Genomic DNA, 57671 nt, shown 5'->3' on the forward strand with positions numbered 1-57671 from the left:
AGTCCAGGCGGCCATAGATTCTGCCTCGGTGGTGGCCGCCGAACCGGCCGGGTGTGGGACTGCGGTACGGGCGGCCGGTGGCGTCGATGAGTGTATATAGCCGTGGCGCTCGCTCAGACATGGTGTGGATGTGGCTATTCGGCGTCGTGCAGGACGAGGCCGAGGGTGTGGCGGATGCCGGTGCGGATGCGGCTGACGCCGTGGCGCATGGGGGCTCGGGACCAGCCTCGGGCGCTGGGGGTTGGGCGGTCGCGGGTGGTGAAGATCAGGCCGTGGCCCTGTTCCAGCACCGTGACAGTGCCTTTCGATTGAGCGCGTGGTCGTTGTTCGACCAGGAGGAATTCACCGCCGGTGTGGTCGATGCGCGGGCGGTCGAGACCGATAACCACCTGGAGCGGGAAAACCAGCTCGCCATAGAGGTCGCGGTGCAGGGCATTCCAGTCACCGCTGGTGTAGCGCAACAAGATTGGCGTCGGCCTGACTTGCCCTGCGGCGTGGCAGGCGTCCAGCCAGTCGACGAAGTCGTCGGGCCACGGTGCGGGGTCACCGAGCCGTTCCGCCCAGGTTCGGGCGATGGGCAGCAGTTTGCGATAGAAGGCTGCGCGCAGCGCGGCGATCGGCTCGGGGACGGGGTTCGCGAAGTACCGATACGTGCCCTCCCCGAAACGATGTCGCGCCATGTCGATGGTTGAGCGGAATCGTGCGCGCTCGTCCCACATAGCTGTGAACTCGGCGCATTCGTCGGGGGTCAGCAACGGTCCTGTCTGCGCACAGCCGTCGGTATCGATCTCGGTCGTGAGCGCGGACCAATCCTGCGCATCGACCCGGTCAGTCAGCGAGGCAATGGTTTTCGACGTAGTCAATGAGATTCTCCTCTGTTCTGGACGCCCACCCGGATGTCATCCGTCGACGTGAGCCACCCATCGCCGGCCTGGTCGCCCATCGCCGGTGAATCTGGCAATGCCGGAAACCGACTGGCGCCTTACGCATCCGAGCCGGATACTCGACGACTTATGCCGCCTCGAGGGTGAGCAATGTGTTCTTGGCGGCGACGCCGCCGACGTACTGGCCGATCGTGCCGTCGCTGCGGACGACCCGGTGGCACGGGATCACGACCGGCAGCGGATTGTGGGCGCAGGCGGAACCGACGGCACGGACCGCGCGAGGGTTCCCGACGGCGGCGGCTACGGCGGCATAGCTTTCGCGGCGGCCGTAACCGATGTCTCGCAGGTGCTGGATCACCTCGCGGCGGAAGCCCCCGGTGAGTTGCAGATCGAGGGCAAGATCGAAATGTGTTCGGGCGCCTGCGAAGTACTCGTCGATCTCCCGTGCCACGGCATCGAGGCGCGCGGGAGCGGCGAGGACGCGGGGGCTGATCCGCTCGGCGAGAGTGGCGAGGACGGTGTCGTGGTTCTCGTTCGGGTAGGCGACCCGAACCAGACCGGCGGGGGTAGCCGCCAGCAGTAGGGCGCCGACGGGTGTATCGATGGTGCGGTAGGCGACGTCGAGCAGACCGGCGGACTGCGCGTCGGCCGCCAGGCGACGACGCAAGGTGGACAAGAGGTCGGCGCTGCCGGGGGTCAGCCCGTCGAAGAGGGGGTCCCCGCGGTCGATGGTGGCCATCATGATCGATCCTTCGGGTAGAGCGTGCGTAGTGTTCTCAGCCCGTCCGCGGCGGCGCGACGGGCAGCGTCGGTGGAATTGCCCAGCAGTTGGGCGATTTCGGCATGCGGCAGGCCTGCCAGATAGTGGTAGGCAACCGCTTGGCGCTGTTTGTTCGGCAGCGCCGCCAGTGCGGCCCACAGATCGGGGTCGTAGCCGGCAGGGTCGGCGTTGGGGGCCGGACGCTCGGGCAGCGTGTCGGCCGGGACGGGCGCGCGGGTGAGTGCTCGCCCGACATCGATCGCGCGGCGGTGCGCGACGGTGACCAGCCATGCCTCGATGTTCGTGTCCGGGTCGAGGTCCGGATAGGCACGCAATGCCGACAGGAACGTCTCCGACCATGCGTCGGCGGCGTCGGTCGGCCCGAGCACCGCCCGGCACACGCGCAGCACCATCGGGCCGTACTCGGCCACCACTTCCTCGAACGGAGGCAATCTCACACTGGGTAGACGGCGATCGGTGGGAAAACGTGAGATTCCGATGTCACGGATCCGTGGCGGCGTTGCGAGACGGGCCATGGGCGCGCGACTCCCGGGCGGCCTATCATGCCGTCGCCTCAGGGATGCGTGACAGGCCGCTCGCGCGCAGCACGCGGCGCGCGATACCGGCGCGGATGGAGTCGTCGGTGCCGACGATGCGAACGTGCCGACGGGCTCTGGTGACGGCTGTGTACAGCAGTTCCCTGGTCAGCAGGGTGGATTCGGGTTCGGGTAGCACGACCGACACCGTGTCGTATTGGCTGCCTTGGCTGCGGTGGATCGTCATGGCGAAGACGGTGACCACTGCCGGGAATTGCGTGGGGTGCACCAGGTAGGGCTCACTGCCGCGTTGCAGCGCCGCGCGCAGGGAACCGTCGGGCATGCGGATGATCACGCCGGTATCGCCGTTGTAGATGCGGGCCTCATGGTCGTTGGCGGTGACCAGCAGCGGCTGGCCGGGGTACCAGGGGGCCTGGTAGGTGTCGGGGCCCGCGCCGCCTGCGGCCGCCCATTCGGCGGCCATTCGGTCCCAGCGCTCCACACCGAACGGGCCTTGGCGATGTGCGCAGAGCAGTCGGTGGGATTCGAGGGCTTGCAGTGCGCCCGCCGCGTCGCCGTCCAGCGCGGCCGTGGTCACTTCCTTTGCGGCCCGGACGATATCGGCACGCACCGCCGCCGTGCCGTCGGGTGCGCTGAGCGAAAGTTCCTGACCACCTGCACGGAGCAGTTCGAGTGCGGTGTCGGCGTCGCCCGCACGGATCGCGACCGCGAGTTCGGCGATCTTGCCGCCGAAACGGCGACCACGCGTCAGCCGGACGATGCCGCCCTGCAGGCGGGTTTGCTCCAGGCTGGTCAAGGCTTCCGGATTGTCCTCGGCCACGGCGGATTCCAGCGAATCCGCGCCGAGCACCGCGTCCAGTACCGGATTAGGTTCGCCGACGACAGGCCCCGCGACCAGGTCCGCGAGGACAGCGCCCGCATCAACCGACGCGAGCTGATCAGGGTCGCCGACCAGCACCAAGCGGGTGTCCGGGCGCAGCGCGGCCAGCAGTCTGCTCATCATGGTCAACGACACCATGGAGGTCTCGTCGACGACGATCACGTCATAGGGCAGCCGGTTGAATTCGTGATACCGGAACCTGGTGGTGCGGCCGCGCTGCCAGCCGAGCAGTCGGTGCAGGGTAGCCGCGGTGAGTTCCGGCAGATCGAGCGAGTCCGCCTGCTCGCGCACCGCTTCTTGCAGGCGCGCAGCCGCCTTGCCGGTGGGTGCGGCCATCGCGATGCGGAGTGCGGGCAGTTTCGGATTCGCCCGCTGGTGCGCGTCGAGCAGTGCCAGGATCCTGGCGATGGTGTGGGTCTTGCCGGTGCCGGGCCCGCCCGCCACCACGGTGGTCCAGTGGGTGGCGGCGAGCGCGGCAGCCAGCCGCTGCCGGTCCGGCGCCGCACCGACCGGCGTGTCGAACAGCCGGTCCAGTTCGCGCCGCACGATGCTCGGATCGACGACCGGATGATCACCCGAACGCTCGGTGAGCACCCGCCGAATGGTCTGCTCCTGCTGGTAATACCGGTCCAGATACAGCAGTGGGCCCGCATCACCGCGCAGCGGCGCATCGACAAGCCGTAAGGGCCGCAACGGACCTGCCGGGCCGCCGCACACCAGCGGACTAACCCGCAGCGCCGCGACGACAGCATCGATCTCGGGCCACGGCAGCGTCGCCGGATCGACACCCGTACCGGCATCCCAGGTTTCGTCGGCATCCACGCCGATCTCCCGCATCCGAAGCAACTCCAGACACACCGATCCCGACCGCACCGCCCGCACCGCGAGCGCCGCCGCGAACAGCACCTCCTCCGCGGACTCCCGCCCCATCCGCCCCAGCCGCAGCGCCACGTGTACGTCGGCCGCCGAAAGCACCCCCGCCTCATTGAACGTCCGCAACAACCCGGTTCCCCGCTGCGCCAACTGAATCGACGTCATCGCCCCACCTTCCCCGTCGACGTCGCAGAGCGCTCGGACACCCCGGCAATCGGCGCCCGCGAATTCGCGCGCGCACGACGGATAGTCATAGGCGTCATCGGTCTGTCTCTCCTGCGAGGAGAGCGGACAGGGCGACGATGAGGTCGGCCGGTGGGTTCCAGTCGAAGACGCCGCAGCCCGCGGGGGTTTCGGGGCCGATCATGCCGCGGACGAACAGGTAGCGGGCGCCGCCGAGGTGGCGGGCGGGGTCGTAGGTCGGCAGGCGCCAGCGCAGGTAGCGGTGCAGGGCTGCCGAGTAGAGCAGCGCCTGCAGGGGGTAGTGGGAGCGCTGCATTTCGGCGGCCATGCGGTCGTGGGTGTAGTGGTCGACAGTGAGGTCTCCGGTGCCGAGGCGGTTGGTTTTGTAGTCGACGATGACGAACCGGGGGTCCGCGCCGGGGGATTCGGTGACGCGCAGGACAACGTCGATGCTGCCGGTGAGGTAGCCGCGCAGTGGAGCGTCGTCCAACGCGGCCAATTGATCTGCGTAGGAGAAGAAGTCGTCGCCGGGCGGGAGATGCTCGCGCAGCAGGTCGGCGATTCGGCGCAAGGTAGCCGCGTGGGCGGCGGGTGTGTCGCCGCCCGCCAAGGGGAGCTCGAATTCGAGTTCGTTCAGCTTGTCTCGGCCGGAGATGTCCGCGAGGCAGCCGAACCCAAGAGGGGTACGCAGGACGGCCAGCAACGCGGTACCCAGGATTTCCGGATCCGCCTCGGCCATCAGTTCGTCGGTCGATGCGCGGCAGCGGGTGTGCACCTCGGCGGTCAGATCCGGTGCGTCGGTATCGATCAGCTCCAACACGCCGTGGACGAGGGTGCCGAACTCCGCACCGTAGGGCAGGGCGTTCATCAATGAAGCGGCGCCGGATGTCGACGGCTCGGTCTCGTCCACCACCGGCGTGCTCGGCTCGTCGGCCGGACCTCGCTCGTCCTCGGGTTCGGACTCGACGACGGCGGCATCGTGCGCGCCCGCGGTCAGTGCCGAGTACGAGGTGCGCCGCCATTGCTGATCCATGATGCGCGCGAAGTCGGCGGCGGCGAGCGCTCCGGTCGCGGTCTCGCCGCGCACCCGCCGGATCTCGACGGTGTCGGTTGCCTCGACGCCGGTCACCGAGATCGCTGCGGCCGCACCGGCACCCCATGCCGAAAGTCGCTGTACCACAACACTATCCGCAGGCACGGCGGCGCGGCCCTGAACTATGTCGCCGCCGTCGGGGCGGCCGAGGATCATCCGGTGCAGCGGTGAAGCGGCGGTGGTAATCGCCGGAGCCCACCAGGTGACGATCTGGCACATCGCCCTGGTGAGGGCGACATACAGCAGGCGCAGTTCCTCACCGGCTTCCTCGGCTTCACTGCGCAGCTTGCGTTCGGCATAGCCGGTGGCATCCTGGCCGCCGACATCGAGCACACGGGCGCCTTCGTCGTCGTGATACAGCAGGGTCGCCGGGTAGGGGTTCTTCGCGTTGTCCCACGCGAACGGCAGGTAGACGATGGGGAATTCGAGACCCTTGCTGGCATGCACCGTGGCGATCTGCACCGCCGCCGCGTCCCGATCGAGCCTGCGGCTGCGATCGGCAACGGAGCCGGACGCAGGATCGCGGACCCGGTCGGCAAGCCAGCGGGTCAGTGCCGTCAACCCGAGCCCCTCGGTCAACGCCACCTGATCCAGCAGCTGCGCGATGTGGCGCAGATCGGTCAGCTGCCGCTCGCCGTTCTCGATCGCAAGCAGCCGCTGCGCCAGATTCGCTTCAGTGGAAAGCTTCTCGAACACTGCCGCGAAACCGGACCGCGTGAACAATCGAGCGGACTCGCGCAGCTGCGAACTGATCCGCCCGACCAGATCAGCCCCGCCACTGTCGATTTCGACAGCGGTAACTCCGAGCAGTGGCGTGCACGCGGCCAACCGCACCCGGTCGGATCTATGCGGCTGCTCGAGCGCCCGCAACAACCAGAGCCAGTCGGTAGCGCTGCTCGTGCCGAACACACTGATGCCGCCCGCGAGGACGGAGGCGACGCCGACCCGATCCAAAGCCGCTCGCACCACATCGATCTGTGACCTCGTCCGCACCAGCACCGCGATGTCGCCAGGCCCGATCGGCCTGCGCACCACCCCTGGCGCATCGACCGTGCCGCCCGAGGCGGCAGTGGCGTCGGCATCGGGTTCGACCGTGACGTTCGCGCCGATCGTGTCGCTCGATGTCACAGCAGCGCCGGCACGGGCTTCGACTTTCGCCTCGACAAGGACACCCGATTCGAGCAGCCCCACGATATCGGCGGCCAAATCCTCGGCGACCTTCGCTCGCATGCGACCGACCGCCGGGAAGCCGGACTTGTTCAGCGGGCCCGCGCCGGTGCGGGGCAGGCAGCGCAGGCGCAGCGGCGTGATGAGATCGCCAGGGCCCGACAGGCGCGACCACGGGCGGGTGGCGGCAACGGGGTAGACGGCGATCTCCTTGTGGCCCAGCGCCGCTCCGCCGTGGAGATGATCCAGGGCGGCCAGCAGGCCCGCGTCGCTGCGCCAGTTGGTGGTGAGTTCCTTACGGGTGTCGGCGTGTTCGACGGCGTCGAGATAACTGAGCACCTCGGCACCACGGAAGGCGTAGATGGCCTGCTTGGGGTCGCCGACCAGCACCAGGGTCGAGTGGCCGTGGAAGGCCAGGCGCAGGATGTCCCATTGCAGCGGGTCGGTGTCCTGGAACTCGTCGACGAGGGCGACTCGATAGCGATCACGAATGCGGCGACAGGCGCGCGGACCGTGCGCCGGGTCGGCGAGGACATCGTGCAGCAGCACCAGCAGGTCGTCGAAGTCGCGCAGGCCGGCCAGGCGCTTTCGGCGTTCGGTCTCGGCGCGGACCGCGGTCGCGAAGGCGACCCGCTCCCCAGCCGCACCGTCGCTCTTCGGGACAAGCACCGCATGCCGGTCGCCTACGGCGGCCAGTGCCAGCGTGTGCGCCTCCTTCAAGGAGAACGGCGGTTCGGCACGGGCGTACCGGTTCAGAAAGAGATCGTCGGCAACTGTCCCCACCAGATCATCGACGGTCTCCACCAGGCGTGAGCCGGGATCGTGCTCACCAGCAAGCCCGAGTTCGTCCAGCATGCGCTGACAGAAACTGTGCGTGGTGGCGATGGTGCCCGCATCGAAGTCCGAGAGCGCCGTGAGCAACCGGTTACGGCGCTTGCACACCTCATCCGAATCAGCCTGTGCAACAAGCCGAATCAGCTCGTCGGCATGCGCACGCGCCAGCTCGGGATCCGCCAGTGCCGCGGCAACCGCAACGAACCGATCACGGGTGCGCTCCCGAAGCTCCTGGGTCGCAGCCCGACTGAAGGTCACCAGCAGCAGCTGCGAGACATCGATCCCGACCTCCGCCACATACCGCACCGCGAGACCGACGATCGCATGCGTCTTCCCCGTCCCCGCACTTGCCTCCAGCACCGTGGTACCGGTAGGCAACGGCCCATTCGGATCGAACCGATCGGCCACCTCCGGGATGGCGAACGCCGTGTCCTGAACGGTCACGCACACCACCCACTTCCGCCGTCCGACAACGACCCCTGCGGTCGCCTTTCCGAAACCCGAGCCCGGCTGACCACACCCGACGCCACAGGATTCGCCACCATCGTCACCCGCCGGACACCGGTCCCCCGACATGCCACGCCGACAAGCCTCCAGACCCGACTGCCCCAACCTCCAACCGCCAAGCCTGCACCTCCCACCGGGTGCACTTCCGCGAGTGGCGCACCATGACGGTGACACCCACGTTTCGCCGCAACCGTGTGCCACTCACGACCTTCTGGTGACAACGCGCCCACTCTGTTCACGGCTGACCCTGGCTTTCGGCGGCCAGCAGGGGTACCCACATGCGGCGGGCCAAGGCGCCGAAGCGGCTGGTTTCGCCTGGTTCGCCGGGGGGTGCCGGGGCTTCGGTGAGGTGTTCGAGGCGGGGGGCCGGGCCCCATACGTAGCGAAGGTGACGGTCGGTGTGGTCGCCGAAAGGGCCGGGGCCGTTGGGGCCGCCGTTGAATTCGCGTTCGGCGGCGGCGACGGCTTCGTCGACGGTGGAGCCACGGAAGCGGCGGTCGGCGTAGGCGGCGGTGGCGCCGGCGGCGATCGGAAGGGGTTCGGTGAGGCCAGCGTCGCGAAGTTTCACCAGCTCCCGCAGGACCGTCAGTGCGGCGGGGGCGTCGGGGGCGGTGAGCACGGAACGCCATGCAGGGCGGCCGAATTGGCCGCGGCCGGTGGTTACCGCGCGCCACGAGCGATCCTCGGTGACGGCCAATGCGAGCAGCGACACCCATGCGGCGATCCGATGTTTCGGCGCGAGTCGGGAGAACGTAGTGCGAACCAGGGTTTCGCCGTGCACCTCCGGCACGGTACCGGTGAGCCTGCGGCCGTTGCCGAGATCGATGGCGATGTCGACAGCGCGCGCGGACCCCTCGTATTCCGGCAGTGCTGCGCGGACCAGTTTGTCCACGGTGCTCTCGACCTCGTCGAGGACGGCGGCGCCGAAACCGAACGGCGGCAGCGTCCCACGCCGCCACTCCGCCGCGCGAAGTCCGGCCGGGTCCGCACCGGTCAGCCGGGCGGCCAGCAGGCGTTCGCCGAGTTCCCATTTCGCGAGGCCGTCGAGTTCGATAGGCAGCCGGTCGGCGATGTCCTCGTCGTGCTCAGGCACCCGCAGGCCGAGGCGCTGCCACAGGAACGCGCGAATCGGGTGCTCGACGAACGAAATCAGGTCGGCGAGCGCGACATCCGTGAGCTCACCAGCGGGTAGCGGTCCGGCGAGGAACTCCGGGCGCGGCCGCGCGGGAGCGACGGCGGCCTGCGCACCGGCCAACGCGACCGTGTCGAAACTGAAAGGCTTCTCGGCCAGGAAGTTACGCCGATCGAACGCCTGCAACGGATGACGGGTCACCACCGCGGACATCCCGGCGGCACCGACATGCGCCCGGATCGCATCGAGCAGCTCGGCAACCGGGATGGCGGGCGGGCGGTGCGCGCCGGTGACGGGGTCAGCGCCGGTGTGGAACACCAGCAGCCGCTCGCCCGCCGCCATGATCGCGTCCATCAGCAACTGCCGGTCCTCACTGCGCGAATCCCGTTCGCCCAGTAGCGGATTGCGGGCAAGAACATCGTCGCCGTCGACGCCACTGGTGCGCGGGAACACCTCGTCATCCAGCCCGAGCAACACCACGACCCGATGTGGTACCGACCGCATCGGCACCATCGTGCAGACAGTCAGCTCGCCGGTGCGGAAGTTGGCGCGGGTCGGCCGGGCCGCGAGCCGACCGGCCAGCAGCACGCCGATATCGGGCAGCCGCAAGGGCACATCGCCCGCGTGCTCGGTGGCGGCGGCCAACTCGCGGCGGGCCTCGGTGCGCACCCACGCCTGACTGTCGGGCACATCGGTGAGCAGGTCGAGGCATCGCCCGAGCACCGCCGCCCACTCGTGCGCCGGTCGCGGCCCACGCAGGTCGCGCAGACAGACGGCAAGCCGGTCGATGAATTCCGCGAACCTGCCTGCCAGATCGACATCGTTGCTGTCCACGTCGTCCAGCGGCAGCGCCAAATCCAGCCAGTCCTCGGATGATTCGTCCGCGGTGACGCCGAGCAGGATCCGGTCGACCGCGCTGTTGAGAGTGTTCTGCGCGAAGTCGGCCAGCCCGAACGCCTGCCGCTGCCGCTGCCCGATCCCCCACCGCGCCCCGGATTCGGCCGCCCACTCGCGCAGCCGCTCGATATCGTCGTCATCGAATCCACAACGGCGCCGGATGGTTTCAGTTGCCGCAAGATCCAGCACCTGCGTCACCGTTACTCGCCCGTCGGCCAGCTCGAGCAGCACCCCGATCACCGCGAGCAGCGGATTGGTGACGCCGCGCCCCCGATCGGCGAGCCGCACCCGCAACCGATGCGCTGGATGCGCCGAATCCGCCACCGCCTCACCGGATCCCGGTGCCCGCTGACCGAACGCGGCCCGCACCAACGGCGCATACGCCTCGACTTCGGGGCACATGATCAGCACATCGCGCGGCTCCAGGGTGGGATCGGACGCGAACACCCCGAGCAAGCACTCTCGCAGCACCTCCACCTGACGCGCCGGCCCATGACACGCGTGCACCTGAATGCTGTCGTCGCCCGCGACGCCGACACCCGGGTTCGGCGGCCACGCATCCGCTCGGATCCCGGCCTGCAGCGCAGCCAGCAGCGTCTGCGCCCGCCCGCCGGCCGGCGAATCGCGATCGTGTGCAGCATCGCCCAGCCCACCACCACTGGATGCCGTTGCTTCCGCAGCGCTCACCGCAACCGCGGCATGGTGGACATCGGTGGCGACGAATCCGGCCAACCGTTGCTGGAGCTCCCGCACATCGCGTGCGAGCCCGGACAACAGCGGATGCCGAATGACGGTGGCACCGACATCGTCGGCCCGCGCGACGGCAACCGGCCGCCCGGCCAGCTCCGACCACATGGCCGGGCTCGGGTGTGCCAGCCACAGGTGGATGTCACGTCCGGCCGACAATGCCGACAGGACCGCGAGCTGATCGGTCGGCATCCGAGTCACCCCGAACAGCGACAGTCGGACCGGCAGATCGACCAGGTCGGGCTCCGCACGCAACCGATCGCAGGCGGCCGCAAGACGCTCGGCCGGGCTCGGCGCACCGACCTCGGCCCGCAACCGACGCCACAGCGCGGGTTGCCACAGCAGATCGTCGGGCACCGGATTACCGGCGCCGTCGGTGTCGGCGCCCGCCGCCCACTCGGTGATCAGCGTCGGGCGCTGCGCGGCGTAACTGTCGAACAGCGCGGCCAGGTGCGCGGCGGTGGCATAGCGGCGGCCGACGCGATGGTCGCGGCCCGCGGGATCGTTCGCACCGAGGTGCCTGGCCAGCACCGCCGACCACGGTTCGGACAGCGACGCGTCGATCACCCGCAGCAACGTCCACACCACGCGTTCGGACGCCCACGGGTCGTCCTCGGGTCGCACCCCGCTCGCCGCGGCAAGCGCCTCGGCGACCAACGCGGCGGGCGACGGGAATTCGATATTCGCCGACACACCATCGGTCGACCGCGGCGACCCGCCGACACCGAGCACCGTCGACAACCACTGTGTCAGCCAGCGCTCCACCCCCTTGGCGGGCACCGCGACCACCTCCGCGGCGAACGGGTCCGCCAGCGGCGCGGCCAGCATCGCGGCCAGCGAATCCGCCAAGGCGTCGGAGCGCTCGGCACGGTGGATGTGCAGCGGCATCTACGCCCTCTCGTCGGGTCCGGATTCTTCGTCGAAACGCCTCGGGCTTCGTGCACGTTTATACGCCCAGCGATCGGTACGCAACTTCGGCACCCCGTTGGTCCGAGAGTGAAATAAGCCACACGGGAACGATTTACTTCGTCGTGTCACCTCGGATCGAACGCCTCGATGTGCAACAGTGCTCAACCGGGGAGGAACGGGAGACTGCACGAAAGGCTGGTTCGCGTTTCATGGTTGCGATGGTGATTCCCCTTGTTCCGAGAGGCGGGTTCACAGTCCGCCGAGTCGGAGACCGATGGGAGCTGGTCAACTCGCGCTCATATGGTCGAACCTGCGTCCTACACTCCTGGCCCCGCGACAATCATGCCGAGGCCTTCGCGCACTGCTATCGGCTCAACGGACGCACCGTCGAGGAATTGCGTGCGGCGTTCCGCTGACAGCCGTGCTGCGAAAAACACTGCGGGGCAAGTGCGCAACGATTGCAGTAGCACACTGTCGCGCTGAGCTCAAGACGTGCGCCCAGCGCGCCGATGTGCGATCGTGGTCCCTCGTGCGTTACCCCTTGGCCGTCACCCGGGCCGTTCCCCGCGTGGCCGCATCAACCTGTGTCCTCGCCGCTGCGGCGATCCTGATCCCGAGCGCACCCGCGCTATTGCCGATCGCGTACGCCGCGCCGCCTGCGCATATGGCGGGCTGCCTACCAGGCTTCGATTGCGATATGAGCAACCGGATCGCCGCCGTCGACACCTATCTGAGCAGTCGGCCCGGCGTCACCGGCTACGTGGTGCGCGATCGGGTCAGCGGTGGGATATACGCGAACGAGAATGCGGAGAACCCGGTCTGGACCGCCTCGACCATCAAACTCGCGATTGCCGCGGATCTGCTCAACCGCGCACGGGTCGGTGCTATCGACCTGACGCCAGGGGATCGCGGACTGATCGAGTCGATGCTGGCGACCTCCAACGATGCCGCTGCCGACTTCCTCTGGAACAAATACGCGGGCTTCGACCGGATGGCCTACAACAATGCCTTCCGCGCCAACGGCATGGTCACTCTCGTCCCGCTGCCGACCAACACCGCACTGTTCCCGGATTGGTCGTTCCAAAAGTGCACGGCCGCTGATCTGGACCGACTGATGGACAACATCTTCACCCGGATGCACCCCGACGACCGCAACTACCTCTTCGACCGGATGCGCTCGGTGGACATGAACCAACACTGGGGACTGTGGGGCGCGGGCCAGAAGATGCGCCCAGGACTGAAGAACGGCTGGTCGGCCGAACAGGGCGGCTGGGTCGTGAACTCGGTCGGCTTCGCAGGCCCCGAGGAGCGCTACACCCTGGCGATCATGAGTTCGCTCGGGGAAGACGGCGGCTACACCGAGGGCGCCGAGACCGACACCAAGGTCGCCGAACTCCTCTTTTCCGGACGCTGACCCAGCCATGAGCCGCGGGAGCCGAGCACGGCTCCCGGGTGCTCGTGTCAGCGGCGGCGGAGACTGACCGGAGCGCCATCTCTCGGGAACGGAATTGTCGAGAAACCCCAGGGCATTCGGTAGTCCTCGGGGATCGTCCACTCGTATTCGCGCACCAGTGCGGCGATCACCGTCTTCACCTCGAGGGTGCCGAAGTGCATGCCGATGCACTTGTGCGCTCCCGCACCGAACGGCAGCCAGGCCAGGCGATGCGACTTGTCCTCACGGCGGTCTTCGGCGAAACGCTCGGGGTCGAACCGCTCGGGGCTCGTCCACAGCTCCGGCAGCATGTGGTTGACGCTGTAGGCGAGGTCGCAGGCCGTGCCCGCCGGAATGTAGCGCCCGGCGATCTCGGTGTCGCGCACCGCGCGGCGCACCAGGCCGGGTACCGGCGGCATCAACCGCAAGCTCTCCTTGATCACCAGATCGAGATCGCGCATGCGGTCCAGATCTGCGATCGTCGGTGCGACGCCGCCGGTTTCGGCATCGATGGCCAGCACTTCGGCCCGTACCCGCTGCTGCCATCGCGGATGTTTGCCCAGGTAGTACGCGACCGCAGTGGCCGTCGTCGTGGTGGTGTCGTGAGCGGCCATGATCAGGAAGATCATGTGGTTCACCACATCCGCGTCGCTGAACTCCGCGCCGTCCTCGCTGCGCGCGTGACACAGACCGGAGAAGAAGTCCGGTGATTGCGTGTGCCGTTTCCGCGGCAGCATCGCGGTGAAGTAGTCCTCCAGCACTTTGCGGCCACGCAGGCCTGCTCGCCAATGACCGCCGGGGACCGGATGGCGGATGATCGACAGCCCGGCATGCGTGCAGTCGAGGAACGCATCGAGCAGCATGCGGCGCTGGGCGCCGACGTCGACGGCCATGAAGATCTCCCCCGCGATCTCGAGGGTCAGCTCCTTGATCGTCGGATACAGCTTCACCGTCCGGCTGGTCTCGCCGGCGCGGGGCACCCAGCGCCCGACCACCGCGCGCGCCACCGGCGTCAGCGCGGCAAGATGGGCCTCCAGCCGGTCCCTGGTGAATGCCTGCTGCATGATCCGGCGGTGGAACATGTGCTCGTCGAATTCGAGCAGCAGCAGACCACGCCCGAAGAACGGGCCGATGAAATAGTCCCAGCCCTGGCCGAAATCGCGGCGTCGCCTGCCGAGCACCTCGTCGATCGCATCGGGCCCGCAGACCAGCACGCGGTCGATGCCCAGCGACGTATTCAGCGAGACCGGGCCGTATTGCCGATAGCGGTTCATCATCTCCGCCGGACCCCAGCGCAGATAGTGCAGCCCACGCCCGAAATATGGCAGACCGACGTCGCCGTCGACCGCGGTGGTCGTACTACCGGGTGGCGGTGTGGCAAGGACCCGACGCCGCTCCGGGACGCGCCGCAGCACGCGATCGATCAGGTGCCCATCGGGGATATCGATCAACGACGCGTTCTCGGATTCAGGCTGTGCGCTGGGCTTTCGGCCGACGACACGGTCGCGGGCAACCATGGCAAACCTCCCTGAACGACAGCATCTATCGTATTCTCTTTCTCACATTCATTCGGTCGGTTCGCCAGCGCGATGCTCCATCCGGCGGATCGGCGACAGTGCGTTATCGCTTCGCAGCACAGCAGGAACCGGGATCTCGCCGTGACGGTCGAGTCAGCGCCGACTACCGTAAGGCGGGTCAACAACGTTCGTGGGGCCAAGCCCAGGTCTGTCGAGGAGCAGGACGATGAGCACTGAGTCTGTCGAGAACCGTCGTCATCGGGTGGTGGTTATCGGCTCGGGCTTCGGCGGCTTGTTCGGAACCAAGCACCTCAAGCACGCCGATGTCGATGTCACCCTGATCTCCAAGACCTCCACCCACCTCTTCCAGCCGCTGCTCTACCAGGTGGCCACCGGCATCCTCTCGGTCGGCGAAATCGCCCCGGCCACCCGCCTTGTACTGCGCAAGCAGAAGAACGCACAGGTGCTGCTCGGCGATGTCATCGATATCGACCTGCAGGCCAAGACGGTGACCTCGCAGCTGCTCAACCAGAACACGGTCACCGCGTTCGACAGCCTGATCGTGGCGACCGGCGCGCAGCAGTCCTACTTCGGCAACAACAAGTTCGCCACCTATGCGCCCGGCATGAAGACCATCGATGACGCGCTCGAGCTACGCGCGCGCATCCTGGGCGCGTTCGAAGGGGCCGAACTGGCTACCACGCAAGAGATGCGGGACCGGTTGCTCACCTTCGTGGTGGTCGGCGCCGGACCAACCGGCGTCGAATTGGCGGGCCAGATCGCGGAACTTTCCGATCGCACCCTCGAAGGCACGTTCCACAACATCGATCCGCGCGACGCCCGAGTCGTCCTGCTCGAAGGCGCGGGCGCGGTGCTCGGCCCGATGGGCCCGAAGCTGGGCGGCAAGGCGCAGCGCCGGCTGGAGAAGATGGGCGTCGAGATCCAGCTCAATGCCATGGTGACCGATATCGACGCACACGGCGTCACGGTGAAGGACTCCGACGGCACTACCCGTCGTATCGAGTCCTCTTGCAAGGTGTGGTCGGCAGGTGTGCAGGGCAGCCCGCTGGGCAAGATGCTCGCGGAGCAGTCCGAGGGCACCCAGATCGACCGTGCCGGGCGCGTCATCGTCGAACCCGACCTCACCATCAAGGGCCACCCGAACGTGTTCGTCGTCGGCGACTTGATGTCGGTGCCGAATGTGCCAGGCATGGCGCAGGGCGCGATCCAGGGCTCGACCTACGCGGCCAAGCAGATCAAGGCCGGTCTGAAAGGCCAAGCGCCGCAGGCTCGCAAGCCGTTCAAATACTTCAACAAGGGCAGCATGGCGACCGTGTCGCGGTTCAGCGCCGTGTGCCAGATCGGCAAGCTGGAGTTCGGCGGGTTCATCGCCTGGCTGGCCTGGCTCGCGCTGCACCTCTACTACCTGGTCGGCTACCGCAGCCGGATCATCACCGTCATCCAGTGGTTCGTGACCTTCCTGGGGCGCAGCCGCGGTCAGATGGCGGCAACCGAGCAGTGGGTGTTCGCCCGGCTCGCACTCGAGGCCGTCAACGCCGACGAGGAAGACGCCGATGAACTCGCGGCGGCGCTCGGCGCGCCTCCTGCCGAGAACGGTAAGTCCGTGGAGAAGGCCAAGGCCCTCGACAAGGCGGAGAAGGCGGCCGCAGACCGCAAGGCGGGCTGACGGCAAACTTCACGCAATCATTTCGTCGCCTCGCTCGTCGACGCTAGAAACTGACTGTTACACGCCAATCCGGATGGCCCAATCCGTCCCGGATGCAGCGAGTTACGTGACAGCTAATTCATGGCAATACTAAAACCTTTGCTTCACCTGAGAATCGACCAATCCACTTGCGCCGCGGGTCCGAATGTGGGACGTCGAACAAGCATTTCTCCGGAATGAAAGGTGATGTATGGCCACGGGCAAACACAGAGCTCCCAACCCGCAGCGACAGAAGGTTGGCTCGATGGTCGCGGCGGGGGCGGTACCGATAGTCCTGGCGCTGGTGGGAACCGGCACCGCGAATGCCGAGCCGGCGCAATCGAACACGGTGACGCACCCCGAGCAGAAGGCGCAGTGGCCAGCGGCCGACTCGCCCAACGCCGTGCCGTACGAGGGGCTCAACATCCCCGACAACACGCGCAGCTCGCTGCAGTGGTCGCGGCCCGCACCGGACAAGCGCTACCTCGCACCGGTCGGCGTGCTGCACCCACCGGTCCCGGTAGCACCGGTACCGCCGATCGCGCCACCTCCCGGTCAGTTCCGCTTCGGTGACGTCACAGTCCCGACGCCGGACTGGATCGACCAGGAGCAGGCGATCCAGATCAACGACAACGCCGCGATGGCGGAAGCCAATCTCGCGACCTTCCTCGATTCGGTCGGGATGGAACGCAGCAGGTCCGACCGGATCGCCGGCCAGACCATCGGGACCGCCGCCATGGGTGCGCTGGCGGGGGCGGGGGCATCGGCCCCGATCGCGCTGACCTCGGCCGTCATGGGTGGTGTAGTCGGCTTGGTTGTCGGCCTGCCGATCCTGCCGGTCGGCATCGTGGCCGGGCCCATGCTGGGCGCCGGCGTCGGCGCGGCGGTGATCACGATCCCCGCGGCGGCACTCGGTGCGGCAGCCGGTGCGGCGGTCGGTGCGGTCAACGCTTTCAACGCACCCTCGCGGGTCGTCGGCGACTGACCGAGCTCGAAGCGGAAGGGTGGGAACTCGACGACGCTGTCGAGTTCCCACCCTTTTCCTATGTCCATCTCTCGCTCCGCTAACCCTCCGGATGCGAGCTCGGCACCGGATCAACTGCCCAGGAGCAACCCGGTTCGAGTGAACAGCGTCCCGCCGCCCGCCAACGGCAGGCGAGTCGCGGACATGCCGATTGTTTCGACCAGGCGGTCATCGGGATAGACGAGCTCGCTGTCCAGTGCGCGGGGCGCGGCGAGCCGGTCGTCGGCAGCGCTGTCCACGCCGAGTTCCAGGCGGTGCCGAAGCAACGGAAGGTCGCCGACATCCACGTTCAGGTCGCCGCGCCAGCCGCCTCGGTTCTCGCCGACCCTGCCGATCTGCACTCGCTCGCGCAACCGCAGCCGGGCATCGGTCGCCAAGCGGACCGAGGTGACGGCATCGTGGTGCGCGCCGCCCGCCACAATTGTCGGCTCGGGGTCGAAATCCAGTTCTCCCCCAGCCGCGACCTCGAGGCGCCAGTGCGCGCTCGACTGCGGGGTAGCGGCGCTGGGTAGCGCGATGGTCGCCGCCACCGAGCGCACCACCAATCGCGCGCCGGGGCCGACCATGATCACAATGTCGAGCTCGTCACCGCCGAGTGGAGTGGCGGCGGTTCCGATCAGGTACACCGTGTCGGGACCGGTGCGCCGCGCCGCCAGCCCGCCGCTCGCATGGATCTCCGGCAGCGTGCCGATGGCCGCGACGATGCGTAACTCAGTGCGCAATGGCCGATTCGGCAGCGGCCGACTGCTGGTCTTGCTCGGCGATGGCGCGCAATTGCTCACGCACCCAGGCGAGCACCGGGGTTGCGGCCGGATCGTCGGTGAGCGAGATCATCGCGGTCTTGCGCCCTTCGCGCACCTTCGCCGCGTCGCGTTCCATCACGCCGAGGTCGGCGCCGACCAGCGGGGCGAGATCGGTCTTGTTGATCACCAACAGGTCCGAGAAGGTGACACCTGGACCGCCCTTGCGCGGCACCTTGTCGCCGCCCGCGACGTCGACGACAAAGATCTGCACGTCGATCAGGCCGGAGGAGAACGTCGCGGTGAGATTGTCGCCGCCGGATTCCACCAGGATCAGATCCAGCGGCGGATTGGCCGCGATCAGATCGTCGATGGCATCGAGGTTCGCGGTGATGTCATCGCGAATCGCGGTGTGCGGGCAGCCGCCGGTCTGCACGGCGGTGATCCGTTCGTCCGGCAGTACCGCGTGACGGCGCAGGAAGTCCGCGTCCTCGGTGGTGTAGATGTCGTTGGTCAACACCGCGAGTGACAGCTCGTCGCGTAGTTGCCTGCACAGCGCGGCAACCAGCGCGGTCTTGCCCGAGCCGACCGGCCCGCCGACGCCGATGCGCAGCGCCTCCCCCGGTGTGCGTGCACGCTTGGGCCGATCGTGAGTGTGATCGTGCGGTTCACCGTCGATCAGATGCGGGGGCATGAGCGTCTCCTTCTCTCGGGGTCCGTACGGCTCGGTCAGCTGGCGAACAGCGGCATATCCCGCTGCAGGTGGCGTTGTGCCAGCACATCCTGCAGCGGATCCGACAGCGCCGCGAGTCCGGCCTCGGCCTCCGCCGCGGTGCGATCACACAGGTCGGCGAGCCGGACCGTGCACGCGGCGATCGCGGCCGGATCCAATGCGAGCAGACGTTGGGCGGCGGTCGCCGCTCCGGTCAGCGTCGTATAGATGACAACACCGGCCGTCTCCAGCGGCGTCACCGCACAGGCCGCGCCGACCATGCCGAATACCGTAGACAGATGCGGGCGCGACTCGAGCGCAACCCAATCATGCTGCGGCCAAATCTGTTTGGCCAGACGCAAGAGCCCGCGTCCTTGGGCCCGCGACGCCGCACGCGCACCTGGCGCGGGTGTCCTCGCGTCCGCCTCGGCCTCCGCACGCACCGGCTCGAGAGCACCGGAGCACACCGCTGCCGCCAACGAGGCGGCAACCAGCCCCGAGGTACGGATCCGACGGCGTAGATACAGCTCCACCGTCGCGACATCGCGCACGAGCCCGGACGCAACGGCCTCCTCGACTCCGCCGGAATGCACATGCCCGCCGATCGGCAGGCGCGAGTCGGCCAGCGTGAAAAGCATCGCCAGGCTCGTAGCTCGCTCGGCGGGTTGTTGCATCCGTCGATCCTATGCCCCGGCGTGTCGCAGCCGACACCCCGGTCAGCGGTGGAAAGAACGCTCCATGAAGCGCTGGGCTCGGCCGCGGGTGAGGTCGGACCATGCCTGGACCCCAGAAGACCACCACGGGGCGATCTCGCGGGGCTTGGCGGTGATCGCATGACAGACGAGGTCGGAGGCTTCGTCGACGGTGAGGCCGGGGACGCGGCTGAAGTCGGTCGGTGCGCTCATTCTGGTGTGGACCAGCGGCATGTAGATCGAGGTTGTGGTGACCTTGTCGGCGGAAATTTCGGCGGCGACGCTGCGCAGCCAGACATCGAAGGCGGTTTTCGAGGCGCCGTATGCCGCCCACCTCGGCGCGGGCGGCATCCGTACACCCCAGGTGGAAATGTTGACGATGTGTCCCTGCCTGCGTTCGCGCATGCTCGGCAGCAAGGTAAGCAACAGCTTTACCGGGCCGAGGTAGTTCACATCGATGGTGCGGGTGAAATCGTGGAAGCGATCATACGATTCGTCGATCGAGCGGCGAATCGACTTGCCCGCATTGTTCACCAGCACGTCGACGTGACCGTGCTCGTCCAGCAGCTCGCGGCCCAGTCGCTCGACGGCATCCATGTCGGTCATGTCCGTCGGGTACACGTGCGCGGTGCCGCCTTCGGCGGTGATCTCGGCGGCCACCTGCTCGAGGTCCTCGCGCGACCGAGCCACCAGCAGCACGATTCCGCCCGCCGCCGCCAGCTTCCTGGCGCTGGCCTTTCCGATGCCATGCGACGCGCCGGTCACCAGCACGATCCGACCGGAGACCTCCGTACGCAAGGCCTTCGCACGCGGCCGCGAGGTCGGATACAGCAGCCGACTCGCGATCCGCTCAGCGAGCGGCCGCCCATTGCCGGTAGCCGGTGTCTCATTCACGCATTCGACTGTATTGGCCCACCGGCCTTCGCACACCCGTATCGGCGCCGACATGATCAACCGCGACTCGCGACGCCGACCCCGGGCAGCTCACCACCCACCGGGCTACCGGGTAGCCGCACCGTTCTTCGGCGCGGCCCGATCAGCGGCTCTGCCGCGGAGCGAGGTACGCGACGGCCGCCATCACCACCAGCAGCACCGCCCCGGCCGACGTCGCCACGTGCATGCCCGCGACGAACGACTCACGAGCGGAGTCGATGAGAGCGTTGTCGCCGGCGGATCGCTGAATGGTCTCACCCAGCGTGTCGGAGTATTCCCCGCCCGACCGGAAGACCAGTGCCGCAACCGAACCCAGCAGCGCGAGGCCGAGCGCATTGCCCAGTTCGAAGCTCGTCTCGGAGATCCCGACGGCCGACCCCGCCCGCTCCGGCGGCACTGAGGAGACCGCGACCTCGGACACCATCGTGAAGGCCAGGCCGTAGCCGATACCGGCGATCGTGGATCCGACCAGGTACCACGCGAGACCGCCGTCGACTCCGACACCGAGCAGCAGCAGATTGCCGACCGCGGAGGCCAGCAGCGCCAGCACGAACGAACTGCGGACACCGAAGCGCCGGGCCACTCGGGCGCCGCCCATCGAGAATACGAATACCGCGACCGCCATCGGAATACCGAACAAGGCCGCCGCCAACGGGTCTCGCCCGGTGACCGATTGCAGGTAGATGCTGGTGAGGTAGCTCATCGCGGCCAGCGACATCATGCCGGTCAGGCTGGCGCCGATGGCGACCGAGAACTGAGCCCGACGGAACAGGCGCAGATCCAGCAGCGGTTCGGCCAGCTGCCGCTGCCGCCGCACGAAGATGGTCAGCAACGCCGCACCGACCAGTCCGATAGCGAGCGCCTCCACATCCAGGCCTTCTGCCGCAACGTGTTTGATCGCGTACACCACCGGCAGGATGCCGCCGATCGACAGCACCACACTCGGAATGTCCAACGGGCCGAGCACACTGGAGCGGTGCTCCGGCAGTACGAACGGACCGAAGGCGAGCAGGACCAGCAGCACCGGGATGTTGATGAGAAAGACCGAGCCCCACCAGAAATGGTGCAGCAGCAGGCCGCCGAGGATCGGGCCGACCGCCGAGCCGCCCGCGAAGAAGGCAGTCCACACGCCGATGGCGGCGGCGCGCTCGCGCGCGTTCGGAAAGAGGCTGGAGATCAGCGCGAGGCTGGAGGGCAGCAGTGTCGCGCCGCCGACACCCATCAGGGCGCGCGCGGCAATCAGCACACCCGCGCTCGGCGCGAAGGCCGCGATGATCGACGCCACCCCGAAGACCGATGCACCGACGAGCAGGATGTTGCGCCGCCCGATTCGGTCACCGAGATTGCCCATCGTGATCAGCAACCCTGCGATCAGGAACCCATAGATGTCGAGAATCCACAGCTGCTGGGTGGCCGACGGGTCGAGATCGAGGGTGAGGGTGGGCATGGCAAGGAAGAGCACCGAGATGTCCATCGACACCAACAGCACCGGCAGCAACAGGACCGCGAGACCCATCCAGGCCCGACGCGAGCCGGGCTGTGACGGCGCCGCTACCGGCCGCACTGCCTGCACCTCTGTCATTCCAACACCTCAGTCAATTCGATTTCCCGTGTCGCGTACGCCGTACGCATGACCCCGGGTACAGTGTACGCACCAAGGCCGGGAACTGGAAGCGAGTCATGGGATGACCGAGCCGAAGCTCACTAAATCCGCCATTGTCGACACCGCCATCGCGTTGGCCGATGCCGGCGGTCTGGACGCCCTTTCCATGCGGCACATTGCCGAGCGAATGGGTGTCGGCGCCATGTCGCTCTATCGCCACGTCGCGAACAAGGACGAGCTGCTCGCCGCAATGACCGACGAGGTAGCACGCCAGAATCCGTACCCGTCACCGGAGGGGCAGAACTGGACGTGGCGCGATCGGGTCCGCATTGCCGCCGAGATCGATTGGGCGCTGTACCAACAACATCCGTGGGTGCTGCTCACCTTCGCGATGCCCCGCTACAGCTTCGGCCCGCAGAGCCTGGCCTGCCTGGCCTGGCTCGTCGAGGGGCTGCGCGAACTCGATGTCTCGACCCGGGAGGCAACCACCATGGCGTTCACAGTGTGGAACTACATCTCCGGCGCGACGCTGCCGGAGATCAGCGGCGCCCTGTTCGCCCGCGACGGCATCAACCCCGAAGGCGACAACGGCCTGCGCGCATTGCTGCAAGGAAAGTCACAACTGCCGGTTCCGCCCGCGCTCGCCGAACTGGACGGCATCGGAGTCACCGACCTGACCTCCGAAGACCTGCTCTACCTCGGACTGTCGGCGCTCTGCGACGGATTCGAGGCACGCGCCAGGCGGTAACCCTTCGGGCTGGGAACCAACGGTCGAATCGGGCCGAGATCCGCACATTCAGAGCGTGTGCGCTTCCCACACCTGCCACCGCCCTCCCCTGTCCTTGCTGCGCCCGGCTCGGCCGGGCGTTGGGTAGCCCGCTATCGCCATGACATGCCTAGATGCGCATATCTACGTATGGTGATCTATTTGCCTGGTTTTCCCATCTCTCCGTGCGCAGCCCAATGGCTCGTTGTCGGCGCGCGAGCGTTTGACCTAAACCATGGTTGATGTTGAAGAGTTGTCGCCGACCGCCCCACGAACAGGAGTCTCCGTGCACGCCATCCGACTTCACGCCTTCGGCCCGGCCGAAAACCTGCGCTATGAGAACGTCCCGGATCCGGAACCCGGCCCCGGCCAAGTCCGCATCGCGGTGGCGGCGGCCGGTGTCCACCTGATCGACACCGCCATCCGGAACGGTGCGCCCGGCCCGGTACCCCTGCCGGAGCTACCGACCGTTCCCGGGCGTGAGGTCGCCGGAACCGTCGACCAGATCGGTCCCGACGTCGATACCGCGTGGCTCGGCAAGCGGGTCGTGGCGCATCTCGGAAATGTCCCCGGCGGTTACGCCGAGCTCGCCGTGACGGAAGCCACTCGGCTGCAAGAGATTCCGAACAATATCGACCCGGCCGAGGCAGTCGCCGTCATCGGCACCGGGCGCACCACCATGGGCATATTGCAGTTCACCGAGCTCGGCCCCGACAGCGTCGCGGTGGTGACGGCCGCCGCGGGCGGCATCGGGACACTGCTGGTCCAGTACGCCAAGAATGCCGGCGCGACCGTGGTCGGGCTCGCGGGTGGATCCGCGAAAGTCGAACTGGTGCAACGCAATGGCGCGGACATCGCCGTCGACTACACCCAGCCCGACTGGGCCGACCAGGTCCGCGCGCAGCTCGGCGACCGCCGCGCCACCACCCTGTTCGACTCCGTAGGCGGCGAAATCAGCCGCGCCGCACTCGCGCTGCTCGGCAAGGGCGGAGAGCACCTCGTCTACGGCTGGTCCAGCAGGAAACCAGGCGACAAGCCACTGCCGCTCAGCGAGGAGGAACTGGCCGAGCGCGGCGTCACCTCCCAGACGGTCATCGGACCGCCGATGATGCAACGGGTCGGCGGCAACGTCCGCATTCTCGAAGACCGTGCACTCGCCGAGGCCGCCGCAGGCCGACTGCGCCCGGCCGTGCACCGTTTCGCACTCGCCGATGCGGCAGACGCCCACCGCGCCTTGGAGACCCGTGCCACCGTCGGCAAAGTAGTCCTGATCCCCTGACCCGCCCACCTGCCAGGCGTAGCCGCGACCCGCTACGCCTGGTCAGCCAGCCGTGTTGTCGTTCACGACGGCGTAAACGAATCCGTCCCAGCCCTTCGAGCCCACCGTCTGCAGCACGGTCGCGTCCAGCCGCGGGTCGCTCGACAGGAGGTCGATCAGATCGCGACTGGCCTGCACCGCGGAGTCGGTGGACGCGTCGTCGGCCACCGCGCCGTTGCGGACCACGTTGTCGACGATGATCACCGAATCGGGCCGGGTCAGCCGTAGCGCCCACTGCACGTAGTTCGAGTTGTTCACCTTGTCGGCGTCGATGAATACCAGATCGAACGGCTCCGGGTCCTCGGCTCCCAGTACCGGCAGGCTCTCGAGTGCCGCGCCGACCCGGATGTCGACCCGGTCACCCACACCGGCGCGGTTCAGGTTCCCGCGCGCTACCTCGGCGTGCCGGGGTTCGAACTCGAGCGTGACCACCAACCCCTTCTCCCCTACCGCTCGCGCCAGCCAAATCGTGCTGTAACCGCCGAGCGTGCCGATCTCGAGCACCCGCCGCGCCCCGATGGATCGTGCGATCAAGTGCAGAAACTTCCCTTGCGCGGCTGACACATCGATCGCGGGCAGCCCCTCCGCCGCGTTCGTCGCCAACGCCGCCGCCGTCGTATCCCTGTCTCCTACAAGCTTGTCCGCGAGATAGTTGTCAACATCGGCCCAGTCGAATGTCGTCATATTCGCAGTCTGCCACCGCAACCCGGGTAGCACCGGCCCATCGTCCCGACCTGCCGCTTTCGTCTCGCAGGCCTTGCGAGAGCCGCCGCGCAACGAGTAGCCTGCGTCACAATCGAAACCACCGCGTCTCACTTTGACCCCTCACTCGCCGGGATCCAACCGAACGGGAGAACGACTGATGACAACCCGCCGGATCCGTTGGCGCGCCGCAGCACTCAGCACCGGTCTACTCGCGCTCACCTCGGCATTCCTCACCCCCGCCGCCGCCGCACCCGCCGGCGGTGGAGCGGAGTACGTGGCGCTCGGCGACTCCGGCGCGGCAACCACCGGCGTACAGAACTTCGACACCAGCGCCCCGCCACAATGCGCCCGCTCCACCACCAACACCCCGAAACTCGTCGCCAAAGACCTCGGCCTGCACCTCGACGACCGGACCTGCAGCTCCGCCAAGATCACCGACCTGATCAGCTCCCAGGGCCCCGGCATCACACCACAATTCGAGGCCCTCGGCCCCAACACCGAACTGGTGACCGTCCACATCGGCGCCAACGACGCCCAGATGACCAAGCACGTGGCCACCTGCCACCTGGCGGGCATCGTCGGCGGCAACTGCGTGGACCCCGCATGGGACGCCGACATCGACGCCATCGCCGCACCATATTCCGCTGCCCTGCAACAGATCTCGAATCTCGCCCCGAACGCGGAGATCTTTGTGGACGGCTGGCCCCTCTACGTCCGCGACGGCGGCTGTCCCGAACTTCCCGGCCTGCGCCCAACTGACGCCCCCTACGTCCAATCCAAATTCGACCGTCTCAACACCGTCGTCTCCCGCGAGGCAACCGCCCGAGCCGCGACCTACATCGACACCAAAGCCCATGCCACCGGCCACGACATGTGCGCCCCCGCCGGCGTCCGCTGGTTCGACCCGGTCCTTGCCACCGAAACCCTTGTCCCCTACCACCCCACGCTGCAAGGCATGCGCGGTGTCGCCGACATCATCGTCCAGGCCATCCGTTCCTCGCGGTGACATCAATCAGACCGGCTGCGGGCCGCACCTCGCGAGGCGTGCGACGAACCGGTTACCAGGACTCGCTCAGAACAGGAAGTAGCGCTGCGCCATCGGCAGCTCGGTCGCGGGCTGTTCGGTCCAGACCTCACCATCGACACGGACGGTGAAGGTGTCCGGGTCGACTTCGATGCGGGGCATGGCGTCGTTGTGCGGCATGTCGGCCTTGGTCCGCTTGCGAACGTTCTTGACGGGCACCAGCTTTCGGCGCACATCGAGCCGATCGGCGAGCCCGTCCTCGATGGCTTGTTCGGAGACGAAGTGCACGGAGGTGGCCGCGGCGACGGCGGGTGCCGCGCCGAACATGGGGCGCGGGAGGACCGGTTGCGGCGTAGGGATAGAGGCGTTGGCGTCGCCCATAGCCGCCCAGGCGATCATGCCGCCCTTGAGCACCGCGTGCGGGCGGACACCGAAGAAGGCGGGATCCCAGAGTACGAGGTCGGCGAGTTTACCGACTTCCACCGAGCCGATCTCGTGCTCGAGGCCATGGGCGATCGCGGGACAGATGGTGTATTTCGCGATGTAGCGCTGGACGCGGGCATTGTCGGCGGCGCCGTCGCCGGGCAGCGCGCCGCGGCGGCGTTTCATGACATGCGCGGTCTGCCAGGTGCGCATGACGACTTCACCGATGCGGCCCATGGCTTGCGAGTCGCTGCCGATCATGGAGATCGCGCCGAGGTCGTGCAGGAGGTCCTCGGCCGCGATGGTCGACGGACGAATCCGGCTCTCCGCGAACGCCAGATCCTCCGGGATGGAAGCGCTGAGGTGATGGCACACCATCAGCATGTCCAGATGCTCGTCGAGAGTATTGACCGTGTGCGGGCGAGTCGGGTTGGTGGAGCTGGGCAGCACGTTGAGATGCGAAGCGACGGTGATGATGTCGGGCGCGTGCCCGCCGCCCGCGCCCTCGGTGTGATAGGCGTGGATGCCGCGGCCCGCGATGGCGGCGAGGGTGTCTTCGACGAAGCCCGCCTCGTTCAACGTGTCCGAGTGCAGTGCGACCTGCGCGCCCGCCGCTTCGGCGACGGTGAGGCAGGCATCGATCGCGGCCGGGGTGGACCCCCAGTCCTCGTGCAGTTTGAAACCCGCCGCGCCGCCGCGCAATTGCTCCCACATCGACTCGGCGCTGACGGTATTGCCCTTGCCGAGCAGCACAATGTTCATCGGCCAGCCGTCGGTGGCCTCGAGCATGCGTGCCAGGTGCCAGGAGCCGGGCGTCACGGTGGTTGCCTTGCTGCCCTCGGCGGGACCGGTACCGCCGCCGATCAGGGTGGTGATGCCGCCGCCGAGTGCCTCGTCCATCAATTGCGGACAGATGAAGTGCACGTGGCAGTCGATGGCGCCCGCGGTGATGATCCGGCCGTTGCCCGCGATGATCTCGGTGGACGGGCCGACCACCAGGTCGGGATGCACCCCGGACATGGTGTCGGGGTTACCCGCCTTGCCGATGGCGCAGATCCGACCGTCACGAATACCGATGTCGGCCTTGATGATTCCCCAGTGGTCGATGATGACAGCACCGGTGATCACGGTGTCCGGTGCGCCCTCGGCGCGGGTCGCCCTGGCCTGGCCCATGGATTCGCGCAGCACCTTGCCGCCGCCGAATACCGCCTCGTCGCCGGCCCGTCCCGGCCCGCCGCTGCGGTCTTCGGTGATCTCGATCAGCAGATCGGTGTCCGCGAGGCGAATCCGGTCACCGGTGGTCGGCCCGAACAGCTCGGCATACCGAGCCCGGCTCAGCTCACTCATCGTGTCCCTCTCAACTAGCCATCGAGGCGGCCCGGCGGGTTCAGGCTGATGCCGTAGACCTCTCGGGTGCCACCCAGAGGCACCAGCGAGACACGTTGTCCGAGACCGGGTTCGAAGCGAACGGCGGTTCCGGCCGGTATGTCGAGCCGACGGCCGTGCGCGGCGGTCCTGTCGAAACGCAGCGCGGCATTGGCCTGCGGGAAATGCACATGGCTGCCGACCTGAACCGGCCGGTCGCCGGTATTGACGACATCCAGCTCGATCCGGTCCGCGCCCGCGTTCAGTTCGATAGTGCCCTCGGCACAGAGGTACTCACCGGGAATCATCGCGCGGTCAGCCGATCGGATGGTGGACGGTGACGAGCTTGGTGCCGTCCGGGAAGGTGGCCTCGACCTGCACGTCGTGGATCATCTCCGGCACACCCGCCATGACGTCGGCGCGTGCGAGAACCGTTCGCCCCGAAGACATCAGCTCCGCGACCGAACGCCCGTCCCTGGCGCCCTCGAGCACATGGTCGGTGATCAGCGCGACCGCCTCGGGGTGATTCAGCTTCAGCCCGCGCGCCTGCCGACGCCGGGCCAGTTCGGCCGCGTAGCTCAACAGCAGCCGTTCCTGCTCGTGCGGCGAGAGACGCATTCGGGCTCCTCAGCTGGTCGGATCGACAGGTGACGGCCATTCTGGCACGGCCGTTCCTGCCGTGCTCGACGAGCGCCCTGTCAGTCCCGTGCGGGCAGGTTCTGCAGGCGGACCTGCCCACGTGCCACCGTGCGACCCGCGTCGTCGGTCAGCACGACCTGCCACAGCTGCTGCAGCCTGCCGCGATGCAGTGGCGTCGCCTCGCCGTAGACCTTGCCCTCGCGAACCGCGCGTAGGAAGTCGGTGTTGTTGTTCACCCCGACGACGGTCCCCTTGTTGCCCTGGGCGGCAAACCAGACACCGCCGCCGACGCTCGCGAGTGTTTCGACGATCGTGCAGTACACGCCACCGTTGATGATCCCGGCCAGCTGCAGCAGGTGCGGCCCTGCGGTCAGTTCGCCACGGACCACGTCCGGGGTCACCTCGGTGAACTCGAGACCGATCACGTCCGTGAAGGTGTTCTTGCTGAGCTCGGTCATGAGCTCGGGAGTGACATCGGCCAGCGATTCGATCTCGGTCACTTCTTGCTGCGTCATGTCTTCACCTTTACACCACACAAACGCGCCGAACGCGCCGGGGCGTACGACGCCTACTTTCCAGCGAGGGTAACCGACCGCCCGTACAGCGGCCGGGTCGGCCGATTGCTCTTGGGGCAGCGCATCGGCCGGTAGGTAACTGCGCGGATCGAGCGGGTAGGGCGCACCATCGAGCACCGGATTACCGGCCCGGACAGCGTCGCTTGCAACTTAGGTAAGGCTGACCTATACTCATGAAGGCGTTTGGATCGAGCGAGGTCCCGAGGGCTGCGGTGACCCCCGATCCTCTGCCGGTGGCGGGCTACACGTTTCCATCACGTGGAGCCCGCCACCCTCTATTCACGCACGGAGAGGACCGGATTCGACACTTCGTCGAGGATCCCCCCGCTGACACCGTGGACGGCCTGCCGCATCACGTTCGGCAGTTCCGCGCATCGACCATGACACCTCGCAGCCGGGCGCGATCGGCCAGGCCGAGGATCTCGGGGCATCCAGCGCGAATCCACAGATGAATTGGGCGACCCGATCCGACGCATGGTCACGATTCGAGCAATCATCGGGTAATCGGTCGAAATCCTGGTGGAATTCTCGAGGACACAAAAAAAATCGACTCCGACTCGCCGACCGTCTCCTGCCCCGTTGCACGCAGGCACACCGAGCAGGAGCGGGCAAGTCCCCGACGGACACGGGAACACCCTCCGCGCCGACGCCTGGACAGCCATCCGGCAATCGCAGGACTGGACCACAGCCGACACACTCCGGCTCCGGTCGGTCCTCACAGAAACCGCACAACCGCCCGATATCGACTCGACACCAGGGGATTCGATATGAACAGCACTGAGAAACGTTCGCTACTGGCCCGTATCTCCCCGACGCAATGGGTGGCGATCGCCTTGACTATCGTGGCCGTCGTTTTCGTCGCCGAGAACCGCGCCAAAGTTTCCATCGAATTCCTGCTGATCACCATCCGCTCACCAATGTGGCTGATCCTGCTGACAATGTTCGCGGTCGGATGGGTCACCGGCATTCTGACGATGCGTAAACGCCAGCGCTCTCCGCGTCCCGCGCGGTGACGCGACCGGATCACCTGGTTCTGCGCAGTGCGCTCGGAAACCACCAGGGCGACCGCGATTTTCACGGTTGGACTTGCCCGCGGCTACGAGGACAGCGACTTCCCGTTCGCGGAGTGAGAGCGCCACCCGGGTCCGCGAAGGCGCGACTCATCTGATCAAGCAACCCGTTGCTCGACGTACCGGCAGACCCCGCTCTTCCAACGCCATGAGCAGCCCCTGCCCGCGCCGTGCGCCGACCAACGCGTCGGTGCGCGCCAAGTCCGGGACGTACGTTGCCGCGCCGATGATGGATTCGCCGACCAACGACCAGAAACGGCGGGCGCTCAGGCCCGAGCAGCGCGCGAGGCTGTACTGGATCATGGTCAGCGACGGCTCACAGCGGTGCGCCAGCCAGACGTACATCGCGCGCTCACAAGGCAGTGTCACGACACCGGGCTCCCCTGCCAACTCGTCACTGTCGAGCACGCGAATGGTGGTGTCCACCAAGCCCGCCCAATCGATTCCGCCGTCGTTGTCCGCGTGGATCCAGAGGTTCTGCAGTCCCGGATCCCAGGCCCGGCCCTCGGCCACAAGCAATGCGACGACTCGGCCGATCACCGCGTGGATCAGCGCGGTCGCCACCACCTCGGCCGCGGTATCGGCACTGATCATCTCGGCCGCGTGGCGTCGATACATCAGCTCGATCCGACCCTCGCGCAACCCATCCGAGAGCCGCCACCACCGGCGCTTGCCCTGCTCGGACATCGCGGCCACCGCGTAGACGCGCGGATGTTCCGGTTGCAGGGCGCGAAGCCGGTTACACGCGCGTCCGAACACCGCCTGGGAGTGGTTGGCCGTGCGGGTCATCACTGGCTCGGGCATCGAACCTCCTCGGGGTCGGCTCCGTCATGAGTTCATAGCGGAAGATAGGTTAGGCTTACCAGACTTCGCAACCCGCGCAGTACATCGAGTCAGGAGTGGTTCGTCGCAGTGACGGCATCAGACACTGCCGCGCCGAAGGCGCGACGATCGAAGACTGCGCAACAAGCGCGACCGGGCAACACAGCTCCGCAGGCGAATACCGCGCGGCGTCGGCGGTTGGGGCTGCTCCTCCTCACGGCACTGCTGCTGCTCGCCGTGCTCGCCAGCATCGCGATCGGCTCCCGCTACCTCTCGCCCGGCATCGTCTATGCCGCTGTGCACGACGCACTCACCTGCCCTGGCGGGCCCTTCAGCTGCCCGGCCGGGTCGACGGCCGAGGAGATCGTGCGCGAACTTCGATTGCCCCGCACCGCCCTTGCGCTCGTCTGTGGGCTGGCACTCGGCATCGCGGGTGCGCTGATCCAGGGCTACACCCGCAACCCCCTTGCCGACGCGGGTCTACTCGGCCTCAATGCCGGTGCCGCTTTCCTTGCGGCGCTGAGCATCTACCTGTTCACCCTCACCGCACCCGAGCAGTACATCTGGTTCGCCTTCGCCGGGGCGCTGATCGCCGGACTCGTGGTGTTCACGGTGTCGTCCATCGGCGGCGGGAAGGCGAGCCCGCTGAGCTTGGTGCTGGCCGGCGCCGCGGTGACCGCTTTCCTGCAGGCGATGACGAATGCCGTTGTGCTGCTGGATGCCACCGCGCTCGATACCTACCGGTTCTGGGTCGTCGGCACCGTGAGCGGACGCGACGCCGACGTGTTCTGGCAGGTGTTGCCGTTCCTGGCGATCGGCGTCGTATTGGCAGCGGTGGCCTCGCCCGGATTGAACCTGCTCAGCCTCGGTGACGACGTCGCCCGTGGGCTCGGGGTGAATATCGGACGCAGTCGTGCGCTCGGGCTGGCCGCGATCGTCCTACTGTGCGGAGCCGCGACCGCCGCGGTCGGCCCCATCGCATTTCTCGGACTGGTGGTTCCGCATGTGGCGAGGGTGTTCACCGGGCCCGACTACCGCTGGTTGATCCCGTACTCCGGATTGTTCGGTGCGCTACTGCTTTTGGTCGCCGATATCGTTGGACGCGTCGTGGCCAGGCCCGGCGAGCTCCAGGTCGGTGTCACCCTCGCCGCGATCGGTGCGCCGTTCTTCATGTTGCTGGTCCGGCGTCGAAAGCTGGTGAACCTGTGATGCTTTCACCGACCGAGCGAGCAGCGAAACCGGCAAGCGCCCCGGCCGCGAAGAACAGCGCCGGCCTCGGCCGCGTCCGCCCCGCATTGCGCCTCGGTTCACTGTCGCTGGTGCTCCGACCGGTGATGCTGCTCATCGTGCTGGCACTCGCCGCAGTGCTTTTCGCCCTGTTCTGCCTCGACATCGCCACCGGCGACGCGCACATTCCGCTCGGTCGGGTCCTGGACGTCCTGACCGGCGGTGGTACCCGCTCCCAGCGCTTCATCGTGCTGGAGTCCCGCCTGCCCCGCGCGCTCACCGCCCTGGTGGTCGGCGCCGCGCTCGGCCTCGCGGGCGCCATCACTCAGTCGATCCTGCACAACCCGCTCGCCGCACCGGATATCCTCGGCATCACCGCGGGCGCGGGCCTCGGCGCGGTCGCGGTCATCGCCGGAACCGGCGGCGCCGCAACAGGCTTCGCCGCCGCGGTCGGTACACCACTGGCCGCACTGGCGGGCGGCCTGCTCACCGCCGTAGCGATCTACCTGCTCGCGTGGGGCCGCAGCCCGACCGGCGACCACGGCGTCACCGGCCTGCGCCTGGTGCTGGTCGGCATCGGTATGAACGCATTCCTCTTGTCCGGCATCAGCTTTCTGCTCACCCGCGCCAGCCTGCAGGACGCCGCCCGCGCTCAGCTCTGGCTCACCGGATCACTCAACAGCGCCGACAAGGCCCGGCTGATCCCGGCGGCGCTCGCACTGGCCGTCGTCGTGGTGGTTGCGCTCGGCTCGGCCCGCACCCTCGCCGCGCTGCGCCTCGGAACCGAGACCACCCGGGTGCTCGGCGTGCGCATCCAAACCCAGCAGGCGGTGCTGATCGGCGCGGCAGTCGTGGCCGCCGCAGTCGCCACCGCGGCGGTGGGCCCGGTCGGTTTCGTGGGGCTGGCCGGACCCCAGATCGCCCGCAGAATATTGCGAACACCGGGCGAACCGCTCATCGGGTCGGCGCTGATCGGTGCCATCCTGGTAGTCGGCGCGGACGTGGCGTCGCGGACACTGTTCCCGGTGGATTTGCCGGTCGGCGTGGTGACCGCGGCGTTCGGCGGCCCGTTCCTGCTCTATCTGCTCGTGCGCATGAATCGGAAGGCGACCCTGTCATGACCACCGCATCCGCCGAAAGCTCCGACGCGCACCGGCTTTCCGCCGAAGACGTCACCCTCGGCTACGGCGACCGCGTCATCGTCGACGGACTCGACATCGACATCGCCCCCGGCGTTATCACCACCGTCATCGGCCCCAACGGCTGCGGCAAATCGACCCTGCTGCGCGCGCTCGGCCGGCTGCTGCGGCCGCGGCAGGGCCGAGTCCTGTTGGATGGCAAGGCAATCTCGTCGATGAAGACCAAGGACGTCGCCCGCGTCGTCGGTATGCTTCCGCAGTCGCCGGTCGCGCCGGAGGGCTTGACGGTCGCCGATCTCGTTGCCCGCGGCCGCCATCCGCACCAGTCCTGGATCCGGCAGTGGTCGGCCACCGACGAGGCCGAAGTCATGACCGCGCTGGAACAGACCGGCATCGCCGACCTGGCCGACCGCCCGCTCGACGAACTCTCCGGTGGCCAGCGCCAGCGCGCCTGGATCTCCATGGCACTTGCCCAGGGCACCGACATCCTGCTGCTGGACGAGCCGACCACCTACCTCGATCTCGCCCACTCGGTCGAGGTGCTCGACCTCGTGGACCGGCTGCACGACGATCTCGGGCGGACCGTGGTGATGGTGCTGCACGACCTGAACCTGGCCATCCGCTACAGCGATGAGCTGATCGTGATGCGCGCGGGCCGGATCGTCGCGCAGGGCAAGCCGGGTGACATCGTCGATGCCGGGCTGTTGCGCGAGGTGTTCGATCTCGAAGCCTCGGTATTGGAGGACCCGGTGTCCGGGCGACCGATGATCGTGCCCATCGGCACGAGGCATGTACTCGCGTCCTATGAGAAATGACACACAGCTATCAGGTAGTTACGACGGCGTGTAGTACGCAATTGCGTCGTTGAGTCCGTAAACTTGTGGGATGGCAGGACTTGGTGAACTCGAGAAAGCGGTCATGGACCAGTTGTGGTCGAGTGACGAACCGCAAACGGTCCGGCAGGTGCACGAGGCATTGGCTGCGCGACGTGAGCTCGCCTACACCACGGTGATGACCGTGTTGCAGCGGTTGGCGAAGAAGAACCTCGTGGTGCAGCGTCGCGACGACCGCGCACATCGCTATGCGCCGGTGCACACTCGCGACGAGTTGGTCGCCAGTTTGATGTTCGACGCATTGCAGCAGGCCGACGCGGCAGGCAGCCGCGCGGCGGCACTCGTCCATTTCGTGGAACAGGTCGGCAGGGATGAGGCTGATGCTTTGCGCGAGGCACTCGCTAAGCTCGAAGCATCCGAGGGCACTGCGCCGCCGTCGCAGTAGTCTTGGACCTGGCCTCACAATGCGGTGAGTGCCGTGGCCCCACAACGCAGTGAGCTGAGTCGATGAACGCAACCGCGCCGGTATTCGCCGGACTCGCTTTGCTTCTCGCGGGGCCTGCCCCAGCGCTGCTGAGCAGGGCGACCTGGACCTACCGGACGCCTCGAGCCGCACTGGTCCTGTGGCAGGCCATCGCGCTCGCAGCCGTGCTCAGCGCATTCGGCTCGGGCCTTGCCATCGCCGCCGAACTGCTCGTCCCCGGACCCACCGGCCGACCGACCACCTCACCGGCCAAGGAAATCGACGTGCTCGGCCTGCCGCTGTGGCTGGCCTATGTCTTCGTCTTCGCCCTCACCCTGATGGTCGGCGCCCGGCTGATCTACGCGGTGGTCCGAGTCGGCGTGCACACCCGCAGGCGGCGCGCGCGGCACCGCATGCTGGTCGACCTGCTCGACCAGAGCGGGCCGCACCGACGCGCGGCCGATATCCGAGTGCTTGCCTCGACCGAGCCGATCGCTTACTGTCTGCCCGGCTTGCGCCAGCGGGTCGTGCTCAGCGAGGGCACGCTGACCAACCTGGCCGATGCCGAAGTCACCGCCATCGTCAGCCACGAACGCTCACACCTGCGCGCCCGCCACGACCTGGTGCTCGAGGCCTTCACCGCCGTACACGAAGCCTTCCCGCGGGTGGTGCGCAGCAAGGCCGCGCTGGGTTCAGTGAAGCTGCTGATCGAACTGCTCGCCGACGACTCCGCCGTGAAGGTGACCGGCCCGACACCGCTGGCACGGGCGCTGGTCGCCTGTTCGAAATCCACCGCACCGCAGGGCGCGCTCGCTGCGGGCGGGCCGACGACGCTGATACGCATCCAACGACTGGGTGGACGCATCGGCGATATCCGGGTCGCCTCGGCCGCGTATCTCGGCTCGGTGGCCATCCTGGTCGTTCCGACCATGGCCGTCGCGGTACCCTGGCTGGTCGAACTGGATCGGCTTTTCCGCAACTGAAACACCCCGGTCCCCGCTGACCACCCGGCCCCACGCTCTTCCCGAAGGCCGGGCCAACCATCTCGGCCAAGCACCACGAGTGCCCGGTTTCCCGCCGTGCCGAGACACGAAAGGCACACACACCTTTGACCTCCTCGACCACTGCCACCGCGGCGCCCGACGTGACCTTCGCCGACCTGGGCCTCCCGGTCCCGCTCGTACAGGCACTGCGCAACGACGGCATCGAGGCACCGTTCCCCATCCAGGCAGCGACAGTGCCGGACGCCATGGCGGGCAAGGATGTGCTCGGACGCGGTCCGACTGGTTCCGGTAAGACGCTGGCCTTCGGGCTGCCCATGCTCGCCCGGCTCGCGGGCGCATCGGCCAAGCCAGGCAAACCGCGCGGACTGGTGCTGGTGCCGACCAGGGAACTGGCCACGCAAATCGAACGCGCGCTGGACAATCCCGCGCTGTCGCTCGGCCTGCGGGTCGCCGCGGTGGTCGGTGGTGCGCCGATCAAGCGCCAAGCCGATCGGCTCGCGCGCGGCGTCGACCTGCTGATCGCCACACCGGGGCGACTGGAAGACCTGGTCAACCAGCGCTCCGCGGATCTCTCGGAAGTCCGTATCACCGCGCTGGACGAGGCCGACCACATGGCCGACATGGGCTTCCTTCCCCAGGTCACCAAGCTGCTGGACCGGACGCCGAAAGATGGCCAGCGACTACTGTTCTCGGCCACCTTGGACAGCGAGGTCGACAAGCTCGTCAAGCGCTATCTGAACTCCCCCGTAACGCATTCGACCGCGCCGCCGTCGGCGTCGATCACGACCATGTCGCACCACCTGCTGCATCTGCGCAAGATCGATAAGCGCACCATAATCGCCGAGATCGCGGCGCGCGACGGGCTGACCATCATGTTCGTGCGCACCAAGCACGGCGCGGACCGGCTGGCCAAGCAGTTGCGCGGATCCGGCATCGCCGCGGGTGCGCTGCACGGTGGCAAGGCGCAGAACAACAGGACGCGGACGCTCGCCGCGTTCTCCGACGGCTCGACCCCGGTCCTGGTGACGACCGACGTCGCCGCGCGCGGCATCCACGTGGACGGGATTTCTCTTGTCGTGCACGTGGATCCGCCGTCGGAGTCGAAGGCCTACCTTCATCGCGCCGGGCGCACGGCCCGCGCGGGTGAGGACGGCGTCGTCGTCACCTTGGTCACCGAAGACGAGCGCGGCGATGTCGAGAAGATGACCCGCAAGGCCGGTGTCGACATCGACGCGGTCGAGGTTCGACCGGGAGATCGGCAGCTGATCGCGATCACCGGCGCCAGGCAGCCGTCGGGCGTTCCGATCGTGGCCGCCGTGGTGGCGAGCGAAGACGAACCGAAGGCGGGTCCGGCCCGTGGCCGCTCCGGGTCCTCGGGCCGCAGGTCCGGTGGCGGTGCCGCGGCCGGTCGTGGCGCGGGCTCGGGCGGTCGTGGCGCAGGCTCGGCGAAGAAGTCGTCCGGCCGTTCGTTGAACGCCGCGACGGGACGCACCGCGGGCGCGTCGAAGACTGCTCGCGCCACAGGCACGGCAGCGACGTCCAACCGCACCGCCGGTTCGGCGACCGCCGCATCCGGTCACGCAACGGGTTCCGGTGACCGCGCGGCAGGCTCGGCGAAGGCGGCGCCTGCCCGCACAACCGCAGGTGACACGCCCGGGCGTGCACGTCGACGCGCCGGTCGGCCGGAGGGCGTGTCGAGCATCCGCAACCGAACGGCAAACTGACCGTGCCCAACCATCCGCTGGGCGCCATCGTCTGCGCGTTGGTCGCGGCGCTGCTGTTCGCGGTCGCAGCGGTCGCGCAGCAGCATGCCGCGGCCGCGGTACCCGAGGGCACCTCGCTGATCCGCGCACTGGCGCGTAATCCACGCTGGTGGGCCGGAATCGGCGGGGACGCGGGCGGATACGCCATGCAGGTGGCCGCGCTCGCACTGGGTGCGGTGCTGCTTGTGCAACCGATCCTGGTGAGCATGCTGGTCTTCGCGCTGCCGCTGTCCGCGCGAATCAACAGGCGCAGCGTCACCGGACGGACCTGGGCGGCGGCCATCGCGCTCGTCGCCGCCTTGGCCTGCTTCCTGATCGTCGGTAATCCGACAGAAGGCGATTCCAACGCACCTCTGCCCGAGTGGATCGTGCCGCTGGCGATCCTGCTCGGCCTGATCGCCGCCGCGCTCGCCATCGGCAGCGCCACCGCCGACCCCTTCCGGCGCGCGATGCTGTTCGGCGCGGCCGGCGGCGCGCTGTTCGGTCTGGCCGCGGCACTCACCGCACACGTCACGAACTTGTTCGAACACGGCCTCGGCCAGGTGCTCGGCAGCTGGCAGACCTGGGCGCTGGTCACCTCCGGTGCGATCGGCCTCTACCTACAGCAGCGGGCGTTCCAAGCCGGACCACTCGTAGCCTCACTGCCGGCGGTCACCATCGCCGAACCCTTGACCGCCGCCTTCGTCGGCATCACCGTTCTCGACGAGCGGCTGCGCACCAACGCCCTCGGCCTGGTCGTGATCGGCGGCACGGTGATCATCATGTGCGCGACCACAATTCAGCTGTCGCGTGCCCAAGCCGAGGGCTGACGCCGGTATTCGGCCCGGCTGCCGCGAGATAACCGCGCTGAAAACATGAGCGGCAGCGGCACACGGGCCGAGGCATCCGCACCGGAACCGGCGGCCGGAACCGTCTGTGATACTCATCTCCCTCGCGCCACGCATCGAATGCTGGGGAATTGCACGCGACCCCGCAGAGCCGGTTATCATCGGTTAAGTGCAGTTTCTCCCTGGCCATCAGCCGCCGTATGACCTGACCTACGACGACATCTTCCTCGTCCCGAATCGGACGGATGTCGCGTCGCGGTTCGACGTCGATCTGTCGACTGTCGACGGGTCCGGCACCACCATCCCCATCGTCGTGGCGAACATGACCGCGGTCGCCGGGCGCCGGATGGCCGAGACAGTCGCCCGGCGCGGCGGCATCGTGGTGCTGCCGCAGGACCTGCCGATCAGTGCGGCCGCCGACACCATTGCCTTCGTCAAGAGCCGATCGCTCACCGCCGACACCCCGGTGACCCTGGACCCGGAGCGTTCGGTGTCCGAGGCCGTCGCCCTGATGCACAAACGCGCCCACGGTGCGGTGGTGGTCGTGGACAGCGGCAAGCCGATCGGTGTCGTCACCGAGGCGTCGTGTGACGGCGTCGACCGCTTCGCCCGGCTGCGCGACGTCGCGGTGACCGATTTCGTGCAGGCCCCGGCAAGCACCTCGCCGCGCGATATCTTCGACCTGCTCGAGGCCAAGCACGCCCAGCTGGCCGTGCTGGTCGCCGAGGACGGCTTCCTCGCAGGCGTGATGACTCGCACCGGCTCGGTCCGTGACGGCATCTACCAGCCCAACGTGGACGCCGACAATAAGCTTCGCGTCGCGGCCGCGGTCGGCATCAACGGTGACGTGGCGGCCCGGGCCAAGGCGCTCGTCGACTCCGGCGCCGACCTGCTCGTCATCGACACCGCGCACGGCCACCAGGCCAAGATGCTCGAAACCCTCAGCGCCATCCGCGATCTCGGTCTCGGCGTGCCGCTTGCCGCGGGCAACGTGGTTTCCGCGGCGGGCACCCGTGACCTCGCCGCGGCAGGCGCGAACATCATCAAGGTGGGTGTCGGCCCCGGCGCCATGTGCACCACCCGCATGATGACCGGCGTCGGTCGCCCGCAATTCTCCGCCGTCGCCGAATGCGCTACCGCGGCAAAGGAACTCGGCGTGCACATCTGGGCAGACGGTGGCGTCCGGCACCCGCGCGACGTCGCACTCGCGCTGGCCGCGGGTGCGTCCAACGTAATGATCGGCTCCTGGTTCGCAGGCACGTACGAGTCGCCCGGCGACCTGCGCGTCGACCGTGACGGCAACGCCTACAAGGAGAGTTTCGGCATGGCTTCCAAGCGTGCCGTCGCCGCCCGCACCGCCACCGACAGCGGTTTCGACCGAGCCCGCAAGGCACTGTTCGAGGAGGGCATCTCCAGTTCGCGGATGCGCCTCGACCCCGAACGCCCCGGCGTAGAAGACCTGATCGACCACATCTGCTCGGGCGTGCGCAGCGCATGCACCTACGCGGGTGCGCGCAGCCTGGCGGAGTTGCACGACAAGGCGGTCCTCGGCGTCCAGTCCGCAGCGGGTTTCGCCGAGGGTCGTCCCCTGCCCAGCGGCTGGTAGGAGCCCCGACGCACACTCATCGAGTGGCCCGCAGCGCACCCCTGCGCCGGCCTGGTCGAACAGGCCTCCACGCATTCGGCCACCGGACGCCCGCTGCCGCGCGGGCCGACTCCGCACCGGAGCCGACCACGACGGAGCGAGTCTTACGCGCCCGTTCGCGGTCGGCTCGCGGCCGAGTGGCCGAAGCGATGCGACGCAGTCGCAAGTCTCGGCCGCTCGGACGCGAGCCTTCGGGGCCGCGAACACGCCGCGCCGCAGGCGCGGCCGAAAGACACAGCCGGTAGCATGACAGTTGCCGGTCTCCGGCGCACAGCTCCCATTTGCGAAAGGAACAAGTTGTCACCCGCGTCCGAGGGCGCCGCACAGGAGGGCTCCTCTACCGAGCCGGGTGACAAACCCGGCGCCCTCCTTCCCGCAGCAGTCCACTCCGATTCAGCTCGATTCCCTGCGGTAGACCATGCCGCGTCCCGCAGGCGGTGCTGACGATGTCAGCCGTGCTCACCGTGCTCAGCCTGATCGGGTTCATTGCACTCACCGCAGGCACCGCGCTCTTCGTCGCCGCCGAATTCTCACTCACCGCACTCGAACGCAGCACCGTGGAGGCGCATGCGCGCACCGGCGACGCGCGCTCGCGGATGGTCCGCCAGGCGCACCGCACGCTGTCGTTCCAGCTCTCCGGCGCCCAGCTCGGCATCACCATCACCACACTGGTCACCGGTTACATTGCCGAACCGGTGCTGGCCCGGCTGCTCTCCCCGCCGTTCACCGCGTTCGGTGTGAGCGAGAGTGCGGCGCACGGTATCTCGCTGGCGCTGGCGCTGGTATTGGCCACCTCGCTGTCGATGATCTACGGCGAGCTGGTGCCCAAGAATATCGCGATCGCGAAGCCGCTCGGCACCGCGCGACTCACCGCTGGCCCGATGGTCGCCTTCTCGGTGGTGTTCAAGTGGATGATCCACTTCCTCAACGGCACCGCGAACTGGGTGGTCCGCCGCTTCGGCGTGGAACCCGCGGAGGAACTGCGCTCGGCGCGCTCGCCGCAGGAACTCGGCTCGCTGGTACGCACCTCCGCGCTGCGCGGCGCGCTCGACCAGCGCACCGCGATGGTGATCGACCGCTCGCTGCAGTTCGGCGAGCGCAGCGCCGAGGAACTGATGACCCCGCGAGTCAAGATCGAATCACTGGATAAGTCCGACACCATCGCCGATCTCATCGCGGCCGCCAGCCGCACCGGATACTCCCGCTTCCCGGTCATCGACGGCGATCTGGACAACACGCTCGGAGTGGTACACGTCAAACAGGCGTTCACCCATCCCGCGAACCTCCGGAGCACTATCCCGCTGCAGTTGCTCGCACGTCCGGTGCCGATCGTGCCCGCCAGCCTCGACGGTGACGAGGTGCTCGAACGCGTGCGCGCCGATGGCATGCAGGTCGCGCTGGTGGTCGACGAATACGGCGGTACCGCGGGCATCGTCACTATGGAGGACATCATCGAGGAGATCCTCGGCGACGTCCGCGACGAGCACGACGAAGAGGAACGCGACGTACGCCGGGTCTCCGACGGGTGGGACTGCTCGGGCTTGCTGCGCATCGACGAGGTGTCGCGGGCCACCGGATACGACGCGCCGGAGGGCGAGTACGAGACGCTCGGTGGCCTGGTCCTCACCCGGCTCGGTCGCATTCCGGTGACCGGCGACGAGGTGGTCCTGCCGAATCCGGGTTCGCACAACCGATCGTCGAACGACTCGTCGGACGGAGGCGGCTGGATCGCCAAGATCGAACGGATGGATGGACGGCGCATCGACCGCGTGCGATTGATCCCGGTCTCCACCGAGGTGCTGCACTCCCGCATGCACCACGCAGACCAGGAGCACAGTCGTGGGTGATTTGTTCGGAATTCTGCTCACGGTGGTGCTGCTCGCGGGCAATGCCTTCTTCGTCGCCGCCGAATTCGCACTGATCTCGGCGCGCCGAGACCGTCTGGAAGCGCTTGCGGCACAGGGCAAACGCAACGCCAACACGGTCATCAGGGCGGGCGAGAATTTGTCGATGATGCTCGCCGCGGCACAGCTCGGCATCACCATCTGCTCGATCCTGCTCGGCCGGGTCGGCGAGCCCGCGGTGGCGCATCTGCTGGAGGGCCCGTTCGAGCTGGTCGGCATGCCGGATCAGCTGCTGCACCCGGTCGCCTTCGCCGTCGCGCTCACGATCGTGGTGATCCTGCACATCCTGTTCGGCGAAATGATCCCGAAGAACATCGCCCTGGCGGGCCCCGAACGCAGTGCGCTGCTACTGGTTCCGATCCACCTGGCGTGGCTGCGACTGGCCCGACCGCTCATCGCGATCTACAACCTCGCCGCGAACCTGTCGCTGCGGCTGGTGCGGATCGAACCGAAAGACGAGCTCGACGCCACCGTCTCCAGCGTCGAACTCGCCGAGATGATCGGCGAATCCCGGTCGGAGGGACTGCTCGACGAGGAAGAGCACCGGCGACTGACGCAGGCGCTCGGCACCTCCGATCGCGTGGTCGCCGATGTCATGGTGCCCCTGGAAACGACCAGGTCGGTACCGTTGCGCGGCAACGGAACCACATTGGGCGATATCGAGTCCGCCGTCGCGGAGACCGGCTTCTCCCGCTACCCGGTACGCGCAAGCGACGGTTCGCTGGTCGGATACCTGCACGTGAAGGACGTGCTCGACAAGGTCGCCGACGAGACGGCCGGACCGAGCACCCCCATCCCGCGCACCGACATCCGGCCGCTGCCGACGGTGAGCATGGGCACCACGCTCTACGAGGCGCTTGCTCGTCTGCGCCGCACCAACAGCCACCTCGGCCGAGTAGTGGACAACCGCGGCAACACCACCGGCATCGTCGCGATGGAGGATCTGGTGGAGGAGTTCGTCGGCACCGTCCGTGACAACACGCATCGGGTGATCGAATGAGGCGGGTCCCGCTCGAATGAGTCTGCGCGTACTTCCCGAGGCGCAGTGGCGAGCACAAGCCGCTGCGCATCGGGCCCGGCTGGACGAACTCGTCGGGCCGTATCTCGAACGGCGGGCGGCGGGTTCGTCGCATCCGGTGATCGACTTCCTGTTCACCTACTACGGGCACAAGCCTGCGCAGTTGCGGCGCTGGCATCCCGGGTATGGAGTGGCCCTGGTCGGCGCGTCCGAGTACGAGGGAGCTCGTGGATACCACCGCCTACCCCCCGATCTCGAGGCGAATCCGTGCACCGCCGAGCTCGCTGCGGACAACGGTCCGGCGGCCACCGGCAGGCACGCCGAATCCGATTTCGGAGGTGGCCTGTTCACTGCCGACCCCGGATATCTGGCGCGGCGCCGCGACACGATCGAGTTCGTCGGGAACCTGTTGCGTGCGACCGCATCTCGGCCGGCCCAGTTGTCATGTTTCGGGTTGCACGAGTGGGCTATGGTCTATCACACCGACGAAATCCGCCACCAGCAGGTGCCGCTGCGGCTGGGGCGGACAGGTACTGATGAGGTCGTCGAGTCGATGTCGTTGCGCTGCACCCACTACGACGCTTTCCGGTTCTTCACCCCGGATGCGGTCGGCCGCAATATAGAACCGCTGACCCGCGCGGACCAGGTCTCGCGCGAGCAGCCGGGCTGCTTGCACGCCAATATGGACCTCTATAAATGGGGCTTCAAGCTGGCTCCGCTCATCTCCTCGACCACGCTGCTCGACTTATTCGAATTCGCCTGTGCCGCACGTGAACTCGACATGCGTGCCAGTCCGTATGATCTATCCGCTTACGGATACGAGCCAGTGCGTATCGAAACGCTTACGGGGCGGGGCGAATACATCCGAGCACAGTCGGCACTCGCGCAACGATCGGTGCGACTGAGACAGCATTTGCTCGAGCTGTGCGACATGTTGCTGACAGTTGATATGACAGCGCTCGACACAGGCGCACTCAGCACCTAGACGTCAGGACCCGTCCGTGCGGGTCAGCTGATCAGCCACCCGCAAAAGGCGGCAGGACATCCACTCGTGGACTCAACTTCGCGTTCGGGTCGCGAGTGAGTTCCTCGCCGAGCACGAACGCGCACACTCCCAACATTTTGTCCAAATCTGCGCCGTAGCTGGTAGCCAACCGACGACGAAGGTCGGATATCGTAGCGCCTGCCGGAAATTCGAGCTCTTCGGATGACTTTCCGACAACGTCGGCAATCGCGGCGAAGTAGCGGATTTCAACCACCGATGGCCCCCATCGTGCGTTCGGGCGGAACAAATCCTGCGGTGTCGATGCCGTGGCCCGCCCATTTGTTCCACATGGCACCCCGCCAGATTGCGGCGAGTTCAGCGTCATCGGCACCGGAGCGCAACGCGTGACGCAAATCGAACTCCTCATCACTGAATAGACACGAACGCAGCATGCCATCCGCGGTGAGGCGCGTGCGGTCGCAGTCACCGCAGAACTTCCGAGTGACTGAGGCGATGATGCCGACAGTGGCGGGTCCGCCGTCGACCAACCATCGTTCGTCCGGTGCTGCCGGGTCAGCCCGGCCGACCGGATCGAGCGTGAAACGCGCTCGCAGAACCTCGAGTAATTCAGCTGCGGTAACCATATTCGCCCTGGCCCACTCCTGGTCCGCGTCGAGGGGCATTTCCTCGATAAACCGCAACTGACAGTCGTTGTCCAGGCACCAGCGCAGTAAATCTGTTGCCCCACTCAGCGTTTGACGCATCAGCACCGCGTTCACCTTCACCGGCTTCAGGCCAGCGGCGGCTGCGGCGCGGATTCCGGCGAGAACAGAATCGAGCCGGTCGCGACGCGTGAGCGTTGCGAAACCTACCTTGTCGACAGTGTCCAGGGAAATATTGACCCGCCCAAGCCCCGCCGCGGCCAAAGCCGCCGCGCGGTGTTCGAGCCCGATGCCATTGCTGGTGATGGCAAGTGGGGTGTCCGGCACCGCGGCATGGCACCCGGCAATGATCTGCTCCAGTTCACGCCGCATCAGCGGTTCGCCGCCGGTGAATCGGACCTCGTGCACCCCCAGTTCCTCGACGGCCAACCTCACGACTCGAACGATCTCCTCGACAGTCAGCAGGTCCCGTTGGGGAATCGGTGGCAACCCTTCCTCCGGCATGCAGTACGTACATCGCAGCGAGCATTTCTCGGTGATCGACACCCTCAGATCGCGAGCGACTCGTCCGAATCGGTCGACAAGCAAGGGAGTATCCGGTCGACCATCGAGTGAAGGGCGACCGGATCGAACAGTGGGAATCCCCATGTCGACTGCAGCCATGCTGCATATACTCCCGCCTTCCCTCAGTTGGGAACTAAACTTGCCGAGAGATACCTCACACTGTGCCAGCCTTGACGCCATGAGTGAGCTCTCCCACGTGGATCACGAAGGCCGCGCCAGGATGGTCGACGTCAGCGCCAAAGCGGAAACCGCAAGAAGCGCTGTTGCGACTGGTGTGCTGCGTACCACGCAGGAGGTGGTCGCATTGGTCCGCGCCGACAACCTCCCCAAGGCTGATGTTCTGGCCACGGCCCGAATCGCGGGTATCGCGGGCGCCAAGAAGACTTCGGATCTGATACCGCTGTGCCACCAGTTACTGCTGTCTTCGGTACAGCTCGGGTTCGGTTTCACCGAGACCGGGATTTCGATAGAAGCAACGGTGCGGACTACTAGCCAGACGGGAGTCGAGATGGAGGCACTCACCGCGGTGGCCATCGCTGGACTGACCCTGCACGACATGGTGAAGGCAGTCGACCCCGCCGCAACATTGAGTGATGTGCGCCTACTCGCCAAAACCGGTGGCAAGCGCGGACATTGGACGAGGCCAGACCTTGCTGCGGTAGCCGACGACACCGCGACAGCCACCGAGGCGACAGACCGCCGATGAGACCTCGCGTAGATATCGGAAGGAAGTGTCCAAGATGGATGTGAGCGCGAGGTCGAGCGCAGCACGGATCGCGGTCGCGGCCGGCGAGGTACGAACTACCGCCGAGGCCGTGGCCTGGTTACGCGGCGATTCCGGTCTGACCGCGGATTTCCTCGCTACCGCCCGTATTTCCGGCATCGCGGGCGCGAAGAAGACCTCCGACCTGATCCCGCTGTGTCACCAGGTACTGCTGTCATCGGTACAGCTCGGTTTCGAGTTCACCGAGACCGGTATCACGATCGAAGCAACAGTGCGATCGCCCGGCCCCACCGGCGTCGGAATGGAGGCGCTCACCGCGGTCGCTGTCGCCGGACTGACCTTGAACTACATGCTCAAGGGGCTGGACCCGTTCGCAACTCTCGAAGCCATCCATCTGGTCGGCAGCCACGACCGAAAGCTCGATGATCGCGGGTTCGCCGATACCCGAGCCCATCCTGTTCATCCCGAGCCCGAAACAGCGATTCAGCTACTCGAACAGGGTCCACGCACTCGAGCGATGACGCCGCTGCGCGGGCCTACAGCCGAAAGGGCTGAACAATGACGACTGCACCAGCCGAGGTCCGCCTCAGCCGAATCTGCGCGCAAACGCTCGACCCGGCCGAGGTGGAGGCCGCAGTGACGAACCCTTCGGCAGGGGGTGTGGTCGTGTTCATCGGCAAAGTTCGCGATCATGATGGCGGACAACCGGTATCGGCGTTGGAGTACTCGGCGCACCCGAATGCCGACCGATTTCTCTACGACGTCTGCGCCGAGGTCGCGACCTCCACCGGCTTGCCGGTCGCCGCAGTGCATCGGATCGGCGACCTGACCATCGGCGACCTGGCGATCGTGGTCGCCGTCGCGGCTGCGCACCGCGCCGAAGCCTTTGCCGCGTGTAGCGGTTTGGTCGACCAGATCAAGCACCGAGTGCCGATATGGAAGCGTCAACACTTTGCCACCGGCCGCTCGGAATGGGTGAATTCCTGTGAATGATTGCCGCCGAGGTCAATTCGGCCCGTTACGGGACGTGGTCGCTGCCGTTGCCACTCCGAGGCACCTCCGCAAGACCGGTCCCGGATTTGGAGAATGTCTCGATGGGATCGGGTTACAGCGGCCGTGATCGTGTTCGATGCCAGCGAGTTCTACGCGCTCCACACAGGTCCCGCCTCGAGAATTGGTATGGGCGCCGCGGCATCGGCCGCCGAGATCGATGTCATGTTGGCAATCCATGATGCGGGCGAATTCGAAGTGCTGACGGGCAAAGTGGCCCTCTGCGATCCTGGCCACCTCGCAGCCGGATCGGCCGGCTCCCTTCAGGATCGACCTGTAGACGAGACAGTCCCGATATTCGCCTCGGTTCCGGTCGGGCGTCACTTGGTGCTGCTCACCACAGCGACCGAGCCCGGCGACGATCATTGTCAGGTCCTCGCCTATCTGAGTCTCGTGTTCAGTGATGCTCCGACGACGGCGATCACGCCGTGGATCGCCGAAGGTGGTGGTTCGCGATGCGGCGAGCCCGCAAACAATTTCTTGACCGTCGACGGCGGCGTCGCAGGATTGCTCGATGCCGCAGGTGCGGACCGGATCCCGTCCGGGTTCGACGTTGTGCGCGCTATCGACCGTGCACTGATAGCGAACAAGCTGTGGGCAAACATACCTCTGCCGATCGCGGAAACCAGCGAGACCGTCGTCGCCTGCCGGTCCGGCAAAGGTGCGTTTCCTGTCATGCAGTCTCTCGATGCGCAGGGAAATGTGACCGGTCTTCATGTCGACTTCGCGGTTGTCGGCCCCCGCAGCCGCAAAGCATGGTGGAAAAGTCGCCACTTGCACTGAAATGCGCCCCAGACAGTAGATCCGTAGTCAGCGCAGCGCGCGGCCACAGGCGCCGTTCGGCTCCGACATCCAGGTCGGCCACGGCTTGGAAGGGACACCCTTCGAAGGTGAACACCACAGCCCCCGACAGGTGCTGCCGAACGCATTCGGCGAGGCCGATGCACCGCTTATAAACCGGTACCCGAGAACCCCCCGGCAACCCGAGCCCCGGGATTTATCCCGAAATCGCCTCCGTAAGTTACTGACTGTTACTACTATTCAGTCAGTTGCGGTCCACTGACTGAGTCGGCGCGGCCCGCATGTGCCGAGATCGAGAAAGTTGGGGGATGCAACGATGCGCCCATTGGTGAGGATTCGCCGTGCCCGCTCGATGGCATTGGTCGCCACCACGGTGATTGCCGCGATGATGGTGCCGAGCAGCGCCTCGGCTGACCTGCAATCCGATATCTCCACCTTCGTTCAGGAACTCCTCGATGTCGGCCGCACCTCAGTGCCCCGCGCGGACTGCGGGCCTGGGTCGATGCCGGAAACCGGTCTGCAGGGCGACGTTCCGGCCGCCGACCGTAATAGTCGACGCAGCACTCAGGGCTACCGCTGCAATATGAGCATGCTCGGCGGTTTCGCGGGGCGCGGTGCCGGCATCACCTCCACCAGCTATGAAAACTGCGCCTATATGGGCTCGTTCTTTCCCGGCGACCTGATCAGCGAAGGCCGCGGCGTCCAGGTGCTCGACGTGTCCGATCCGGCGAACCCGCGACCGACGGCCACCCTGACCGAGCCCGCCATGCTCGCGGGCACCTGGGAGAGCCTGAAGGTGAACGTCGCGCGCAAACTGCTGGTCGGCACCGGCGTGCCGGTCGGAGAGGGCGTCGGCTACCTGTCGATCTACGACATCTCCGACTGCGCGCACCCGCGCCTGCTCAATCCGGGCGCGGGCACGAATCTGCTGATGCCGCTACCGATCACGACCCATGAGGGCGGCTTCTCCCCCGACGGCAACACCTATTGGGCCTCCGGCGTCGCCCCCGGTTTCGTCAGCGCCGTCGACCTCACCGACCCGAGCAACCCGCGCGTTATCTGGCAGGGCCTGACCGGTATCGAGGCGCACGGCTTCGGCATCAGCGCGGACGGCAATCGGATGTACCTGTCGGCACTGGGCGGATTCACCGTGCTCGACATCAGCGCGGTGCAGCGCCGCGACCTGAATCCGCAAGTGCACCACATCGGCCGGACCTTCTGGACCGACGGCTGGGCCACTCAGCACAGTATCCCGGTCACCTACGACGGCAAGCCGTACCTCTACACCGTCGACGAAGGTGGTTCCGGCGGTGTGAAACTCATCGACATCTCCGACGACACCGCACCGAAGGTCGCGGGCAAGATCAAGCTGGAGATCAACCTCCCGCAAAACATCGACAGCAATATCGGTTCGTCCATGGGTGGTTCGGTCTTCGCCTACGAATCGCACTACTGCGCTGCCGACCGCCCGACCGACCCCACCGCACTGGCCTGCGGTTGGATCTCTTCCGGCATTCGGGTCTTCGATATCCGCAACCCGCGCGACGTCCGCGAGATCGCCTACTTCAACCCACCGGCCCGCACCGGCCAGAACCTGTCGCTCTGGAATTCACCGCACGCCTTGGCCTCGATCATCGGTGTCCCGCTGATGACCGCGCCGCCCGCCGCCCGCGCGGTGCTGGAGGGACAGTTCAACCCGTGGGACGCATTGACCCCTCGCACCGGAAACCTCGCCTTCGGGGACGTCTCCACCGACTGGTGCTTCTCCCCGCCCGAGTGGCGCGGCAACCAGCTCTACGTCGCCTGCTCCGACAACGGATTCATGGTGCTGCAGCTCGACAACGAGGTGTACACCCCGCCAGCAGACCAGCAGTCGATCGTCGGGTCATAGCGGTGAACGAGGTCGATGCGAAAGCGAACATCTGGAACACCCGCTGGATCACAGTCGCCGCGATCACCTCGCTAGCCTTTGCGCTGATGGTGATCGGGGCGGCCCTACGCCCCCTCGTTCTTCCCGAAGACCACTCCGCCACACCGGTCCTCACCTCGGTAGAAGTCGGCTTCGCTCAGGATATGACCGCCCACCACCAGCAGGCGTTGATCATGGTGCAACGCCTGGACCGTGGCGCGGACCCCACCGTCCTGCGCCTGGCCCAACAGCTCGCCGACGCCCAACGCATCGAAATCGGCACCATGCTCGGCTGGCTCCGTCTGGCGAACGAGACCCCGCTGTCCCCCCACCCCATGGCCTGGATGCACACGGAAGAGCCCGCACCCCACCAGCACTCGGTCGCCGCACTCAACCGACCACCGGCACCGCGGGACTCCACCATGCCAGGCATGGCAACCATGGCCGAACTCGACGCCCTGGCCACCGCCCGCGGTCGAGACGCCGCAATCCTCTTCTTACAACTCATGTTCCGCCACCACCACGGCGGCCTCATCATGTCGCGAACAGCCGACCAGCTACTCCCCTCCGGCCCGGTCAAAGAATCCGCCCGCTCGATGTTCCAAAGCCAAAGCCAAGAAACCGGCGTAATCAGCGTCCTCCTCACTCAACTCGGCGGCCAACCCCTCCCCTAGCTCGACCTCCACCCGGCGCCGACCGCACTGTGATAGGCGATCCGAATAACAGCTCTACCGTATTCGTTGTCGCCGTTGCTCATCGAATCTACGAAGAGTCGACGAACCGGTACCAGCGCCCGTCGTACATCTGATATTCGATGCCGCGTTCGGCCGGTGCGCCCAGGCTCGGTGGCGCGCTCTCGGGCGGGAAGTAGGCAAATCCCTCCGAATTCTCCGACGTCCCTTGGACATAGAACAGGCAGCCGCCGTCACGTGGCGTGATGGCGGTAATGGCGTAAATGCCGAGTCGGGTGTGGCGACCGGGGTTGGCGCAGTCGATCGACTGATCTTCGAGGATGCCTCGGGAGACCTGCCAACCCGCATCCTGCGGGACCTCGAACCAGACCAGCGCGGCGAGCGCCGTGATCATCACCGGCACCGCGAGGCTGATCTGGATGGTGTGATATCGAACCAGACCGACCAGACCGAAGAACAGTGCGACCACGCTGACCGCCGAAAGCCCCACCCACAGGAGCACTTTGGTGAACTGATCACCGAGGGAGGCCAACTCCCAGCACAGGGCGGCGCACAACACCGCGACTACGCAGGTGATGAAGCCCATCCACAGCACGAACCAACGTGGAGCGCCCGAACGCGCGCGGGCGATACCAGCACTGCTCATACCGACAAGATACGTCGGCGAGCGCCCACCCGAACCTCAATCGCATGTCCTCGATCGGGCATTCATAAAGAAACCCCTGGCCGTGGCGGCCGAGAACGACGGCCACGAGCCAGGGGTGTTGTGTGCTAGACGATCAGCCCGGCGTCACAGCGGCGGGAAACCGGCCGAGCCGGTGACAGCCCAATTCCAGAACGACGCGGCGCGGTTGGCGACCAGGGCGATCACATCAAGGACAACGCTTCCCATAAAACTTCCTCACATCGGGCATCTTCAGTGCAGGCCAAGGGTAACGGATCGGCATAGGGCCCGAAACTCGCCGGCCACCGGACAGCGACCGTCGGGCAATACCAGAACCTCCTGGTCGGACTCGACGGCGACCAGGGGGTTCACAGTCGAGAACTCAGATGCAGGCCAGCGCCTTGGCCTCACGGCGACGGCGATGCAGGATCGGCTCGGTGTAGCCGTTGGGCTGCTTGGTGCCTTCGAGAACCAGTTCCTTGGCGGCCTGGAAGGCGATGCTGCCCGCGAAATCCGGCGCCATCGGCCGGTAGGTCGGATCGCCCGCGTTCTGCTTGTCCACCACCGGAGCCATCCGCTCCAGGCTGGCGAGCACCTCGGCGGCGGTGACAACGCCGTGGCGCAGCCAGTTCGCCATCAGCTGGCTCGAGATGCGCAGCGTCGCACGGTCTTCCATCAGCCCGACGTCGCGGATGTCGGGCACCTTGGAGCAGCCGACGCCGTGATCGATCCAGCGCACCACGTAGCCGAGAATGCCCTGCGAGTTGTTGTCCAGTTCCTGCCGCTTGTCCTCGGCCGACCAGTTCGGGTTCGCGGCCAGCGGGATCTCCAGGATCTGGTCGACGGTGGCGCGACGACCACCCGCGGCGATCTCCTGCTGCCGCGCGAAGACATCCACCTGGTGGTAGTGGGTGGCGTGCAGGGTGGCGGCGGTCGGCGAGGGCACCCATGCGGTGTTGGCGCCCGCACGCGGGTGGCCGATCTTCTGCTCGAGCATGTCGTGCATCAGATCCGGCATGGCCCACATGCCCTTGCCGATCTGCGCCTTGCCGGGCAGGCCGGCGGCCAGGCCGGTATCGACGTTCCAGTCCTCGTAGGACAGGATCCACTGCTGCTGCTTCATTTCGGCCTTGCGGACCATCGGCCCGGCCTCCATGGAGGTGTGGATCTCGTCGCCGGTGCGGTCGAGGAAGCCGGTGTTGATGAACACGACCCGCTCGCTCGCGGCCGCGATACAAGCCTTCAGGTTCACCGTCGTGCGGCGCTCCTCGTCCATGATGCCGACCTTGAGGGTGTTGCGCGGCAAGCCGAGCACGCCCTCGATCCGGCCGAACAGCTCATTGGTGAAGGCGACCTCGTCGGGGCCGTGCATCTTCGGCTTCACGATGTAGACCGAACCGGTGCGGCTGTTCTTCAGTTCGGTGTCACCGCGCAACGAGTGCGTGGCGATCAGCGAGGTGACCAGGCCGTCCATGATGCCTTCCGGCACCTCGTAGCCATCCTTGTCGATGATCGCGTCGCTGGTCATCAGGTGACCCACATTGCGCACGAACAGCAGCGAGCGGCCGTGCAGCACCAGCTCGCCACCGTCGAGCGCGGTGTAGACGCGGTCCGGGTTCATGGTGCGGGTGAAGGTCTTCTCGCCCTTGCTGACCTTCTCCGCCAGATCGCCCTTCATCAGACCGAGCCAGTTGTGGTAGCAGAGGACCTTGTCCTCGGCGTCCACCGCGGCGACCGAATCCTCGAAGTCCATGATCGTGGTGATCGCGGACTCCAGCACAACGTCCTTGACGCCGGCCGGGTCGGTCTTGCCGATCGGCGAGGAGCCGTCGATCTGGATTTCGGCATGCAGCCCGTTGTGCTTCAGCAGCACCGAAGTCGGCGAAGCCGGGTCACCCAGGTAGCCGACCAACACCGCGCCATCGGCGGCCAGCGTGGTGACCTCGTCATTGGCCATCGTGACGGCCAACTTGCCGTTGTCGATGGCGTAGTGCGTGGAGCTGCGGTGCGAGCCGTTGGCCAGCGGGGCCGCGGTGTCGAGGAAGTCGCGGGCGAACTCGATCACGCGGGCGCCGCGAACCGGGTTGTAGCCGCTGCCCTTCTCCGCGCCGTCGGCCTCGGAGATTGCGTCGGTGCCGTAAAGCGCGTCGTAGAGCGAGCCCCAGCGTGCGTTGGCCGCGTTGATCGCGAAGCGCGCGTTCATCACCGGAACCACCAGCTGCGGGCCCGCGGTGACTGCGATCTCGGTGTCGACGTTCTCGGTGGCGATCGCGAAGTCGGCCGGTTCCTCGCGCAGGTAACCGATCTCGCCGAGGAAGCTCTTGTAGGCGGCCTTGTCGTAGTTCGCGCCGGGGTGCTCGGCATGCCAGGCATCGAGCTTGCCCTGGATCTCGTCGCGTTCGGCCAGCAGGACGCGGTTGCGCGGCGCGAGGTCGTTGATGACCTGCTCGGCACCGGCCCAGAACGCGGCGGAATCCACGCCGGTACCGGGGAGCGCCTCGTTCTCGATGAACTCGTGGAGAACGCTGGCCACCTGGAGCCCGCCGACCTGAATCCGCTCTGTCATCTACTGCCTCACTTTTGAGAAAGCCGGGTAGGAAAATCGCAACCAATGTTACCCGTGGGTAGTGACACCTCTGTGCGTCGGGTCAATACGCCACACTCCCAGCGCCTTCCGCCACAGCATTCCGCCACGCCGACCCTCCGGTACCGATCGGTCTGCACGTCGCGTGATATCGCCCAGACCCTTGATTGTATCGGTCAGTACATTTAATGTACTGACTGGAACATTTCCTACAGGTTCATGCGCCTAGATCAATGGAGTGCAGGGTGTCGTTGCCGGGACAGTCGTTGTCGGACAAGGTCGTGTTGGTCACCGGAGGTAGCCGGGGCCTTGGCAGGGAGATGGTGCTGGCGTTCGCGGAGGCAGGCGCCGACGTGGTGGTCGCCAGCCGCAAGCTCGACGGGTGCGTCGCGCTCGCCGACGAGGTGAAGGACACCCATGGCCGCCGGGCATTGCCGGTGGCGTGCAATGTCAGCGATTGGGCGCAGTGCGATGCGTTGGTCGAGACCGCCTACGCCGAATTCGGCAAGGTCGACGTGCTGGTCAACAACGCGGGAATGTCGCTGCTGTATCCGAGCCTGGACCAGGTGACCGAGGCGATGTTCGACAAGGTGGTCGGGGTGAACCTCAAAGGTCCGTTCCGGCTGTCCACCTTGATCGGCACCCGCATGGCGGCAGCGGGCGGCGGCGCGATCATCAATATCTCCTCGATCGAGGCAACCAGGCCCGAGCCGCTCGCGGTCCCCTACGCCGCGGCGAAGGCCGGGTTGTCCAACCTGACCGGCGGTCTCGCGCAGACGTTCGGACCGACGGTACGCGTCAACACCATCCAGTGCGGCGCGTTCGCCACCGATATCGCCAAGTCGTGGCCCGATGAGTTGCGGGCGGAGATGACCAGACACAACGCCCTGGCCCGGGTGGGTGAACCGAATGAGATCGTCGGCGCCGCACTCTTCTTCGCCACCGACGCATCGGCATTCTGCACCGGAGCCACCCTGGCCTTGGACGGTGGCTGGCGATGACGACACTCGGACACGAAGGCACGCAAACGATTTCGCGCAACACCGCACTCGACGATGTGAATGGCGGCACCCGATGAAAGCATTGACCTACGCAGGCCCGCAGCAGATTTCGTTCACCGAGGTGCCCGATCCCGTCTTACCGGGGCGAGATGGGGCGATCATCCGCGTTACCGCGGCGGGCATCTGCGGTAGCGATCTGCACATCTACGCCGGACACGGCTTCACCGACGGCACCGGGTACACCGTCGGCCACGAAGCGGTCGGCGAGATCATCGAACTCGGCCCGGAGGTAGAGGGTTTCGCGATCGGTGACCGAGTGCTGGCGTCCGCCTCGGTCGGCTGTGACCGGTGTGCGCAGTGTAAGACGGGCATCGTCGCCGCCTGCGAACGCCATCCACTGCCGATCGACGCCTGCTACGGGCTCGGCGGATCGCTGGCAGGCACGCAGGCCGAACTGCTCGCGGTCCCGCATGCCGAAGGCAACCTGGTACGGCTACCCGACGCGGTCGGCGACGACGCCGCGGTCGTCCTGACCGACAACGCCCCCACCGCCTGGTACGGGGCGCGCCGTGCCCGCATTGCGCCTGGTGACACCGTGGTCGTCATCGGGCTCGGCCCCGTCGGGCTGATGGCGGTCCAGTCGGCCTTCGCGATGGGCGCCGCGCGCGTGCTCGGCGTCGATCTGGTCGCCGAACGCCGCAAGCGGGCCGCCGAATTGGGCGCCGAGCCCATCGAGTCCGACGACCCCAAGGCCGCCATCCGCGAGATGCTCGGCGGCGGTGCGGATGTCGCGATCGAGGCGGTCGGCGCCGATGCGACGATCAAGCTCGCCATCAGCGCGGTCGGTCATCGCGGCAGGGTGAGCGTTGTCGGGGTCAGCCAGAATCGCGCCTTCCCGTTCCATATGCAGTTGGCGCAGGTCAAGGAGCTCGAATTCCACATCGGGCTGTGCTCGATCCAATACGAAGTGCCCGCACTGCTGCGCCTCACGGCGGCCGGGCGACTGAATCCGGAAGCGGTTGTCTCGCATCGACTCCCGATGTCGGAGGGGCCGAGCGCCTACCGGATGTTCGCCGAAAGGGCAGACGGGGTTTCCAAAGTCGTGCTGGATCCACGACGATGACCGAAATCGCCGCGCCACGTCGCCGCGGCCGTCCGCCCGCGGCGGAGACGACCGCCGAAGCGACCCGCGAACGCATCGTGGAGGCCGCGGTGGAGCTGTTCGCGGAGAAGGGTTTCCACGGCACCGGTGTGGCCGAGATCGGCGATCGAGCCGGGGTCCAGCGTGGCGCGCTGTACTACCACATCAGGTCCAAGGAAGAGCTGCTGTGGCAGATCCTGCGCGACTACATCCAATTGATGCTCATCGATGCGCAGCAGATCGCCGACAACGATGACGACCCGATCACCAAGCTGCGCAAGCTGATCCACAGTCACGTCGACCTGATCGTCCGGCACCGACGCGAAGTCGCCATCCAATTGCGCGACGTCACCGCTCTGACCGGTGACCGAGGCACCGAGCTGCAGGATCTGCGCGATCAGGTGCAGCAGTGCTGGCAGCGCGTCATCGACGCGGGCCGCGCCTGCGGACTACTACGCACCGATGACCACGTCGTCACCAACAGCGTGCTCGGCATGCTGAACATGGTGACCTTCTGGTACCGCCCGCACGGCGGGCACACACCGGAGGAGATCGCCGACATCCTCGCGACCACCTTCCTCGACGGCATCGCTCATCCGAGCGAACAGACGAAAGGCTGACCATGGCTTGGGATTTCGAAACCGACCCGGAGTATCAGAAGAAGCTGGACTGGGCAGCGGAATTCGTCCGCACCGAGGTGGAGCCCCTGGATCTGCTCTACCCGAATCCCTACGACCGCACCGACACCGAGGCCATGGCGCTGATGCGGCCGCTCAAAGAGCAGGTGAAGGAGCATGGCCTGTGGGCCTGCCATCTCGGGCCGGAACTCGGCGGCCCCGGCTATGGGCAGATGAAGCTCGCGCTGCTCAATGAGGTGCTCGGCACCTCGATGTGGGCGCCTTCGGTATTCGGTTGTCAGGCACCGGATTCCGGCAACGCGGAAATTCTCGCGCACTACGGCACGCCGGAACAGAAGGCGAAGTACCTGGAGCCGCTGCTGTCCGGCGAGATCGGCTCCTGCTATGTGATGACCGAGCCGACCGGCGGCTCGGATCCGACGACGTTCAAGACCACAGCCGTGCGCGACGGCGACTCCTGGGTGATCAACGGTGAGAAGTGGTTCAACTCGAACGCGCAGTTCGCCAGCTTCCACATCGTCATGGTGGTTACCAATACCGAAGTCAGCGCGTACCAGGGCATGTCGATGTTCATCGTGCCCGCCGGCACTCCCGGCTTGGAGATCGTCAAGAACTTTCACGTCAACGGCTTCAGCGAGCACGAGGGCCACCTGCGCTTCACCGACGTCCGGGTGCCCGCCGACCACCTCCTCGGCGCCGAGGGCCAGGGCTTCATCGTGGCCCAGACCCGCCTCGGCGGCGGCCGCGTGCACCACGCCATGCGCACAGTCGCGTTGGCGCGCAAGGCCTTCGACATGATGGCGGAGCGCGCCGTCTCGCGGCCGATGCGCAAGGGCCCGCTGGCCGGTCTGCAGATGACGCAGGAACGCATCGCGGACAGCTGGATCGAGATGGAACAGTTCCGCCTGCTCGTGCTGCGCACCGCCTGGCGCATAGACAAGGAACAGGACTACCTGAAGGTGCGCAAGGACATTGCCGCCATCAAGGTCGCGATGCCCAAGGTGATGCACGACATCGCCCAGCGCGCACTGCACCTGCACGGCGCCATCGGCGTCAGCACCGATCTCCCGTTCGTCGACATGATGAACTACGCCGAGGTCATGGCCATCGCCGACGGTCCGACCGAGGTCCACAAGATCACCCTCGCCAAGGAAGTCCTGAAAGACTACGCACCCGGCGACCCGGTCTACCCGAGCGGCTACCGCCCCGCCCTGCGCGAACAAGCGCGCGAGCTGGTGGCCCACCGCCTCGAGCACATCGTCGGAAGCCTCTGACGCTACTGCGCGACCGCCCTACGAGGCGCGGGTCGCCGGGTCGAGGGTGTGGAGCGAGTCCGAGTACGGCGCGACGGGACTCAGTTTCAACACCGTGGGCATGTGGCGGGTCAGTGCGGACGGGCCGGTGAATTCCACTCGGCCCGTTCGCATGGCGTGCGACAGGGGCATGCGGCCGAGCCAGACCTGGTAGAGAGAGGCGACGTCGGCGGTGATGGTGACGTCGACCGGGTAGCCGGGATCACCGTCACAGACCGAGGCGATGCCGGATTCGACGACGATCCAGTAACGGCGGACCTCGTCGCTGAAGCGGACCGCGAGCACGTGCCGTTTGCCGGGAAAGGCCGAGGTGTCGAGCCGGGAGTGCATCCACCAGACCAGCAAGCCGGCGTCGAGTTCCTCGGGCCTGGGTTCGCCGAAGGTCCAGCGGGCGCCCCATTCGCCGAGGCCGAAGAGAATCGGTTCCAGCCCTTGCCCTGCCGCGGTGAGCAGATAGTGCCCGCCGGCCTTTTCGACGAGACCGGCCCGCTCGAACTGGCGCAGCCGCTTGGTGAGCAGGCTGCGCGACAGACCGGGCAGGCCGCGGGCCAGATCGTTGAATCGGGACGTGCCGATGAGCAGGTCGCGCAGGATGAGCAACGACCAGCGCTCACCGAGCACGTCGAGGGCCC

50 protein-coding genes and 2 pseudogenes (2 of these 52 only partly in view) are annotated in these 57671 nt (G+C 67.0%); 28 read left to right on the plus strand and 24 right to left on the minus strand.

The window, feature by feature from the left end:
* From ACFQZZ_RS17360 to recC, 7 genes are all read right to left on the minus strand, one after another.
* On the minus strand, positions 1 to 121 hold the 5' portion of the coding sequence (locus ACFQZZ_RS17360; RefSeq protein WP_378681217.1) for an Ada metal-binding domain-containing protein. The gene continues 194 nt to the left of window position 1, outside the view; only the first 121 of its 315 coding nucleotides appear in the window; its start codon is at positions 119 to 121; the stop codon falls past the left edge of the window.
* Between the two features lie 13 nt (positions 122 to 134).
* On the minus strand, positions 135 to 845 hold the full coding sequence (locus tag ACFQZZ_RS17365) for a 2OG-Fe(II) oxygenase (protein WP_378681863.1): 711 nt from the start codon (positions 843 to 845) through the stop codon (positions 135 to 137).
* Between the two features lie 166 nt (positions 846 to 1011).
* Entirely contained in the window at positions 1012 to 1623 is a 612-nt protein-coding gene (locus ACFQZZ_RS17370) for a methylated-DNA--[protein]-cysteine S-methyltransferase (protein ID WP_378681866.1), read from the minus strand.
* Entirely contained in the window at positions 1623 to 2102 is a 480-nt protein-coding gene (locus ACFQZZ_RS17375; protein ID WP_378681220.1) for an RNA polymerase sigma factor, read from the minus strand. The genes ACFQZZ_RS17370 and ACFQZZ_RS17375 overlap by 1 nt, the downstream gene beginning before the upstream one ends.
* A 103-nt stretch (positions 2103 to 2205) precedes the next feature.
* Positions 2206 to 4119: an exodeoxyribonuclease V subunit alpha gene (gene recD, locus ACFQZZ_RS17380; RefSeq protein WP_378681222.1), complete on the minus strand. Its 1914-nt coding sequence runs from the start codon at positions 4117 to 4119 to the stop codon at positions 2206 to 2208.
* A 94-nt stretch (positions 4120 to 4213) separates the two neighbouring features.
* A complete protein-coding gene (locus tag ACFQZZ_RS17385) occupies positions 4214 to 7675 on the minus strand; it encodes a UvrD-helicase domain-containing protein (RefSeq protein WP_378681225.1) in 3462 nt (1153 codons plus the stop codon).
* Positions 7676 to 7973: 298 nt separating this feature from the next.
* On the minus strand, positions 7974 to 11402 hold the full coding sequence (recC, locus tag ACFQZZ_RS17390) for an exodeoxyribonuclease V subunit gamma (protein ID WP_378681228.1): 3429 nt from the start codon (positions 11400 to 11402) through the stop codon (positions 7974 to 7976).
* Positions 11403 to 11952: 550 nt separating this feature from the next.
* On the opposite strand from recC, the gene ACFQZZ_RS17395 reads away from it, so the two are divergent.
* Positions 11953 to 12837, plus strand: a complete 885-nt coding sequence (locus ACFQZZ_RS17395; RefSeq protein ID WP_378681231.1) for a tat pathway signal sequence — start codon at positions 11953 to 11955, stop codon at positions 12835 to 12837.
* 47 nt (positions 12838 to 12884) lie between these two features.
* Here ACFQZZ_RS17395 and ACFQZZ_RS17400 read toward each other — a convergent pair whose 3' ends face one another.
* Complete coding sequence (locus ACFQZZ_RS17400; protein ID WP_378681234.1) at positions 12885 to 14372, minus strand: cytochrome P450; 1488 nt, start codon at positions 14370 to 14372, stop codon at positions 12885 to 12887.
* Positions 14373 to 14598: 226 nt separating this feature from the next.
* On the opposite strand from ACFQZZ_RS17400, the gene ACFQZZ_RS17405 reads away from it, so the two are divergent.
* Positions 14599 to 16059, plus strand: coding sequence for an NAD(P)/FAD-dependent oxidoreductase (locus ACFQZZ_RS17405; protein WP_378681237.1), 1461 nt, complete (start codon positions 14599 to 14601; stop codon positions 16057 to 16059).
* Positions 16060 to 16342: 283 nt separating this feature from the next.
* Positions 16343 to 17062, plus strand: a complete 720-nt coding sequence (locus tag ACFQZZ_RS17410; RefSeq protein WP_378681240.1) for a hypothetical protein — start codon at positions 16343 to 16345, stop codon at positions 17060 to 17062.
* 110 nt (positions 17063 to 17172) lie between these two features.
* On the opposite strand, the gene ACFQZZ_RS17415 is transcribed toward ACFQZZ_RS17410, so the two are convergent.
* The 5 genes from ACFQZZ_RS17415 to ACFQZZ_RS17435 form a co-directional block, all read right to left on the minus strand.
* Positions 17173 to 17823, minus strand: coding sequence for an urease accessory protein UreD (locus ACFQZZ_RS17415; protein WP_378681243.1), 651 nt, complete (start codon positions 17821 to 17823; stop codon positions 17173 to 17175).
* Complete coding sequence (gene ureG / locus ACFQZZ_RS17420) at positions 17813 to 18535, minus strand: urease accessory protein UreG (RefSeq protein ID WP_378681246.1); 723 nt, start codon at positions 18533 to 18535, stop codon at positions 17813 to 17815. The genes ACFQZZ_RS17415 and ureG overlap by 11 nt, the downstream gene beginning before the upstream one ends.
* Before the next feature lie 35 nt (positions 18536 to 18570).
* Positions 18571 to 19227 (minus strand): urease accessory protein UreF, encoded by a 657-nt coding sequence (locus tag ACFQZZ_RS17425; protein ID WP_378681249.1) that lies wholly within the window; start codon positions 19225 to 19227, stop codon positions 18571 to 18573.
* Positions 19228 to 19269: 42 nt separating this feature from the next.
* Positions 19270 to 20139 carry an SDR family NAD(P)-dependent oxidoreductase gene (locus tag ACFQZZ_RS17430; RefSeq protein ID WP_378681252.1) on the minus strand — a complete coding sequence of 290 codons (870 nt, stop codon included), beginning with the start codon at positions 20137 to 20139 and terminating at the stop codon, positions 19270 to 19272.
* Positions 20140 to 20281: 142 nt separating this feature from the next.
* On the minus strand, positions 20282 to 21760 hold the full coding sequence (locus ACFQZZ_RS17435; RefSeq protein WP_378681255.1) for an MFS transporter: 1479 nt from the start codon (positions 21758 to 21760) through the stop codon (positions 20282 to 20284).
* Positions 21761 to 21863: 103 nt separating this feature from the next.
* Here ACFQZZ_RS17435 and ACFQZZ_RS17440 point away from each other — a divergent pair, with 103 nt between their 5' ends.
* Together ACFQZZ_RS17440 and ACFQZZ_RS17445 are read left to right on the plus strand one after the other, a co-directional pair.
* Positions 21864 to 22529, plus strand: a complete 666-nt coding sequence (locus ACFQZZ_RS17440) for a TetR/AcrR family transcriptional regulator (RefSeq protein ID WP_378681258.1) — start codon at positions 21864 to 21866, stop codon at positions 22527 to 22529.
* A 304-nt stretch (positions 22530 to 22833) separates the two neighbouring features.
* Complete coding sequence (locus ACFQZZ_RS17445) at positions 22834 to 23826, plus strand: zinc-binding dehydrogenase (RefSeq protein WP_378681261.1); 993 nt, start codon at positions 22834 to 22836, stop codon at positions 23824 to 23826.
* Positions 23827 to 23868: 42 nt separating this feature from the next.
* Here ACFQZZ_RS17445 and ACFQZZ_RS17450 read toward each other — a convergent pair whose 3' ends face one another.
* Positions 23869 to 24549, minus strand: coding sequence for an O-methyltransferase (locus ACFQZZ_RS17450; protein ID WP_378681264.1), 681 nt, complete (start codon positions 24547 to 24549; stop codon positions 23869 to 23871).
* A 178-nt stretch (positions 24550 to 24727) separates the two neighbouring features.
* Between ACFQZZ_RS17450 and ACFQZZ_RS17455 the strand changes: the two genes are divergently transcribed.
* A complete protein-coding gene (locus ACFQZZ_RS17455; protein ID WP_378681267.1) occupies positions 24728 to 25576 on the plus strand; it encodes an SGNH/GDSL hydrolase family protein in 849 nt (282 codons plus the stop codon).
* A gap of 66 nt (positions 25577 to 25642) precedes the next feature.
* Here the strand turns inward: ACFQZZ_RS17455 and ACFQZZ_RS17460 are convergent, their stop codons facing one another.
* The 4 genes from ACFQZZ_RS17460 to ACFQZZ_RS17475 all read right to left on the minus strand — a co-directional run bounded on the left by ACFQZZ_RS17460 (position 25643) and on the right by ACFQZZ_RS17475 (position 28479).
* On the minus strand, positions 25643 to 27364 hold the full coding sequence (locus tag ACFQZZ_RS17460) for an urease subunit alpha (protein ID WP_378681270.1): 1722 nt from the start codon (positions 27362 to 27364) through the stop codon (positions 25643 to 25645).
* Positions 27365 to 27378: 14 nt separating this feature from the next.
* Positions 27379 to 27690, minus strand: a complete 312-nt coding sequence (locus ACFQZZ_RS17465) for an urease subunit beta (protein WP_378681273.1) — start codon at positions 27688 to 27690, stop codon at positions 27379 to 27381.
* A gap of 7 nt (positions 27691 to 27697) precedes the next feature.
* On the minus strand, positions 27698 to 28000 hold the full coding sequence (locus ACFQZZ_RS17470; RefSeq protein WP_378681276.1) for an urease subunit gamma: 303 nt from the start codon (positions 27998 to 28000) through the stop codon (positions 27698 to 27700).
* Positions 28001 to 28080: 80 nt separating this feature from the next.
* Entirely contained in the window at positions 28081 to 28479 is a 399-nt protein-coding gene (locus ACFQZZ_RS17475) for a PaaI family thioesterase (RefSeq protein ID WP_378681869.1), read from the minus strand.
* Between the two features lie 884 nt (positions 28480 to 29363).
* Here ACFQZZ_RS17475 and ACFQZZ_RS17480 point away from each other — a divergent pair.
* Positions 29364 to 29609: a hypothetical protein gene (locus tag ACFQZZ_RS17480; RefSeq protein WP_378681279.1), complete on the plus strand. Its 246-nt coding sequence runs from the start codon at positions 29364 to 29366 to the stop codon at positions 29607 to 29609.
* Positions 29610 to 29756: 147 nt separating this feature from the next.
* Here ACFQZZ_RS17480 and ACFQZZ_RS17485 read toward each other — a convergent pair whose 3' ends face one another.
* Positions 29757 to 30470 carry a hypothetical protein gene (locus ACFQZZ_RS17485; protein ID WP_378681282.1) on the minus strand — a complete coding sequence of 238 codons (714 nt, stop codon included), beginning with the start codon at positions 30468 to 30470 and terminating at the stop codon, positions 29757 to 29759.
* Positions 30471 to 30686: 216 nt separating this feature from the next.
* On the opposite strand from ACFQZZ_RS17485, the gene ACFQZZ_RS17490 reads away from it, so the two are divergent.
* The 11 genes and pseudogenes from ACFQZZ_RS17490 (at position 30687) to ACFQZZ_RS17540 (ending at position 43296) form a co-directional block, all read left to right on the plus strand.
* Entirely contained in the window at positions 30687 to 31697 is a 1011-nt protein-coding gene (locus tag ACFQZZ_RS17490) for a FecCD family ABC transporter permease (protein WP_378681285.1), read from the plus strand.
* Complete coding sequence (locus tag ACFQZZ_RS17495; RefSeq protein ID WP_378681288.1) at positions 31697 to 32836, plus strand: FecCD family ABC transporter permease; 1140 nt, start codon at positions 31697 to 31699, stop codon at positions 32834 to 32836. Before ACFQZZ_RS17490 ends, ACFQZZ_RS17495 begins: the two co-directional genes overlap by 1 nt.
* A complete protein-coding gene (locus ACFQZZ_RS17500) occupies positions 32833 to 33669 on the plus strand; it encodes an ABC transporter ATP-binding protein (RefSeq protein WP_378681291.1) in 837 nt (278 codons plus the stop codon). The genes ACFQZZ_RS17495 and ACFQZZ_RS17500 overlap by 4 nt, the downstream gene beginning before the upstream one ends.
* A 70-nt stretch (positions 33670 to 33739) precedes the next feature.
* Positions 33740 to 34132 carry a BlaI/MecI/CopY family transcriptional regulator gene (locus ACFQZZ_RS17505; RefSeq protein ID WP_378681294.1) on the plus strand — a complete coding sequence of 131 codons (393 nt, stop codon included), beginning with the start codon at positions 33740 to 33742 and terminating at the stop codon, positions 34130 to 34132.
* 62 nt (positions 34133 to 34194) lie between these two features.
* Positions 34195 to 35133, plus strand: a complete 939-nt coding sequence (locus ACFQZZ_RS17510; protein ID WP_378681297.1) for a M56 family metallopeptidase — start codon at positions 34195 to 34197, stop codon at positions 35131 to 35133.
* 125 nt (positions 35134 to 35258) lie between these two features.
* Positions 35259 to 36617: pseudogene (locus tag ACFQZZ_RS17515) on the plus strand (DEAD/DEAH box helicase); the annotation flags it as partial.
* Between the two features lie 263 nt (positions 36618 to 36880).
* Entirely contained in the window at positions 36881 to 37726 is an 846-nt protein-coding gene (locus ACFQZZ_RS17520) for a DMT family transporter (protein ID WP_378681300.1), read from the plus strand.
* Between the two features lie 187 nt (positions 37727 to 37913).
* Complete coding sequence (locus ACFQZZ_RS17525; protein WP_378681303.1) at positions 37914 to 39350, plus strand: GuaB1 family IMP dehydrogenase-related protein; 1437 nt, start codon at positions 37914 to 37916, stop codon at positions 39348 to 39350.
* A gap of 485 nt (positions 39351 to 39835) precedes the next feature.
* Positions 39836 to 41236 carry a hemolysin family protein gene (locus ACFQZZ_RS17530; protein WP_378681306.1) on the plus strand — a complete coding sequence of 467 codons (1401 nt, stop codon included), beginning with the start codon at positions 39836 to 39838 and terminating at the stop codon, positions 41234 to 41236.
* Positions 41229 to 42293 (plus strand): hemolysin family protein, encoded by a 1065-nt coding sequence (locus ACFQZZ_RS17535; RefSeq protein ID WP_378681309.1) that lies wholly within the window; start codon positions 41229 to 41231, stop codon positions 42291 to 42293. The genes ACFQZZ_RS17530 and ACFQZZ_RS17535 overlap by 8 nt, the downstream gene beginning before the upstream one ends.
* 16 nt (positions 42294 to 42309) lie before the next feature.
* Positions 42310 to 43296, plus strand: coding sequence for a 3-methyladenine DNA glycosylase (locus ACFQZZ_RS17540; RefSeq protein WP_378681312.1), 987 nt, complete (start codon positions 42310 to 42312; stop codon positions 43294 to 43296).
* Between the two features lie 31 nt (positions 43297 to 43327).
* Here ACFQZZ_RS17540 and ACFQZZ_RS17545 read toward each other — a convergent pair whose 3' ends face one another.
* Positions 43328 to 43681, minus strand: coding sequence for a MoaD/ThiS family protein (locus ACFQZZ_RS17545; RefSeq protein ID WP_378681315.1), 354 nt, complete (start codon positions 43679 to 43681; stop codon positions 43328 to 43330).
* Positions 43563 to 44621 (minus strand): GTP 3',8-cyclase MoaA, encoded by a 1059-nt coding sequence (gene moaA / locus ACFQZZ_RS17550; RefSeq protein ID WP_378681872.1) that lies wholly within the window; start codon positions 44619 to 44621, stop codon positions 43563 to 43565. The genes ACFQZZ_RS17545 and moaA overlap by 119 nt, the downstream gene beginning before the upstream one ends.
* Positions 44622 to 44700: 79 nt before the next feature.
* On the opposite strand from moaA, the pseudogene moaC reads away from it, so the two are divergent.
* The 6 genes and pseudogenes from moaC to ACFQZZ_RS17580 form a co-directional block, all read left to right on the plus strand.
* Positions 44701 to 45165, plus strand: a pseudogene (gene moaC / locus ACFQZZ_RS17555) (cyclic pyranopterin monophosphate synthase MoaC); the annotation flags it as partial.
* A 97-nt stretch (positions 45166 to 45262) separates the two neighbouring features.
* Entirely contained in the window at positions 45263 to 45808 is a 546-nt protein-coding gene (locus ACFQZZ_RS17560; RefSeq protein ID WP_378681318.1) for a cyclic pyranopterin monophosphate synthase MoaC, read from the plus strand.
* Positions 45805 to 46239: a molybdenum cofactor biosynthesis protein MoaE gene (locus ACFQZZ_RS17565; protein ID WP_378681321.1), complete on the plus strand. Its 435-nt coding sequence runs from the start codon at positions 45805 to 45807 to the stop codon at positions 46237 to 46239. Before ACFQZZ_RS17560 ends, ACFQZZ_RS17565 begins: the two co-directional genes overlap by 4 nt.
* Before the next feature lie 93 nt (positions 46240 to 46332).
* Positions 46333 to 47079 carry a hypothetical protein gene (locus tag ACFQZZ_RS17570; RefSeq protein WP_378681324.1) on the plus strand — a complete coding sequence of 249 codons (747 nt, stop codon included), beginning with the start codon at positions 46333 to 46335 and terminating at the stop codon, positions 47077 to 47079.
* Positions 47080 to 47413: 334 nt separating this feature from the next.
* The gene (locus ACFQZZ_RS17575) at positions 47414 to 48988 is read left to right on the plus strand and encodes an LVIVD repeat-containing protein (protein ID WP_378681326.1); all 1575 of its coding nucleotides are present in this window, start codon (positions 47414 to 47416) and stop codon (positions 48986 to 48988) included.
* Positions 48989 to 49074: 86 nt separating this feature from the next.
* A complete protein-coding gene (locus tag ACFQZZ_RS17580; RefSeq protein ID WP_378681875.1) occupies positions 49075 to 49680 on the plus strand; it encodes a DUF305 domain-containing protein in 606 nt (201 codons plus the stop codon).
* A gap of 88 nt (positions 49681 to 49768) precedes the next feature.
* Here the strand turns inward: ACFQZZ_RS17580 and ACFQZZ_RS17585 are convergent, their stop codons facing one another.
* Together ACFQZZ_RS17585 and ACFQZZ_RS17590 are read right to left on the minus strand one after the other, a co-directional pair.
* Positions 49769 to 50344, minus strand: a complete 576-nt coding sequence (locus ACFQZZ_RS17585) for a hypothetical protein (protein WP_378681329.1) — start codon at positions 50342 to 50344, stop codon at positions 49769 to 49771.
* A gap of 400 nt (positions 50345 to 50744) precedes the next feature.
* Positions 50745 to 52928, minus strand: a complete 2184-nt coding sequence (locus ACFQZZ_RS17590; protein WP_378681332.1) for a malate synthase G — start codon at positions 52926 to 52928, stop codon at positions 50745 to 50747.
* Between the two features lie 263 nt (positions 52929 to 53191).
* Between ACFQZZ_RS17590 and ACFQZZ_RS17595 the strand changes: the two genes are divergently transcribed.
* The 4 genes from ACFQZZ_RS17595 (at position 53192) to ACFQZZ_RS17610 (ending at position 57000) form a co-directional block, all read left to right on the plus strand.
* On the plus strand, positions 53192 to 53947 hold the full coding sequence (locus tag ACFQZZ_RS17595) for an SDR family NAD(P)-dependent oxidoreductase (RefSeq protein WP_378681335.1): 756 nt from the start codon (positions 53192 to 53194) through the stop codon (positions 53945 to 53947).
* A gap of 73 nt (positions 53948 to 54020) precedes the next feature.
* Positions 54021 to 55070, plus strand: coding sequence for a zinc-binding dehydrogenase (locus tag ACFQZZ_RS17600; protein WP_378681337.1), 1050 nt, complete (start codon positions 54021 to 54023; stop codon positions 55068 to 55070).
* Positions 55067 to 55708: a TetR/AcrR family transcriptional regulator gene (locus tag ACFQZZ_RS17605; protein ID WP_378681340.1), complete on the plus strand. Its 642-nt coding sequence runs from the start codon at positions 55067 to 55069 to the stop codon at positions 55706 to 55708. Before ACFQZZ_RS17600 ends, ACFQZZ_RS17605 begins: the two co-directional genes overlap by 4 nt.
* Before the next feature lie 2 nt (positions 55709 to 55710).
* Positions 55711 to 57000: an acyl-CoA dehydrogenase family protein gene (locus tag ACFQZZ_RS17610; RefSeq protein ID WP_378681343.1), complete on the plus strand. Its 1290-nt coding sequence runs from the start codon at positions 55711 to 55713 to the stop codon at positions 56998 to 57000.
* Between the two features lie 18 nt (positions 57001 to 57018).
* Here ACFQZZ_RS17610 and ACFQZZ_RS17615 read toward each other — a convergent pair whose 3' ends face one another.
* Positions 57019 to 57671, minus strand: partial view of a winged helix-turn-helix transcriptional regulator gene (locus ACFQZZ_RS17615; protein ID WP_378681346.1) — the 3' portion only. Its footprint extends 88 nt past the window's final position; only the last 653 of its 741 coding nucleotides appear in the window; its start codon lies beyond the right edge, outside the window; the stop codon is at positions 57019 to 57021.

The sequence above is a fragment of the Nocardia sp. GCM10030253 genome (assembly GCF_042675075.1).
Classification (GTDB): Bacteria; Actinomycetota; Actinomycetes; order Mycobacteriales; family Mycobacteriaceae; genus Nocardia.

What these genes read in the sequence shown, in the direction of transcription:
- ACFQZZ_RS17370 (WP_378681866.1), bottom strand. Translation starts at nt 1,623, where the DNA reads ATGGCCACCATCGACCGCGGGGACCCCCTCTTCGACGGGCTGACCCCC.
- recD (WP_378681222.1), bottom strand. Translation starts at nt 4,119, where the DNA reads ATGACGTCGATTCAGTTGGCGCAGCGGGGAACCGGGTTGTTGCGGACG.
- recC (WP_378681228.1), bottom strand. Translation starts at nt 11,402, where the DNA reads ATGCCGCTGCACATCCACCGTGCCGAGCGCTCCGACGCCTTGGCGGAT.
- ACFQZZ_RS17400 (WP_378681234.1), bottom strand. Translation starts at nt 14,372, where the DNA reads ATGGTTGCCCGCGACCGTGTCGTCGGCCGAAAGCCCAGCGCACAGCCT.
- ACFQZZ_RS17405 (WP_378681237.1), top strand. Translation starts at nt 14,599, where the DNA reads ATGAGCACTGAGTCTGTCGAGAACCGTCGTCATCGGGTGGTGGTTATC.
- ACFQZZ_RS17410 (WP_378681240.1), top strand. Translation starts at nt 16,343, where the DNA reads ATGGTCGCGGCGGGGGCGGTACCGATAGTCCTGGCGCTGGTGGGAACC.
- ureG (WP_378681246.1), bottom strand. Translation starts at nt 18,535, where the DNA reads ATGCCCCCGCATCTGATCGACGGTGAACCGCACGATCACACTCACGAT.
- ACFQZZ_RS17425 (WP_378681249.1), bottom strand. Translation starts at nt 19,227, where the DNA reads ATGCAACAACCCGCCGAGCGAGCTACGAGCCTGGCGATGCTTTTCACG.
- ACFQZZ_RS17435 (WP_378681255.1), bottom strand. Translation starts at nt 21,760, where the DNA reads ATGACAGAGGTGCAGGCAGTGCGGCCGGTAGCGGCGCCGTCACAGCCC.
- ACFQZZ_RS17440 (WP_378681258.1), top strand. Translation starts at nt 21,864, where the DNA reads ATGACCGAGCCGAAGCTCACTAAATCCGCCATTGTCGACACCGCCATC.
- ACFQZZ_RS17450 (WP_378681264.1), bottom strand. Translation starts at nt 24,549, where the DNA reads ATGACGACATTCGACTGGGCCGATGTTGACAACTATCTCGCGGACAAG.
- ACFQZZ_RS17455 (WP_378681267.1), top strand. Translation starts at nt 24,728, where the DNA reads ATGACAACCCGCCGGATCCGTTGGCGCGCCGCAGCACTCAGCACCGGT.
- ACFQZZ_RS17460 (WP_378681270.1), bottom strand. Translation starts at nt 27,364, where the DNA reads ATGAGTGAGCTGAGCCGGGCTCGGTATGCCGAGCTGTTCGGGCCGACC.
- ACFQZZ_RS17465 (WP_378681273.1), bottom strand. Translation starts at nt 27,690, where the DNA reads ATGATTCCCGGTGAGTACCTCTGTGCCGAGGGCACTATCGAACTGAAC.
- ACFQZZ_RS17470 (WP_378681276.1), bottom strand. Translation starts at nt 28,000, where the DNA reads ATGCGTCTCTCGCCGCACGAGCAGGAACGGCTGCTGTTGAGCTACGCG.
- ACFQZZ_RS17475 (WP_378681869.1), bottom strand. Translation starts at nt 28,479, where the DNA reads ATGACCGAGCTCAGCAAGAACACCTTCACGGACGTGATCGGTCTCGAG.
- ACFQZZ_RS17480 (WP_378681279.1), top strand. Translation starts at nt 29,364, where the DNA reads ATGAACAGCACTGAGAAACGTTCGCTACTGGCCCGTATCTCCCCGACG.
- ACFQZZ_RS17485 (WP_378681282.1), bottom strand. Translation starts at nt 30,470, where the DNA reads ATGCCCGAGCCAGTGATGACCCGCACGGCCAACCACTCCCAGGCGGTG.
- ACFQZZ_RS17495 (WP_378681288.1), top strand. Translation starts at nt 31,697, where the DNA reads ATGCTTTCACCGACCGAGCGAGCAGCGAAACCGGCAAGCGCCCCGGCC.
- ACFQZZ_RS17500 (WP_378681291.1), top strand. Translation starts at nt 32,833, where the DNA reads ATGACCACCGCATCCGCCGAAAGCTCCGACGCGCACCGGCTTTCCGCC.
- ACFQZZ_RS17505 (WP_378681294.1), top strand. Translation starts at nt 33,740, where the DNA reads ATGGCAGGACTTGGTGAACTCGAGAAAGCGGTCATGGACCAGTTGTGG.
- ACFQZZ_RS17510 (WP_378681297.1), top strand. Translation starts at nt 34,195, where the DNA reads ATGAACGCAACCGCGCCGGTATTCGCCGGACTCGCTTTGCTTCTCGCG.
- ACFQZZ_RS17530 (WP_378681306.1), top strand. Translation starts at nt 39,836, where the DNA reads ATGTCAGCCGTGCTCACCGTGCTCAGCCTGATCGGGTTCATTGCACTC.
- ACFQZZ_RS17540 (WP_378681312.1), top strand. Translation starts at nt 42,310, where the DNA reads ATGAGTCTGCGCGTACTTCCCGAGGCGCAGTGGCGAGCACAAGCCGCT.
- ACFQZZ_RS17545 (WP_378681315.1), bottom strand. Translation starts at nt 43,681, where the DNA reads ATGACGCTGAACTCGCCGCAATCTGGCGGGGTGCCATGTGGAACAAAT.
- moaA (WP_378681872.1), bottom strand. Translation starts at nt 44,621, where the DNA reads ATGGCTGCAGTCGACATGGGGATTCCCACTGTTCGATCCGGTCGCCCT.
- ACFQZZ_RS17560 (WP_378681318.1), top strand. Translation starts at nt 45,263, where the DNA reads ATGGATGTGAGCGCGAGGTCGAGCGCAGCACGGATCGCGGTCGCGGCC.
- ACFQZZ_RS17565 (WP_378681321.1), top strand. Translation starts at nt 45,805, where the DNA reads ATGACGACTGCACCAGCCGAGGTCCGCCTCAGCCGAATCTGCGCGCAA.
- ACFQZZ_RS17570 (WP_378681324.1), top strand. Translation starts at nt 46,333, where the DNA reads ATGTCTCGATGGGATCGGGTTACAGCGGCCGTGATCGTGTTCGATGCC.
- ACFQZZ_RS17575 (WP_378681326.1), top strand. Translation starts at nt 47,414, where the DNA reads ATGCGCCCATTGGTGAGGATTCGCCGTGCCCGCTCGATGGCATTGGTC.
- ACFQZZ_RS17580 (WP_378681875.1), top strand. Translation starts at nt 49,075, where the DNA reads ATGGTGATCGGGGCGGCCCTACGCCCCCTCGTTCTTCCCGAAGACCAC.
- ACFQZZ_RS17585 (WP_378681329.1), bottom strand. Translation starts at nt 50,344, where the DNA reads ATGAGCAGTGCTGGTATCGCCCGCGCGCGTTCGGGCGCTCCACGTTGG.
- ACFQZZ_RS17590 (WP_378681332.1), bottom strand. Translation starts at nt 52,928, where the DNA reads ATGACAGAGCGGATTCAGGTCGGCGGGCTCCAGGTGGCCAGCGTTCTC.
- ACFQZZ_RS17600 (WP_378681337.1), top strand. Translation starts at nt 54,021, where the DNA reads ATGAAAGCATTGACCTACGCAGGCCCGCAGCAGATTTCGTTCACCGAG.
- ACFQZZ_RS17605 (WP_378681340.1), top strand. Translation starts at nt 55,067, where the DNA reads ATGACCGAAATCGCCGCGCCACGTCGCCGCGGCCGTCCGCCCGCGGCG.
- ACFQZZ_RS17610 (WP_378681343.1), top strand. Translation starts at nt 55,711, where the DNA reads ATGGCTTGGGATTTCGAAACCGACCCGGAGTATCAGAAGAAGCTGGAC.